The sequence below is a fragment of the Micromonospora sp. NPDC049662 genome, assembly GCF_040675055.1.
Classification (GTDB): Bacteria; Actinomycetota; Actinomycetes; order Mycobacteriales; family Micromonosporaceae; genus Micromonospora.
Window position 1 is genome coordinate 57,672 of record NZ_JBFAOC010000006.1, and the last position, 57,671, is coordinate 115,342.

40 protein-coding genes (2 of these 40 cut by a window edge) are annotated in these 57,671 nt (G+C 67.7%); 24 read left to right on the forward strand and 16 right to left on the reverse strand.

Annotation, left to right across the window (positions count from 1 at the left end):
• A protein-coding gene (locus tag AB0J36_RS06765; RefSeq protein ID WP_363660195.1) for a 2OG-Fe(II) oxygenase family protein crosses the window boundary here: on the forward strand, positions 1 to 111 show its 3' end. 819 nt of this gene lie to the left of the window's left edge; only the last 111 of its 930 coding nucleotides appear in the window; the start codon falls outside the window, past its left edge; the stop codon is at positions 109 to 111.
• A gap of 100 nt (positions 112 to 211) precedes the next feature.
• On the opposite strand, the gene AB0J36_RS06770 is transcribed toward AB0J36_RS06765, so the two are convergent.
• The 8 genes from AB0J36_RS06770 to AB0J36_RS06805 all read right to left on the reverse strand — a co-directional run bounded on the left by AB0J36_RS06770 (position 212) and on the right by AB0J36_RS06805 (position 11,552).
• A complete protein-coding gene (locus AB0J36_RS06770) occupies positions 212 to 1,870 on the reverse strand; it encodes a condensation domain-containing protein (RefSeq protein WP_363660196.1) in 1,659 nt (552 codons plus the stop codon).
• Positions 1,871 to 1,914: 44 nt separating this feature from the next.
• Positions 1,915 to 2,178, reverse strand: coding sequence for an acyl carrier protein (locus tag AB0J36_RS06775; RefSeq protein WP_363660197.1), 264 nt, complete (start codon positions 2,176 to 2,178; stop codon positions 1,915 to 1,917).
• Positions 2,162 to 3,874: an amino acid adenylation domain-containing protein gene (locus AB0J36_RS06780; protein WP_363660198.1), complete on the reverse strand. Its 1,713-nt coding sequence runs from the start codon at positions 3,872 to 3,874 to the stop codon at positions 2,162 to 2,164. The genes AB0J36_RS06775 and AB0J36_RS06780 overlap by 17 nt, the downstream gene beginning before the upstream one ends.
• A gap of 66 nt (positions 3,875 to 3,940) precedes the next feature.
• Positions 3,941 to 5,794 carry an ABC transporter ATP-binding protein gene (locus AB0J36_RS06785; RefSeq protein ID WP_363660199.1) on the reverse strand — a complete coding sequence of 618 codons (1,854 nt, stop codon included), beginning with the start codon at positions 5,792 to 5,794 and terminating at the stop codon, positions 3,941 to 3,943.
• On the reverse strand, positions 5,791 to 7,689 hold the full coding sequence (locus AB0J36_RS06790; protein WP_363660200.1) for an ABC transporter ATP-binding protein: 1,899 nt from the start codon (positions 7,687 to 7,689) through the stop codon (positions 5,791 to 5,793). Before AB0J36_RS06790 ends, AB0J36_RS06785 begins: the two co-directional genes overlap by 4 nt.
• Positions 7,686 to 8,684 carry an NAD-dependent epimerase/dehydratase family protein gene (locus tag AB0J36_RS06795; protein WP_363660201.1) on the reverse strand — a complete coding sequence of 333 codons (999 nt, stop codon included), beginning with the start codon at positions 8,682 to 8,684 and terminating at the stop codon, positions 7,686 to 7,688. The genes AB0J36_RS06790 and AB0J36_RS06795 overlap by 4 nt, the downstream gene beginning before the upstream one ends.
• Entirely contained in the window at positions 8,677 to 10,050 is a 1,374-nt protein-coding gene (locus tag AB0J36_RS06800; protein WP_363660202.1) for a nucleotide sugar dehydrogenase, read from the reverse strand. The genes AB0J36_RS06795 and AB0J36_RS06800 overlap by 8 nt, the downstream gene beginning before the upstream one ends.
• A gap of 95 nt (positions 10,051 to 10,145) precedes the next feature.
• Complete coding sequence (locus AB0J36_RS06805; protein WP_363660203.1) at positions 10,146 to 11,552, reverse strand: condensation domain-containing protein; 1,407 nt, start codon at positions 11,550 to 11,552, stop codon at positions 10,146 to 10,148.
• A gap of 174 nt (positions 11,553 to 11,726) precedes the next feature.
• On the opposite strand from AB0J36_RS06805, the gene AB0J36_RS06810 reads away from it, so the two are divergent.
• The 10 genes from AB0J36_RS06810 to AB0J36_RS06855 all read left to right on the forward strand — a co-directional run bounded on the left by AB0J36_RS06810 (position 11,727) and on the right by AB0J36_RS06855 (position 27,811).
• Entirely contained in the window at positions 11,727 to 12,089 is a 363-nt protein-coding gene (locus tag AB0J36_RS06810) for a PEP-utilizing enzyme (protein ID WP_363660204.1), read from the forward strand.
• Between the two features lie 95 nt (positions 12,090 to 12,184).
• Complete coding sequence (locus tag AB0J36_RS06815) at positions 12,185 to 13,603, forward strand: amidase family protein (protein WP_363660205.1); 1,419 nt, start codon at positions 12,185 to 12,187, stop codon at positions 13,601 to 13,603.
• 2 nt (positions 13,604 to 13,605) lie between these two features.
• Entirely contained in the window at positions 13,606 to 14,436 is an 831-nt protein-coding gene (locus tag AB0J36_RS06820) for an HAD family hydrolase (RefSeq protein WP_363660206.1), read from the forward strand.
• A 96-nt stretch (positions 14,437 to 14,532) separates the two neighbouring features.
• On the forward strand, positions 14,533 to 14,793 hold the full coding sequence (locus AB0J36_RS06825) for a hypothetical protein (protein ID WP_363660207.1): 261 nt from the start codon (positions 14,533 to 14,535) through the stop codon (positions 14,791 to 14,793).
• Between the two features lie 7 nt (positions 14,794 to 14,800).
• A complete protein-coding gene (locus tag AB0J36_RS06830) occupies positions 14,801 to 16,042 on the forward strand; it encodes a cytochrome P450 (protein WP_363660208.1) in 1,242 nt (413 codons plus the stop codon).
• 122 nt (positions 16,043 to 16,164) lie between these two features.
• On the forward strand, positions 16,165 to 17,256 hold the full coding sequence (locus AB0J36_RS06835) for a hypothetical protein (RefSeq protein ID WP_363660209.1): 1,092 nt from the start codon (positions 16,165 to 16,167) through the stop codon (positions 17,254 to 17,256).
• Positions 17,253 to 18,803 (forward strand): carboxylesterase family protein, encoded by a 1,551-nt coding sequence (locus AB0J36_RS06840; protein WP_363660210.1) that lies wholly within the window; start codon positions 17,253 to 17,255, stop codon positions 18,801 to 18,803. The genes AB0J36_RS06835 and AB0J36_RS06840 overlap by 4 nt, the downstream gene beginning before the upstream one ends.
• Before the next feature lie 18 nt (positions 18,804 to 18,821).
• Positions 18,822 to 22,229: a condensation domain-containing protein gene (locus AB0J36_RS06845; protein WP_363660211.1), complete on the forward strand. Its 3,408-nt coding sequence runs from the start codon at positions 18,822 to 18,824 to the stop codon at positions 22,227 to 22,229.
• Positions 22,226 to 26,563, forward strand: a complete 4,338-nt coding sequence (locus tag AB0J36_RS06850; RefSeq protein WP_363660212.1) for an AMP-binding protein — start codon at positions 22,226 to 22,228, stop codon at positions 26,561 to 26,563. Before AB0J36_RS06845 ends, AB0J36_RS06850 begins: the two co-directional genes overlap by 4 nt.
• A gap of 33 nt (positions 26,564 to 26,596) precedes the next feature.
• Positions 26,597 to 27,811 (forward strand): hypothetical protein, encoded by a 1,215-nt coding sequence (locus AB0J36_RS06855; protein WP_363660213.1) that lies wholly within the window; start codon positions 26,597 to 26,599, stop codon positions 27,809 to 27,811.
• Here AB0J36_RS06855 and AB0J36_RS06860 read toward each other — a convergent pair.
• The 4 genes from AB0J36_RS06860 to AB0J36_RS06875 form a co-directional block, all read right to left on the reverse strand.
• A complete protein-coding gene (locus tag AB0J36_RS06860; protein WP_363660214.1) occupies positions 27,804 to 29,675 on the reverse strand; it encodes a cellulase family glycosylhydrolase in 1,872 nt (623 codons plus the stop codon). The two genes, AB0J36_RS06855 and AB0J36_RS06860, sit on opposite strands and share 8 nt — an antisense overlap.
• Positions 29,672 to 30,868: a DegT/DnrJ/EryC1/StrS family aminotransferase gene (locus AB0J36_RS06865; protein ID WP_363660215.1), complete on the reverse strand. Its 1,197-nt coding sequence runs from the start codon at positions 30,866 to 30,868 to the stop codon at positions 29,672 to 29,674. Before AB0J36_RS06865 ends, AB0J36_RS06860 begins: the two co-directional genes overlap by 4 nt.
• The gene (locus AB0J36_RS06870; RefSeq protein ID WP_363660216.1) at positions 30,865 to 31,854 is read right to left on the reverse strand and encodes a glycosyltransferase family 4 protein; all 990 of its coding nucleotides are present in this window, start codon (positions 31,852 to 31,854) and stop codon (positions 30,865 to 30,867) included. Before AB0J36_RS06870 ends, AB0J36_RS06865 begins: the two co-directional genes overlap by 4 nt.
• A 98-nt stretch (positions 31,855 to 31,952) precedes the next feature.
• Positions 31,953 to 33,410, reverse strand: a complete 1,458-nt coding sequence (locus AB0J36_RS06875; protein ID WP_363660217.1) for a class I adenylate-forming enzyme family protein — start codon at positions 33,408 to 33,410, stop codon at positions 31,953 to 31,955.
• Positions 33,411 to 33,594: 184 nt separating this feature from the next.
• On the opposite strand from AB0J36_RS06875, the gene AB0J36_RS06880 reads away from it, so the two are divergent.
• The 4 genes from AB0J36_RS06880 to AB0J36_RS06895 are packed head-to-tail and all read left to right on the forward strand — an operon-like array spanning position 33,595 to position 37,509.
• Positions 33,595 to 34,812 (forward strand): argininosuccinate synthase-related protein, encoded by a 1,218-nt coding sequence (locus AB0J36_RS06880; RefSeq protein ID WP_363660218.1) that lies wholly within the window; start codon positions 33,595 to 33,597, stop codon positions 34,810 to 34,812.
• Complete coding sequence (locus tag AB0J36_RS06885) at positions 34,809 to 35,612, forward strand: PEP/pyruvate-binding domain-containing protein (protein WP_363660219.1); 804 nt, start codon at positions 34,809 to 34,811, stop codon at positions 35,610 to 35,612. The genes AB0J36_RS06880 and AB0J36_RS06885 overlap by 4 nt, the downstream gene beginning before the upstream one ends.
• Positions 35,612 to 36,670 (forward strand): hypothetical protein, encoded by a 1,059-nt coding sequence (locus AB0J36_RS06890; protein WP_363660220.1) that lies wholly within the window; start codon positions 35,612 to 35,614, stop codon positions 36,668 to 36,670. Before AB0J36_RS06885 ends, AB0J36_RS06890 begins: the two co-directional genes overlap by 1 nt.
• A gap of 14 nt (positions 36,671 to 36,684) precedes the next feature.
• Positions 36,685 to 37,509, forward strand: a complete 825-nt coding sequence (locus AB0J36_RS06895) for a phytanoyl-CoA dioxygenase family protein (RefSeq protein WP_363660221.1) — start codon at positions 36,685 to 36,687, stop codon at positions 37,507 to 37,509.
• Between the two features lie 9 nt (positions 37,510 to 37,518).
• Here AB0J36_RS06895 and AB0J36_RS06900 read toward each other — a convergent pair whose 3' ends face one another.
• Entirely contained in the window at positions 37,519 to 38,928 is a 1,410-nt protein-coding gene (locus AB0J36_RS06900) for an aldehyde dehydrogenase family protein (protein WP_363660222.1), read from the reverse strand.
• A 292-nt stretch (positions 38,929 to 39,220) separates the two neighbouring features.
• On the opposite strand from AB0J36_RS06900, the gene AB0J36_RS06905 reads away from it, so the two are divergent.
• Genes AB0J36_RS06905 through AB0J36_RS06940 form a run of 8 tightly spaced genes read left to right on the forward strand, consistent with a single transcriptional unit; the run spans position 39,221 to position 52,619 of the window.
• Entirely contained in the window at positions 39,221 to 40,480 is a 1,260-nt protein-coding gene (locus tag AB0J36_RS06905; RefSeq protein WP_363660223.1) for an LLM class flavin-dependent oxidoreductase, read from the forward strand.
• Between the two features lie 23 nt (positions 40,481 to 40,503).
• The gene (locus tag AB0J36_RS06910) at positions 40,504 to 42,219 is read left to right on the forward strand and encodes a fatty acyl-AMP ligase (protein ID WP_363660224.1); all 1,716 of its coding nucleotides are present in this window, start codon (positions 40,504 to 40,506) and stop codon (positions 42,217 to 42,219) included.
• Positions 42,220 to 42,228: 9 nt separating this feature from the next.
• Complete coding sequence (locus tag AB0J36_RS06915; RefSeq protein WP_363660225.1) at positions 42,229 to 47,853, forward strand: SDR family NAD(P)-dependent oxidoreductase; 5,625 nt, start codon at positions 42,229 to 42,231, stop codon at positions 47,851 to 47,853.
• 3 nt (positions 47,854 to 47,856) lie between these two features.
• Entirely contained in the window at positions 47,857 to 48,906 is a 1,050-nt protein-coding gene (locus AB0J36_RS06920) for an alcohol dehydrogenase catalytic domain-containing protein (protein ID WP_363660226.1), read from the forward strand.
• Between the two features lie 60 nt (positions 48,907 to 48,966).
• The gene (locus AB0J36_RS06925) at positions 48,967 to 49,815 is read left to right on the forward strand and encodes a sugar phosphate nucleotidyltransferase (RefSeq protein WP_363660276.1); all 849 of its coding nucleotides are present in this window, start codon (positions 48,967 to 48,969) and stop codon (positions 49,813 to 49,815) included.
• 10 nt (positions 49,816 to 49,825) lie between these two features.
• Positions 49,826 to 51,169 (forward strand): cytochrome P450, encoded by a 1,344-nt coding sequence (locus AB0J36_RS06930; RefSeq protein ID WP_363660227.1) that lies wholly within the window; start codon positions 49,826 to 49,828, stop codon positions 51,167 to 51,169.
• A gap of 6 nt (positions 51,170 to 51,175) precedes the next feature.
• Positions 51,176 to 51,646 carry an aspartate 1-decarboxylase gene (gene panD, locus AB0J36_RS06935; RefSeq protein ID WP_363660228.1) on the forward strand — a complete coding sequence of 157 codons (471 nt, stop codon included), beginning with the start codon at positions 51,176 to 51,178 and terminating at the stop codon, positions 51,644 to 51,646.
• 4 nt (positions 51,647 to 51,650) lie between these two features.
• Complete coding sequence (locus tag AB0J36_RS06940; protein ID WP_363660229.1) at positions 51,651 to 52,619, forward strand: transglutaminase domain-containing protein; 969 nt, start codon at positions 51,651 to 51,653, stop codon at positions 52,617 to 52,619.
• Positions 52,620 to 53,116: 497 nt separating this feature from the next.
• Here AB0J36_RS06940 and AB0J36_RS06945 read toward each other — a convergent pair whose 3' ends face one another.
• Positions 53,117 to 54,544 (reverse strand): amidase family protein, encoded by a 1,428-nt coding sequence (locus AB0J36_RS06945; protein ID WP_363660230.1) that lies wholly within the window; start codon positions 54,542 to 54,544, stop codon positions 53,117 to 53,119.
• Positions 54,545 to 54,585: 41 nt separating this feature from the next.
• Here AB0J36_RS06945 and AB0J36_RS06950 point away from each other — a divergent pair, with 41 nt between their 5' ends.
• Positions 54,586 to 55,800 carry an acyl-CoA dehydrogenase family protein gene (locus AB0J36_RS06950; RefSeq protein ID WP_363660231.1) on the forward strand — a complete coding sequence of 405 codons (1,215 nt, stop codon included), beginning with the start codon at positions 54,586 to 54,588 and terminating at the stop codon, positions 55,798 to 55,800.
• A 5-nt stretch (positions 55,801 to 55,805) separates the two neighbouring features.
• On the opposite strand, the gene AB0J36_RS06955 is transcribed toward AB0J36_RS06950, so the two are convergent.
• Together AB0J36_RS06955 and AB0J36_RS06960 are read right to left on the reverse strand one after the other, a co-directional pair.
• A complete protein-coding gene (locus AB0J36_RS06955) occupies positions 55,806 to 56,702 on the reverse strand; it encodes a transglutaminase-like domain-containing protein (RefSeq protein WP_363660232.1) in 897 nt (298 codons plus the stop codon).
• A protein-coding gene (locus AB0J36_RS06960; protein ID WP_363660233.1) for a hypothetical protein crosses the window boundary here: on the reverse strand, positions 56,699 to 57,671 show its 3' portion. 386 nt of this gene lie beyond the right edge of the window; 973 of the gene's 1,359 nt are visible here — the last part of the coding sequence; its start codon lies off the right edge, out of view — the gene reads right to left on this strand; its stop codon occupies positions 56,699 to 56,701. The genes AB0J36_RS06955 and AB0J36_RS06960 overlap by 4 nt, the downstream gene beginning before the upstream one ends.

The window sequence follows — 57,671 nt, forward strand, 5'->3', positions numbered from 1 at the left end:
GACGTCCTCATCGAGCCGGCCCTGCCACCGTCAGACCCCGATGGCGAAATGTACGAGCCAATCATCACGGGCGCGTTCCTCTGGGAACGCTTTACGGAGGCAGGTGTCTGATCGTCGGTACGCCGGATGGCCCGTAGGTAACGTGCCACCGGTGCTCCCGAGGCCGGTGGGCGGGTGCACGCCGACGCGGCGCGTCCGAGATCGCGTCAGCTCACCCGCCCGCCGCTTGGTCGGCTGCTTGTTCACCATCAGTGAGGATCTGCAGTTCCTGTGGCGGCAGGACGAGCTGCTGCGTCGCAGCGACTGCGGTGAGATGGGCTTGCAGCTCTGAAGCAGAGGTCGGAGCATTGACCGTGACCGTCGCGAAGAGGCCGACCTCGCCAGCGGGCCCCCCGAGTTTCACGACCGCCGACGTGACGTGGGGGTGTTCACCGAGTGCCGCCACTGTCGCCTCGGGATCGGCCCACATGAGGGCATCGCCGCCCCGTCCCACGATGGGAAGCAGGCGACTGGGCCGTACTGGAGGTGGGATCGAGGAGGCGAGCCCAGGCTTCGAGTCTGATTCGGTTGCCGCGCCGAGCGACTCGAAACGCCGCTTCACCCGGTCGCTGAACTCCTGCGCCGCGTCCACAGGGAAGATTCGAGGATCGAACGCCGTGGTGATGACCAGGTGCTTTTCATTGAGCGCCAGCATCAACTCAACGCCGTCGATAAGATAGTGCAGGTTCGGCTGCACCACGTTGAAGCGCATGATTAGATCGCCCGTGTCGTTGTTGCGATCCGCGATGGCGGCGCCCACGTCAGCGAGCACCTGTTCCGACATGACGACAGTGCTGCGTCTCGGGGTTTGCCACGTCTCGGACAGTTCGGCGTACGCGCCGGTGACGACGTCGCCCGGCACATGGCGATGGTAAACCGTCTTCAGGATGGCCCGCTGCACGTCCTCGAGGGAACAGGCACCGCGGTCCACCACGGCGGGCAGGGCGGCAGTGAAGGATCCGACGACCCCTTGGTCGGATCGGTCTCGGGTGTCCACGGGGAACGGAACAGCGATTCGGTCCTGCGGGGTCACCTCGAACAGGGTCGTCACGAACGACCACATGACGGCCTGGAAGGCGGATGCCCGGCGACTACTGACGGCGGTGCGGATCGTGTCCGACGGCGTCCACGAAAACTCGTTCTGGATCACAGTACTCACGGTGGCGGTCGTCGCCGCTTCGTGCGCCGATTCAACAACAAACTGTGTCCATGGTGGCAGGGTGCTGATTCGGTCGCGCCAGTACGCGGTGTTCCTCGAGTGGGACTGCCGATAGTAGCGTTGCCGCTGTCGTCGCGCTACCTCAAAGAAGGAGGCGGGCGCGGGCGCGGGTGCGACACCCTTCACTTGTTCGTCATAGGCGGCCTTGAGCCGTTCGGTCAGCAGCCACAGCGAATGTGCGTCAAGGAACACGTGCGAGAAGGTTCCAAGAAAAATGTGGCAAGAGGGAGAGTAGCGCAGAAGCTTGAAGTAGAACGGATAGTCCGTCGCTGGATCGTACGGATGCTGCATGAGTTCATCGAAGCAGTTAGCCGCGTACTTCTTGAAGTCGTCTTCGGAGTTCGCTAGTACTTGCTGCAACTTGACCAGGTCTTGGTCGGCGGGGGGCTGAAGGATGAGCTGACGGGGGCCGTTCTCGGTGTCGTGGAGGGTCGCGCGGAGAGCGTCGTGGCGCTCGACGACCGCTCGGAGAGCCGCGACGAAGGCGGCGACGTCAAGGTCGCCGAACAGGCCGAGCGAAATGAACAGTGGCCGGTCCCAGCCAGTGGCGCGGCCTTTGGTCGCGTTGAAGAACAGGTCCTGCCCGAAGGCGAGCGGCGCATCCTGCGTCATGGCTTCCGTCCCTTGGATTCCTATACCCGGCGCGACAAGTCTGGTCATGTTGGACCGAGCTCGGACCCGGCTCGGACAACGCTGAGCGCAGCCCAGAGGGAGCTCGGCGTGGCCAGCACCTCCGGGTTCAAGTAGTCAAGAGGGAACTCGATCTCGTACGCGTCTTCCAAAAGAATGATCAATTGCATGCTGCCCATGGAATCGAGCCCGATACTGAGGAGCTCGGTGGTCGGGCTGATGCTCGAATGATGCTCCGGCGGGATGACCTCGTGCAGAGCGGCCTCGAAATCGTCATCCCACGGATCCATCTTCCCTCCCTTCCGACAGCGCCGGGTAGTCAATCTTGCCGTGGGGTGTGAGAGGCAGGGCCGTCAGGGGCACCCACCGTCGGGGCACCATCGCGGCAGGCAGGTGCTCTCGGAGGTGGCCTTCGAGGTCACGGGCCTGCACCTCGCCAGCGGGTACAAAGTAGACGAATAGCTCACGGGCAATGCCGGTCGACCTACTCACGTCGCTCCGTTCCTCGGCGGTGACGACACAGGAGGCCACACCCGGGTGATTGTGCAGCAGAGTCTCGATCTCGCCGAGCTCGATCCGTACTCCGGAGACCTTGACTTGGCGGTCAACCCGCTGCAGAAACTCGATCGATCCGTCGGCTGCGAGAAAGACTTCGTCCCGTGTCCGAAAGAGTCTCCCAGTGGGTGAGTCGGGATCGAACACGTCGGCAAAGAACGACTCTCGAACCAATCCCTCCTGGTGTAGATAGCCGCCGCCGACGCCTGCACCGCCGATGAAGAGCTCCCCCCTCTGGCCCGGGTCTGCCGCGTGCCAAGCACCGTTCGACTGGCGTAGGACGTACAACGTGCAGTTGCCCAACGGCCGACCGATGGGCAAATTGGCCCGGCGCAAATCGTCGCTCGTCACCCAATGGTGCGAGACGCCGTCGGAGCACTCGGTCGGCCCGTAGGAGTTGATCACACGGACGCCCGGTAGCAACTCGAGCAGCTCCTCCGCAAGCCGCATCTGGAGTTTCTCGCCGATGGAGAGGAGCCGGCTGAGCCGAAGCTTTCGTGCGATCGCCGGTCTGCGCCGGACCTCTTCGGCGATCCACGACAGGTTGCTGGGAACGAACTGAGCGACGGTGACGCCACCCGCCGCCAGCGCCGCCAGCAGTCGGCGGGCGAAGGTGGAGTCGTTCTCGTCCACGATGACCACACGCCCGCCCACCACGAGCGCGGTGAGCATCTGCCAGACCGAGATATCGAAGGTGAGAGGTGCCGTGAGGGCGACGCTGTCAGCCTCGCATATCCCCAAGTCCTCGATCTTGCCCCACAGGTGGTTCATCAGGCCGAGGTGGTGGACGATGACGCCCTTCGGAGCGCCGGTTGACCCCGACGTGTATATCAGATACCGCCGGTCGGAGGGCTGAGCTGACCTCGCCTGCCGCACGACAGCCCCCACGTCCGGCTGGCGAACTGGTACGACTTGAGGCCCATCGGCTGGCAGCTTCCCGCCGAGCCCGTTGTCGGCCTCCCCGCTGTCCTGCGCGCGAGGATCGACAAGCGCGCTGGCGCCGCTGTCCTGCAATACTCTTTCGACTCGGCGAGGCGGCCAGTCGGGACCGATGGGCAGGTAGACCGCGTTAAGCGACTCGATGGCCAGGAACACGCTCACCGTTTCCAGCCGCCGCACGCCGAGCACCGCGACGACCGACCCCTGGCCCACCCCGAGTTGTGTCAGGTCGCGCGCCAGCTCACTCGCTGCAGCGGCGAGTGCGGCGTAGCTCAGGTGTCGCCCAGCTTCGCTGACCGCGACGCGCTCCGGGCCGGTCCTCGCCCATTCGACGACGTGCGCGTAGACGCCGCGGTCGACGGCGAACGGTCGGCGATTGGTGCGTGCGGAACCGCGGACGCGGCGGATCTCGTCGGGTCCGGCCCCTAGGTCTCCAACCTGATGATCGGAACGAGGTGCCTGCGGTCCGGGTCGAGCAGGCGAGTTGTACACGAGGTCCCACTCCCGTAAGGATGGTGCGAATCGGTTAAAACGTGACGTTGGGTATGCCGGGACGGACTACTGATAGGCGCTTGCCTGGAGCCGATAGAGGTCCGCATACAGTCCTCCGATCGCCATCAGCTCTGAGTGCGAGCCACACTGGATCACGCGCCCGCCCTGCAGGACGACGATGAAGTCGGCCATCCGCACCGTCGAGAAGCGGTGTGAGACGAACAGGGTGATTCCGAGCCGCGCCCGCGTCTCCCGTGCCGTTGCGGCGAACCGCTCGAACAACGCGTGTTCACTGGCCGCATCCAGTGCCGCAGCCGGCTCGTCGAGCACCGTGAGTTCGGCTTCCGGGCGCATCAGGGTGCGGGCAAGTGCCACCTTCTGCCACTGCCCGCCGGATAGCTCGTGCCCGGGCTCGTAGCGCTGACCGAGGATCGTGTCCACTCCGTCGGGTAGACGGTCGACCAGTTCGGTTACGCCCGCGCTGGACAGCGCTGTCTCGACGGCGGCTCGGCTGCGCCGCTCGATGCTGCCCACCCCCACCGAGTCGAGCACGCTCAACTGGATCCGCGCGAAATCCTGGAACATGCAGGCGACCCGATCACGGGTGGCACCGGTGCCCGTCGTCTGGTCGACGACGCGCTGGTCCGGGTAGACGATACGACCGCTCGTCGGCGTGTAAACCCCGCAGAGCAGCTTCACGAGCGTGGTCTTCCCGGCACCGTTCTCACCCACCAGGGCGACGACCGACCCGGCCGGGATCTCGAGCGTCACCTCCTCAAGCGCGGGCCGGTCGCGGCCCGCGTACCGAAACCCGACCTGCTCTAGCCGGATCCCTGGCCGCGCCGCGGGGTCCGGGTCGGCGGCACCCATGTCCGGCTCTTGCGCGATTACCGCCGGTCCGGCGCGGGGACCGTCCGGTGTGCCGCTGTCGGACGCCGCGACCGCGCCGGCCTGTGGCTTGCTGGGACGGCTCAGCCACTGCATGTGGTCGATCGTGACACCGAAGCGTTGCAATGAGCCGAAGAGTGCGGCGAAGGCGGTCACCTGCACGCTGAGCTGGAGCGCAAGGGTCAACACGAGGATGAGGCCGCCCACGGAGGCGCGCCCACCGGCCACGTCCCGAACGATCAGGAACAGAGCTCCGGCGTAACCGCTGACGAATACCAGTTGACCGGCCGACTGGACCAGAGCGGAGTAGATGCGACCTCGCCCGGTGATTGCCGTGGCCCGCTCCCACGCCTGGCGCTTGCGCCCGACGACCGCCTCCTCCAACCCGAGCATCTGCAGTTCCATCAGCGTGGTGGAGGAGAACGTCGCCAGCTCCACGAGATGGTTGTATTGCCGCGCGTGCTGGGCGGCGCGTTCCTGTGCCTGCTTCTCGATCCGGTGCGCGAGATGCCCCGCGCCGATCAGAGACAGCGTCAGAGCCGGTAGCAGAATCAGCAGTGGTTGTTGCGCCGCCAGCAGCCATGTGGTGATGGCGAGCTGGATGGTCAGGCCGCAGAACTGCAGCACGGAGTGCAGTGCGTTGATCGTCTGCTCGAGGCCCTCGCGGGCGAGCTGCAACCTGTCGGCGTAGTCGGGCTGTTCGCGTCGCTCCGCAGGGGTGTCCTCGTTCGCGGCCTGGAACAGCCGAGCGTTCAAGGTGGCCTGCGTCAACTCGCCGAGCTCGAAGTAGTACAGGTGCGCGAAGCGCTCGAAGGTCAAGTCGATGATGATGAACGCGGCCAGCAGCGCGCCGGTCACCGCTGCCCGGCCGACGTTCTCGGCCAGTGTCGCGTCGACGAAAGTCGCCAGACCGACCGCGATGAGGGGAGCGGCCAGGTACCGCGCCAGCAACAGCAGCGCGGCCTTGATGAACCGGGTGCGGTCGAGCTGCGCGGTGAGGACGAGCAGGGTTCGTACGCTAGTGAACGTCATGGCTGACCCGCCCGCTCATCACCCAGGCTGGCCCCGGCCTGTACCTCGTCGACGAATCGGTCGGCCTGCAGGCGGAACATCTTCGCATAGGTGCCGTTCCTTTCCATGAGCTCGTCGTGCCGCCCGTACTCGGCGACCCCGCCGTCAGCCAGCACCGCGATGGCGTCGGCACGCCGGACCGTGGAGAATCGGTGCGAGATCACCACCGTGGTGAGACCGCTGGTCAGTTCCATGAAACGGTCGAAGAAGGCCGCCTCCGAGCGGACATCGAGCTGGGCGGTCGGCTCGTCGAGGACCAGCAGTCGGGCACCCAGGTTCACCGCGTACAAGGCGCGGGCCAGAGCCACCCGCTGCCACTGGCCGCCGGACAGCCCGACCCCTCCGTCGTAGGAGGGCGACAGGATGGTCGACAGCCCGTTTGGTAGCAGCTCGAGCACGTCGTCGGCTCCGGCGCGGTGGATCGCATCCATGAGAGCGTCCTCGTCTACCGGCTGGCTCGGTGCGCCGAGCACCACGTTGTCTCGCAAGGTGCTCTCGTACTGGACGTAGTCCTGGAGGATCACGGCCACGTGCCGGCGCCAGCTATTGGGATCGAGGTCGTGGAGGTCCTGATTTTCCACGAGGATCTGGCCCTTGGTCGGGTTGTACAGCGCACCGAGCAGTTTCACCAGGGTGGTCTTTCCGGCACCGTTTATCCCGACGATCGCGGTGGACCGGCCAGCCGGCAGCGTCAGGTCGAGCCCGCGCAGGACCGGCTCCTGCCCGCCCGGATACTCGAATGTCACGTCGGCGAACCGCACGGTCGGCGGGCCGGCGATCGGTGCGAGTGTGCGGCGAGACGAGGCAGCCCTGACGTCGGCCAGACTCCGTTCGATGTCTTGGAGCTCACGCTGTGCATGCAGGGCGTACTGCGTCGCAGTATCGACTTCCGGGAATCCACTTCCGAACCGGAGCGGCACCAGTACCGCCTGGATGGCGACCGCCAGCCCGAGGACCCGTGTCTGACCTTGAGTCTGGGTCGCGATTGCGATGAAGGCCAAAGCTGCGACCAGGTATCCCAGCAGGGAGAAGCGGATGAAGGTGGGCAGGTACATGGACCGTCTGCCGGACCACAGCGGCTTCATATGCGCCTCGGAGTCCTGCCAGTGACGCTCGGTCAACCAGGGGGCGAGGCGCAGAGCGCGCATCTCGTTGGCGTACGGCGTGTCGGTGCCGATGGTCTGCAGGTAGAAGATGCGCTGCCGTTGGTCGCTGAGGCTGTTCCACAGGCGCGAGAAGCGGTCCAGCGTGCCGCGTCGCCCGTATCGGATGGCCAGCGCGGTGATGCCCAGCAGGACCGCGACCGGCCAGGAGATCAGGACGCCGATGGCCGTCAGCGCGGCAGCGAGTTCCAAGTAGCGTGAGAACAGGGGCAGCATCGCGGCGGCACCAGGCCCCGGCGTCAGGCCGATGTAGAGGAAGTTGACGGTAGCGTTGGTGAGGGCGCTGATCGACTCCTGTTGCTCCACCCGCTCGAATGGTGCCCGGATGGCCCGACTCATCAGGTCCCTGATCAGGCTGCCATCGACCCGTCGGGCGATGAGGTGGTCGGTCGCCGCCTGGAAGGGCGAGAGGATCTGCTGCAGGGCGAACGCAGCGAACGCCAGCACCAGTACCGCGCCGGCGTCTCGAATGGCCGCGGCAGCTTCTCCGGAGCCGGACGGGCCAGTGATTGTCTGGATCGCCTCACCCATCGCGAGGATAGAGACGATTGGCAGCAGGCCACGAGCAACGGCGATCGCGATGCCAGGGATGAGGACGGGCCAACCCGAGCGGGGGAGCAACCCGGCGAGCTGACGCCAGACGCGGTAGCGTTCGGCTACGCGACCCGCCAATCTCCGCACGCCACTACTCATCTTCTCTCCTCGGAAACTGTGGTTCGAGCCGTAGACGGCTCGCGGTGCCGTTCGGCATACCATCGGAAGGTGGTGGCGAGCCCTTCGGACAGGCTCACCTCAGGTTGGTAACCAGTGAGCATCTGGAGATTGGATAGGTCGGGGACACGCCGCTGCGGGGAGCCGGCTGGCGCCCGCCGTACGTCGAGTCCCGGTGACACCCCAGCGACCTCGAAGAGCTTCTCGGCGAGCGACGTCATGGCCAGCTCGGCGGTGTCATCCCCGATGTTGGCGATGATTGGCTGCTCCTGTGGCAGGCGGACCAGCCGCATGGTGGCCTCCAGCGCGTCGGCGACGTAACAGAAGGATCGCGTGTTGGCGCCGCCGTAGACCGGGAACGGATCGACTCCGTCGAGCACCCGGGCGATGAATTGCGGGATGACATGGTTGTAGCCCATGCGGGGCCCGTAGACGTTGTAGTAGCGGCCGATCCGCACGCGCCGCCCGCCGTGGTGCAGCAGTAGCGCTTCGGCGACCAGCTTGCTCAGTGCGTAGCTGGCTCGCGCAGCGTGCGGCGCCCGTACGGCGAACGGTGCGGTCTCAGGCGTGGGCAGACCAGCCAGACCAAGCTCGGTCGCGCCGTCACCGAGCTCGCTGGTGGAGCTGAGGAAAACGGTCTCCACGGTGTGGTCGGTGCACCAGTCGAGCACCGCACCCGTGCTGGCAATGTTGTCCCGTAGCACTCGGTAGGGCGCCGCAGTGACACGATCTACACCTACCCAGGCCGCGAGGTGGAAGACCACCGAACACCGCCCGGGCACCGACGCCGGCATCCCCCGGCTCAGGTCGTGATCGACGAGCTGGACGTGCGGCAACAGCTCGTCCAATTCGCGATCGCGGCCGTGCCGGGAAAGGTTGTCGACGACCACCACGTCGAAGCCTTCGGCGAGTAGCCGGCGACAGAGATGCAGACCGACGAAGCCGGCCCCGCCAGTGACCAGCGCCCGCTCAGCCACGACCCCACCGCAGATAACGTAGTTGGCTCATGTTGTCGAACGCCGGGCTCAACACCCCCCACATGTCGAAAACGATCGCCGGGGACCGCATCGCCGCCGCGACGGTGTCCGGTTCGAGGGTCGCGTAGTCCGGATGGTCGACGAGGAACAGCACTGCCGTCGCGTCGCGCAGCCCTTCGAGCAACGATGTCGGCTGGTAACCGAGCGCCGCGATGCGGTCGTCGCTGACCAGGAAGTCCTGCCCAAGCACCGACCCCACTCTGTCGGCCAGGAGCCCGACCATCGCGGACGCCGCCGAGCCACGTACGTCGTCTGTCACCGGGCGCCCTTTGTAAGCGATGCCGCAGACCAGGACCTTGGCGGTCGACGGGGTGTGCCCGGCCGACTTGATCTCGGTCAGCACGCGGTCGACCACCTGTGCCGGCACGGACTCGTTGACCGCCCGCGCGCTGGCGACGAGAGCGGGTCGCAGCCCGGTGGGGGCGACCGAATGAAGGAGCAGGTAGGGATCCTTCGTGAGGCAACTACCGCCGACGAACCCCGGCCGCGAGATGTCGGGCCGCGGGTAGTCGAGGTTGGCAGCGTGGATCACCTCCTCGGCGTCCAGCCGCAACACCTCGGCGATCTGGGCTACCTCGTTGCCGAAGCCGTAGATGATGTCGGTGTGCGCGTTGTTGACGAGCTTCACCAACTCCGCGGCAGCCGGTGAGGAGACGGTGATCAGGCGGTCGACCAAGTGGCCGAACAGCCGCTCGGCGGCCTCGGCGGACGCGGCATTCAGTGCTCCAATGACCTGGGGGAGTTGGCGTAGCTCGTTCAGCGCCTGACCCTGGATGATCCGTTCGGGGCAGAACGCCAGCAGCGGTGTGGCAACCCGCGCGGCCAACTGGGGTAGTACCCGCTGCTGCGTGGTCCCTACCGGAACAGTGCTGCGCACCACCACCAGCGTCTCCGCCGACACTCGCTCGGCGACGGCTACAACCACCTGGTCGAAGGCGGTCAGGTCGGGTTCGTGATTCCACGAGTCCACCGGGGTGCCCACGCAGATCACTACGGCCGGCGGTAGGCGGTCGGGCATCGAGGTGTCCAGGCGGATCCGCCCCGGTGGCAGGGAGGCGAGTGTCTCAACCAGCCCGACCTCGTAGAACGGCGACCCTCCGGCCCGTATCGCCGCAGCGGCGACGGGATCGTGCTCTACCCCGAGCACCGTCAGGCCGGTGCTCGCCAGGGCTGCCGCGAGCGTGAGTCCGACGTAGCCAAGCCCGATGATGGCAACATCCGGCTCGGCATCGACGGGATCGGATGAACTGCTGGACGAGTCTACTGTTGACATACTAAAGCCCACCCCCGTTTTGCCGGCAGTCACTGGGCGGCAGCGCCGCCGTGCGAACTGCTCGCTACTATCTACACAGATGGCTATGGATGACAGCCATCACCACAAACCTGCGGGCTGCACGTCAGCTAGACCGCGTCCACCCGGGTGTCCGGATCGTCCGTGACCCGTTCGAGAATGGTGAGGTAGCGGGCGACTATGGCGCCAATCGTGGACTCGAGAAAGGCGCTCCTGGCATAGCAGACGGTGCCGTGAATTCGCGGCTCGGAGTTCCACAGGTGAATGGCGAAACTGCTGAGCATCTCCGCACGGTCCAGGGTGACCGACTCGAGATGGGTGCCGGCCAGTTTGAACGGCTGCATCGGCGGCTGTAGGACGAAGTTGGCCGTGTACATCGGACTGCTCACGAAGTCGCGGTCGGGCTCCACCAGGTTGAGATACATCGGCAGCGCGAAGTCCTGATGTGCCTGCGCCTCGTTGGCAACCGTCCGCACCCGGGACAGCACCGTACGGAAAGTCTCGTCACCGTTGATGGTGGTGCACAGCGGAACGACGCTGGCAAAAAAGCCGATCATCGGGTGGGTCAGCGGGTCCGGCCGGCTCGCCATCGGCGCTGCGACGCTGACCAGCGGGTCACCCGTACGCTCGCGCAAGAGCATCATGAACGCCGTCAGTAGCACCGTGAACAGGGAGGCCTGCTCCGCTTGCGCGAGGCGTCGCGCGGCGGCGGAGAGCTCGCTGGTCAGCTCGATCCGCACAGTGCCGGCGCGCAGGTCAGGTGCGTCGCCTCGTGGCCGGTCCACGGGCAGCCGGGTGGCCGAGATCGGGCGGAGCCGCTTCTCCCAGTACCGGGCGTGCTCCCGGGCGGCAGGGCTGTCCATCCAACGCCACTGCCAGGCGGCATAGTCGCGGTACTGAGCCGGCAGCGGGGGCAGGTCCGGAGTGGCGCCCTCGATCAGGCTGTCGTAGAGCCGCGTCGTCTCCTGCATCGCGATAGCGAGTGACCAACCGTCGGCGACCACGTGGCTGGCCACCACGGCCAGCAGGGACTGGCCCGGTCCCAGTCGATAGAGCACCGCTCGGGCCAGGGGCGGCGTGGTGATGTCGAACGGCTGCGCGGCGAGCTCGTTGGCTAGCTCGATCGCCCTGGCCTGCGCCGCATCCGGCGGCACGTCAGTCAGATCGATCGTCTCCAGGCGGAGCAGCGGCTCATCGTGGATATCCTGCCAGACGACCCGGTCGACGGAGAGCGTGGTGCGCAACGTCTCGTGCCGACGAGCGAGCAGGTCGACCGCCCCCGCAAGCGCTCCGGCGTCGACCTCGGCATCGATCAGCGCGGCGAACGAGATGTTCGAGCTGCTGGTGTCGGTGTTGCGCCGATGGAGGTCCCACAGCTCCTTCTGCTGCATCGACGCCCGGGCACGGCTCGCGGGCGGGCCGGCGGTGATGCCGGTCGGTGTCGTCGGCACCCTGCCCTCGCGCCACTGGGCCAGAAGTGCCCGCTTCGCCGCCGACATTCCGCTGCTGTCAGTCATCGCACCTCGCGTAATTATCGCCCGACCCAGCAGGCGTTTCGGTTGACGTGGCTCGCGGCTGCCGATGTCGACCCCTTCGTGGTCATCGGGGCATCCAGGCGAGCTGATGCTGCCAGTGTCGTCGGGGCAGCGGCAAGACCCAAATACCCGCTACCCTTCGTCAGCCAAAGAGTCATGGAGGGGCAGCGCATGGGATCGAGACCCTCGTCGTCCGCGAGCATTACCGGCACGCCGGCGAGCCCCGGCGTCGCAACTGGTCGTGCCCGGGTGATGGCTTCATCTCGGCAGGGCTCCGCGCTGGACCCCGGGGACATCCTCGTCGCCGTTATCACCGATCCGCTCTCGTTCGCCGATCTCATCGAACACGCGGCGGCGCTGGTGACCGACCTCGGCGGGCTGGCCTCACATCCCGCGATTCTCGCCCGCGAGCTGGGGATCCCCTGCGTTGTGGGAACCCGGATCGGCACTCAGGCCATCCCGGACGGTGCCACCGTCGTCGTCGACGGCACGGCCGGGACCGTCGATGTCGTCGGCTGATCGGTAGCGGCCGTCGATCATGGTGGGACATCGCCGTCCGTTCGGTCGCTTCGGGCATCACCGTGTCGGTTGACCCGTTCGCGTCCGCCACGAACATGGCCGACGCGCTCCGCCGCGGCACCGTTTCCGCACGTGAACTGGTTGAGATGCATATCGCGCGAGTGCGGCGATACGACGAGGCGATCAACGCCGTTGTCGTCCGGGACTTCGCGCGTGCCACCCGACACGCGGCCGACGCCGACGCCGCACGCGCGCGGGGAGACCAACGCCCATTCCTCGGCGTACCCGTAACGATCAAGGACTGCATGCACGTCGCAGGCCTGCCAACCACCTCCGGGCTGCCGAAGCGAGCGACGGCGATCGCCGCCACGGACTCCCCGGTGGTGGCCAGCCTGAAGGCGGCCGGCATGGTGGTGTTGGGCAAGACGAACACGGCACCGTACGCAGGGGACACTCAGTCATGGAATGCGTTGTTCGGCCGCACCAACAACCCATGGAGCCTCGACCGCACGCCGGGTGGATCGAGCGGCGGCTCCGCGGCCGCGGTGGCCGCCGGCATGACTCCGCTCGACATCGGCAGCGACCTCGCCGGATCGATCCGTCAGCCGGCCGCGTTCTGTGGCGTCTACGGCCACAAACCGAGCGAGACAGCGGTGCCGCGCGCCGGACACGTGCCGGGCTCCCTGCTGCCCAACACGGCTACCTGCATGGACGTCCAAGGCCCGATCGCGCGCTCGGCCACCGACCTGCGCCGGGTAGTTGACATACTGGCCGGCCCGGAGATCGGGGAGGATGTGGCATGGCGAATCGCCCTGCCGTCGCCACGTCACGATGAGTTGCGCGCGTTCCGAGTGGCAATTCTGCCCACGCCAGGCTGGTTGGAGGTCGACCACGATATCCAGGCCGCGATCGAGAACCTGGCGAGGACGCTGTCCCGGTTGGGTGCGGTGGTCGCGATGGCACAGCCCGAGGGTGTCGGAGATCTCCGTGAGCACCACCTGACGTTCCTCAAGATCCTTTATGCCATCACCGCCCACGGCAGCACGGAGGAGCGGGTCGAGGCCGCAGCCCGGCTCCGCGACCGGGGCACGGACGAAGCCGCCGCCCAGGCCGAAGCGCTTCTGGCGCCGGCCTCGGTGTACATCAAGTGGTGCGACGACCGGGAGACGATTCGGCAGTCCTTCCGGCACTTCTTCCGACACTGGGACGTACTCCTGACACCCGCGCACTGCGTCAACGCCTTTCCGCACGACGAGCGCCCGGTCGGGGAGCGTGATCTCACGGTCAACGGCCGGACGGTCGACGCCGCGGTGGAGACGGTCTTTCCGGCCTTGGCCAGCCTTGGCGGTCAACCGGCGACCGTGTTCACGGCGGCGATCAGCCGTGCGGGCTTGCCGATCGGCCTGCAGGCGATCGGGCCGTACCTCGAAGACCACACCCCACTGCGAATGGTCGAGATGCTCGCCGACGAGCTGGGCAGTTTTCAGCCGCCGCCGGGATACTCTGGGATCTGAGTATGCGGCTCCGATACGCGGTGTTCGACCTCGACGGGACCCTGCTCGATGGGCGCGGACGCCCGCACGAGGGTACCCTCGCCGCCCTCGCGGGTGTCCGCCAGCGGGGCCTGTTACCGGTCCTGGTGACCGGACGGTCCGTGCCCGGGCTGCGAGCGTTGGCCACTATCGACGAGCTGCTGTCGCTCTTCGACGACCAGATGCTGCTGCACAACGGGGACGTACTGCTCCATCGCTCGACCGGGCTGGTGCAGTACCGGCGGAGCGTCCCCGCTGATGCAGTGCACCGGTTGCGAACCGCTGGCCTTGAAGACCTGGTGGTCGAGCGCGAGGGCAGATACCTCGCGTACAGCCGGCGGGCAGCGCTAGCCTTCGCGGTCGCGTACGAGTTGCCTCGACAAACCATACGGGTGCTCTCTCGAGAGGCGCCCGCGCTAGACGCCACGCGCATCTTCCTGCTTGGTGGGTGGCCACAAACCACTGACGGGACGGTCGAGGACACGCTTGCAGGACTGCACTGTGCAGCCCACTCGGTCGAGGCGTTCCGGGCCGTGGTCATACATCCAGATGACACCTGCAAGGCGCAGGCTCTCACGGCCCACCTCCAAGCCCGCTTCGGGGAACGGGGCCTGGACCGAGCAATCGCATTTGGCGACGGCGACAACGACACCGAGATGCTCCGCCGGTCTCGGGTGGGAGTGGCGGTCATCGGCAGCTCTCCGGCCGCTTACGCCGCTGCTTCGGTTCGATTGGACCGGGCGTTGGCCGAGTTCTTGGCCGAGTTCGACCCGGCGGGGATCCTACATGCTGCCAATGTTTCGAGTCCTGACTGATCGCTCAGCATGCGGGAGTGGAACGGGCTACCGACCAGTCGATGTTGACGGTAGTGTCTGGCAGAGGGAGTTGCCTGCATCGATAACGGGGGAACGGTGGACAAGGCTGCCTTTTATCGAAACACGTCTGAGTTCGTCCTGGCTAACCGGCCAGACAGCGGTGAGCCGGCACCGATGGCTGAAGTTCCGGCCAACGAGAACCTCTTCGATCTCGGGCTTGTTACCTCCTACTCCATGCTCGAGCTTGTGAACTTCGTGGAGCAGCTGTCGGGTCGGGAGATCGACATCTTGAATTCCGACATCACGCGGCTGTTCACGCTCGAGGGAATCTACGATGTCGCCTTCGGCGCCAAGTAGGACCGACATGCCCGAGGGACTGTCGCTTGAGGACGCCAAGGCGTCATTCGGGCCCCGGCATTCAGACCTGCGTATCCGACCGTGGCAGGCGTATCACCGATTCCGGGTTGAGCAACCGGTCGCCTGGATACCACACCTTAACTCTTACCTGGCGTTCTCACACGCAGCGGTCCGGTCCGTATTGAGCTCTCGGGCGTTCACGGCGGCTCACCACTTCCGCGCGACCCGGCGCTCTGTCGGTCCCACGATCCTGGACCTGGAGGATCCCGAGCATCGGCGGTTGCGGCATCTCATGCAACCCGCGATGGGCATGAGCAGCGTCCGAGCGAACCGGCCGCGTCTGCGAACCATCGTCGAACGCCTCCTCGACGGGCTGCCCACGGACCAGCCGGTCGACCTGGTGTCCCAGGTGACCGAGGTTCTGCCGATGCTCGTGCTGTGTGAGCTGCTCGGACTGCCGTCGTCGCATGCCGCGTGGTTGGCGGCCACGAGCCGTCCCATCGCGGCCTACCTCGACGAAGACGGTGCCTCACTGGGTAACGCGCTGGTGCAGCGGGAACGGCTCGCGGCCTTCATCGACGACCAATTCCTCGCGGCGGCCGACAACAACGCACCGCTCGGTGGCGCGCTGCTGTCGGCTTATCGGCAGGGCGAGCTGTCCCGGCGCGAGGCCCAGAACAACGTCGTGATGCTGTTCGTCGTGGGCACGGTGACCACGATCTGTGGCGCCGGAGCGGTTCTGAGCTGCCTACTCAACCAGCCGGACCGCTATGCGCAGGTGGCGGCCGGAGCACTTGCGACGGAGGCTGTGGTGGCGGAGTCGCTGCGCTACCAACCGCCGGTGCACTTCCTCCCCCGGTTCGTTCGCGAGGAGACGGAACTTGCCGGCGTACCGCTCGCCCCGGGAACCGCGGTCCAGGTCTGCCTGGCCAGCGCCAACCGCGACGACTCCGTGTTCGCCGACCCAGACAGCTGGTTGCCTGGTAGGGCAGGGATGCATCGCGCGCTCAGTTTCGGTTACGGACGGCACGGCTGCGTGGGTGGCCTCGTCGGTGAGGCTGAGATCGTCGAGCTGGTCAAGGCACTGACGGAACGGTTCCCAAGCGCTCGGGCGGTGTCGCCCGTGCCGGAACCAGCGGGATGGGTGCTTCGACGTCCCGCGCATCTGCGGGTGCGGCTGAAGCCGGCAGCCGGGCATGGCCCGCCGGCTGAGGTCAACGCGAACCGCCCCGAGGAGGAGAAGTGTTGATCAAGCCATCGACTGTGGCCACCATGCACTGGTCAGGGACGGCGGCCCTGGGCGCATCGGCACGGCGGCGATTCGAAGACGCATTGCCGTACTGCGTGGGCCCACGGGCGGTATTTCGGTGCGTGTTCCATGACGGCGTACCGACGGTCACCATCGAGCAGCCGGACAGTAGTCAGGAATGGGCCGTCGTGACGGCGCGTCTCGACCGCGTCCACGATCAGGCCCGCCGCATACCCGACCGGCATTCCGCGGACCTGTACCGTGGCGGGGCCCCGACCGGCGTGGTGACCAACCCCGAGGCGGCCTTCCGCGAGGTGGGTCCGGGGCTGGTGGTCGGCTCACCGGCCGCCGCCGCAGCAATGATCGCGGTCGACAACTGGACCACCAGCCGTCCGTGGTGGGCCGGACAAGCGTTGTCGGTACCCGGAATGATCGCACTGGAGACGCTGGAGCGCGCCGGCTACCTGCGCTCATTCCCGCACCATCTCACCGCCTGCTCACTGGTGACGCCGCAGCTGGAGGCGTTGGAAGAGTTCAACGCGGTCGGCATAGCCGCTGCCGCCGACGAGACACGTTTCGCGTCCTGCCCGGTCGCCGTGACCTCGGCGGCCTGCCACAACGTGTACGCCTATCTGGCCGGCACCCGCCAGAGCGAGGCTGTGCGGTACACGGTCAAGACCACCTGCGCCCGAAATGAGCCGTCCGGCTTCATGGTGGGGCGACGGATGTGGTCGTTCACCATGCGTGAGTTCGTCTTCGTCGGCCCAGGGGACATGGCGAAGGCGTTCGCCGATGAGGCGGTGGACCACCTCATCGAAACGGTACGGCTCAGCGGGCTGCCGGCGGCGGTTGTCCGGGCCAACGACCCGTTCTTCATCGCGCAGGGCGCGGGACCCACGATCTTCCAGATCGCGGGGGACACCAAGTTCGAGGTGGTCGGTCTGCTGCCGGACGGCAGCGAACTCGCCATCGCCTCCGTCAACCTGCATCGGAGGCACTTCAGCGAGGCCTTCGACATTCAGGCGGCCGACGGCTCGCCGGCACACACCGCCTGCGTCGCCTTCGGCTTGGAGCGTTGGGCGTACTGGCTGTTGAGCTATCTCGATGATGCCAGCCTCGCTCCGCTCGCCGAGCGACTGGACACCGGAACGCCCCTACACGGCAACGGCCGGGGACAGGCGTGGCGTGCCACGACGACTGGAGGATGCGAATGACCACGGTTGCGACGGCGAACGGCCAAGTGCGCGGCACCTTCGACGGTGACGTGCACGCCTTCAAGGGCGTACCTTTCGGCGGCCCGACCGGAGGTCGGGCGCGGTTCCAACCGCCGTCTCCCGCACCCACCTGGACCGGCGTACGCGACTGTCAGGAGTACGGCCCGGCTTGCCCGCAGGCGCCCACAGCCCTGCGACCAGACGACGCACCTGTGCTGGTAGCGCTCTTCGACGCACCGATCCACCACCCGCAGAGCGAGGACTGCCTGACCCTTAACGTCTGGACCCCGGGCGTGGTCGGGCCCGCCAATCGCCCCGTCATCGTGCATGTGCACGCCGGCGCCTTCCAATTCGGCTGGACCGCCTGGAACATGTATGACGGGAGCGCTCTGGCCCGCGCCGGCGATGCCGTAGTGGTCTCTCTCACCTACCGGCTGGGCGTCCTCGGTTTCCTGCACCTCGCAGAACTGGGCGGTGACGAGTTCGCGCACTCTGGCAACGTTGGCGTGCTCGATATCATCGCCGCGCTTCGGTGGATCCGGGAGAACATCGCCGCCTTCGGTGGCGATCCGGACAACGTGACCCTGCTCGGCGAGTCCGCTGGCGGCGGGGCGGTCATCACGCTGATGGCGATGCCTGAGGCGACCGGGCTCTTCCACCGGGCTGTGTCGGTGAGCGCCGGTGGGGCGCAAGGCGTACCCGCCGGGCAGGCGACTGAGACCGCCCAGGCAGTGCTCAAGGAACTCGGGGTCGAGCCGGACAACCTCTCCGCGCTCTACCAGATGAGCCCGGGTCGGCTTATCCGGGCTCACCTCATGGCAGGCGCGTCCCGGGGTCCCTTCACCATGGGCGGCACCTTCCGCTTCGGCCCGGTGATCGACGGATGCCACCTGCTAGAGAGCCCGATTGAAGCTGCCGCGCACGGAGCCGCAGCCGACGTCCCGCTGCTGATCGGAAGTGCCAAGGATGAGATGACGCTGCTCGCCGCCGATCTCGCCCACCAGCTCAACGAAGTCGGAGTGCGCGAGATCCTCGGCGCGATGCTCGGCGACCATGCCGAGCCGGTGTTCGAGACATTCTCGCGCGGACGGCCGCTGGCGACGCCCGGCGAGCTGCTCCTGGCCATCTGGTCGGACTGCACGCGTATTCCGTCCCTGCGACTGGCCGAGAGCCATCTCGCTACCGGTACCGCACCGGTCTACTGCTATCTGTTCACCTGGGAGAGCCCTATCGAGGGCGGCAAGTACGGGTCCACGCACATCCTCGACGCCCCGTTCTGGTTCCGCACCGTCGACGCCGCCCCCATCACAGGAAACGCGCCGGAACGCTACCAGCTCGCGGACAGGATGAGTGGAGCGCTGCTGGCGTTCGCGCGAAGTGGCGATCCCAACCACCCGGGTCTTCCGCACTGGCCGGCGTACCAGGTGGGGGACCGGCCGACGATGGTCTGGAACACCGTGTGTGAGGTGAGCACCGACCCGTTCGGCCAGGAGCGCGCGGTGCTCGAACCGGTGCCGCTGCGACGGTTGAGCGCACGTGGGCTGTGAGGACGGGTGCGCGAAGAGATGAGCGACGTGACTGAGAAGCTGGTCGTCGAGGCCTTCACTGAAGTTCTCGGTCACCAGGACGTCAGTTCGCACACCAGCTTCCGGGCGTTGGGCGGTGACTCCCTGCGGGCAGTCCGAGTGGCGGCATGTCTGGCTGCTCGATTCGACGCTCCGGCAGGTACGGAGGAGGCGATCCTGGAGGCACTGCTGGATGGTGCCTGCGCCAGTACCATCGCCGACCTGTTGGCGGACGTGACGCCGGTCGACGACCGGCAACCCGGCGACGCGTCCACCGCCACCGACGGATCGACGAGCAAGTTGTCCTTCGGAGAGGAGAGGCTCTGGCTCAACGCCCAGTACCATCCGGACAGTGCGGCCTACCACATCGTGAACGCGGTTCGGGTGACTGGGCTGCTCGACCTGGCCGCGCTGGACAGGGCGGCCACAGAGGTGCTTGCCATCCACCCGGCACTGCGCACCAGGTACGACGAGGACGCGCCCGTCGCCTACGTGAACCCGACCTCGACTGTCACCCCGGACATCTCCCACCAGGCCGTGTCCGACTGGCCCGAGGCGATGGCCAGGGCCCAGGCCAGCGCGAACGTACCGTTCGACCTGTCTCGTGGCAACCTGTTGCGACTGCGCACCTACCGGTGCGGGGAACAGCAGTGGCTGGTCCTGCTCGTCGTGCACCACGTCGCGGCCGACGGTTGGTCGATGGGGCTGATCTTCCGCACCCTGGCGGCAGCCTATTCCGGGGCTCTGGACTCCGAAAGCACTGACGGCCGAAGACGCGGTTATCGGGAGTTCGCGCAGTGGCAGCGGCAGGCAGTCGGCTCCGACGCGGAGGAGTGGGCCGGGCGACTGCTGCCACTGCCTCCACGCGTCGAGCTGGAACCGGGCCGCCGTCGGCCACCGGTCCGGTCGCAGGCCGGTGCCACCCTGGACACCTCCCTGCCCGCCCCGATGGTGCATCGGCTCAGCGAGTTGGCCAGCGAGACGGGTACGTCGCTGTTCACCGTCCTGCTGACCCTGCTGCACCTGTGCCTGGCCCGCAGAACCGGGCAGTGGGAAGCCTTGATCGGCACCGTGGTCTCGGCCCGTACCAGGGCCGTTGACCACGACACCGTCGGGTTCTTCGCTAATACCGTGCCGATCCGCCTCTCCGCCAGTCGGCAAGATGCGGTGTCCACGCTTGTCGCCAGTATTGGCGAGCAGTGGCGGTACGTGCTGGCACACCAGCATGTTCCGCTCGAGGAGCTGACCTGGCAGGTGCGGGCGACGCCGGATCCGGCCCGCACACCGCTCGTCGATATCGTGTTCATCCTGCAGGACGGTGATGTGGGTGCGATGACCCTGCCGGGCTGCGCGACCGAACCGGTGCTCGTACCCACCGGCACCGCGCGGTTCGACCTGATGCTGGAGGCGATCCCGAGCGGTGCCGGTGGCTTGCAGCTCCGCTGGGAATACGCAACTGAGGTGATCGACGGGGAAACTGTCCGACGTGTCTCGGAGTCCCTGGCGCACCTGGTCGCCGTCGTGGCCGCCGATCCGTACCAGCCGGTCCGGCAGGCGGTGCAGCTCAGCCCTGCCGAGGTCGACCAACTTGCGGTGATGGCCCCGAGGTCCACCGACGACGTACCAGTTACCGACGACCTGACGCGTTGGTTTGACCGGACCGCCGCACGGGCCCCGGACGCCACAGCGGTAATCGACGGCCCGCTGATCATGAGTTTCGATGGGCTGCGTGATCTGCGGGACCGGATGGCGTGGGGGCTGCGCACTGCCGGCGTGCGTCCAGGTGACCCGGTGGCCGTGCGGATGCCGCGGTCCGCCGAATCGGTCGCGGCGATGCTGGCGACCTGGGCGGTAGGTGGTGTACTGCTGATGATCGATACCACTTACCCACCCGACCATCAGGAACGCCTCCTGCGAGTGTGCGACCCAGCGGCGATCCTCACGGACGAGCCCAGCTCGTGGACGGAGTGCCCGACCGTCCGATCGGACGCCCCCAGCCCGATGTCGTCCTACGTCGAGGCGTACCAGCCGTCGCCGGACGACCCTGCCTGGTTAGTCGCTACTTCCGGCAGCACAGGCATTCCGAAGGTGACCGCCGGGACGTATGGCGGGCTGTACAACAGGTGCGCCTGGGGTAGTACCGCCTGGCCGTACGTGGCGGGTGAACGCGCTGCTCTCCGCACACCCTTGGGTTTCGTCGACACGCTATCCGAGACGTTGGTGCCGTTGCTCGCCGGGATGCCGGTGGTGGTGGTCCCGGAGTCCGCGAGTTGGGACATCCCTGCGCTGGTCGAGATTCTCGCCCGACACCGGGTTACCCGGCTGCTGGTCACACCGTCGCTGATGCGCACCATTCTGGACGTGGTCGACGACGCTGCGGTGCTGTCCGACCTGCGGGTCTGCACGTTCAGCGGTGAGGCGCTCGACGCCGACCTACTCGCCCGGGTCCAGCGGGCACTGCCCGGCTGCCGTCTGGTGAATCTCTATGGCAGTGCGGAGGTGGCCGGTGACGCCACGTTCGCCGATATCACCGGTTTCGATGGTCCCGACGTGCCGCTCGGACGGCCGATCGCCGGCACGTCGGTGCTCATCGTCGACCAGGACGGCGAGTCGGTGCCGCCCGGTGGCATCGGCGAGGTGGTCGTGCGTGGCGCACCGGTCGGGCTGGGTTATCTGTCCCCGAATCGGCCGGGCAGGGGCACCCGGCTGATGGAGCGGCTCGAGCAGGTCGGCGGCTACCAGGTGCCCGACTCCGTAGGAACGGGCTACCGCACGGGTGACCTGGGTTGGCTCGCGCCGGACGGTCAGCTGCGGTTCGCCGGCCGCCGGGACCGCCAGGTCAAGATCCGCGGTTGTCGGGTCGAACTGGGGCATGTAGAGGCGGCACTGCGCACTGTCGGCGGGGTCAGCGACGCTGTCGCCTGGGCAGAACCGCGGGTCGGCGGCGCGCGTCTCCTCGCGGCTGTCGCCGGGCCCGGCGACACGGCGCAGGGCAACGCCGTCCGGGACAGTCTGCGTGGCGTGCTGCCGGCGTACATGGTGCCGTCCCAGGTGGCGGTCGTTGATGCGCTGGCGGTCAACCCCAACGGCAAGCTGGACCGAGCGGCCGTGATCGCCGCCGTCCAGCACCGGCAGCCGCCGACCGCCCCAGCTGCCGGTACTGCCCTCGAGCGGAGGATCCAACGCATCTGGGCGGACTTCCTCGACGGTGAGGTGGTGGGCCCGGAGCAGAGCTTCTTCGCCTGTGGTGGCGACTCGCTGGCAGCGAACCGGATGTTGGCCGCGGTCATGTCGGAGACCGGCGCCCTGGTGGAGCTGCGCCGTTTCCTCGACGTTCCCACCATCCGCGGCCTCGCCGCGCAGGTCGACGCCGAGGCCGGTGCGGTATCGGCCGGGGAGCGCCGATGACCAGTGCGGTCGAGGAAATGGCCGTCAGCGTCGGCTCGGACACCTCGTACGACATTGCCCGTCGGCGCCGGCTCTCAGCGGCACAGGAGGAGCTTTGGCTGATCGAGCAGGAGAACCCGGCCGATCCCTCCTACCACGTGCCCTTCGCCGTCTGGGTCGACGGTCCGGTCGATCCAGCTCGCCTGCAGTACGCACTGGACCGACTGATGGACCGGCACGAGGCACTTCGTACGACCATCTCCGCACCCGCCGGGCAACCGGTGGCGGCCGTACTGGACGGCGTCACCGTTGTCTGCCCCGTCGTGCCGATGGCGTCGCGGGGTGCTGCGATGGCCGCCGCGGGACGACTTGTCGCTCGCCCGTTCGACGACGGTCACCCCCGGGTGCGGGCATGCCTCTACCGGCTCCCCGCCGACGTCCACCTACTGGTGCTGGTGCTGCACCATGCCATCTGCGACGGTGCCTCCCTCTGGATCCTCTTCGAGGAGCTGACGGAGTACTACGATCTCGGGCCGGACAGTGCTGTGGTGCCTGGCCCGGAGCCGCCGGATCTGGGGGCCATCCTCGAGGCTGAGTGGGCCGCTGCGGAGTCTGGCGAGACCGATCGTCTAGCGCGCCGGATAGCTGACCGGATCGGCGATGCCCCGGACGTGGCTGACCTGCCTTACGACCTGGGGCTGCCTCGGCCTGGTCTGACGGCGGGTCGAGTCCTCCAACTGCCGGTGGACGGCGAGCTCAGCACCGCTGTAGACGCTGTTGTGCACCAGGCTGGCGTGACCTCGAACGCCATCTTCCTGGCTGCCTGGGCGGTCGTCCTGGAGATTCTCACCGGCGCAGAGGACATTCTGGTCAGCGTGCCAGTGTCCCGTCGTCGCACACCCGCCGAGCATCGGGCGGTCGGATATTTGGTGCATAGCGTGCCGATCCGGCTGCGACCCGGCTCGTGCGCTACCACCGCGGAATTGGTGCGGCATTGCGCCGATGAGCTGCGGCTGGCGTGGACCAACGCCGACGCCTCGTTCGGGCGGGTGGTACGGGCGGTTCAACCCCAGCGGGTACCCGGACTCAATCCGCTTTGTCAGTGCGAGTTCTCCGCACCGAGCCTGCCGGCCCAACCGCCCCGGTTGGGTGGCCAACCCACCCGCTACCAGTATTTGCACAATGGGGGCTTCAAGGTCAGCCTGAGCCTTGAGGTGGTCAGCCACAGCGGCGGCCGCACCGTCGCCCTCGAGTATCCCGCCGATCTCTTCCTGCCCACGACCGTGAACCGGATCGGCCGACTGTACCTGCGGTTGCTGCGACAGATCGCTGCGTCGCCGCCGAGTGCGCACCTGGGGGCGGTCTGCCTGGTGGCGTCGAGCGAGGCGGACTGGCTAGCCTCGCGTTCCGGCACGGTAGGTAGCGCGAGACCCGCTACGCTCGCGGCCCGCATCGAGCGCAACATCGCCCACCATCCGACGACACCAGCGCTCGTCGACGCTGACGGGATGGTGTCGTACGAGCGGCTCGGTCGTCGGTCGGACGAGGTGATGGAAGCACTGCGGGCAGCTGGTGTACGGCCGGGCGACCGGGTGGCGTTGCACGGCGATCGCACCGCTGCGTTCATCGTTGCGGTGGTGGGGGTTATCCGCCTCGGCGCTAGCTTCGTCGCCATCGCCGATGACCTGCCAGCGGGGCGGGTGGCCCGGATCCTGGAGCTCACCGGTGCGTCCGCGGTTCTGACCACCGCATCGTCGCTGCTGTCGCTGCTGCCCGAGGACCTGCGCCATCGCATGGCGCCGTGCCCGACCGGTTGGCTGGCCGTCGCATCCCCCGGCCTGGTAGCGCCCCGACACGTGGGCGAGGCCTATACCGTATTCACCTCCGGGTCCACCGGCACCCCGCGCGGCGTCTCCGTCCCGGTCACCGCACTGGCCACGGTGACCGAGGCGTGGGGTGAGGTGTTCGGGCTGGCCGAGCACCCCGGACGACACCTTCAGCTTGCGCCGTTCTCGTTCGACGTGTTCGTCGGCGACGTGGCCCGGTCACTGGGGTTCGGCGGCACGCTCGTCATCGCGGAGCGGGACCGCATCCTCGATCCGCCCCGGTTACTCGAGCTGATTCGGCGGTGGCGGGTCGACACCGGCGAGTTCGTCCCTTCTGTCGTCAGGCTACTCGTCGAGTACCTGGAACACAGCAGTGGCCCGCCGCCCGCCCTCCGTCGGGTCATGGTGGGTTCCGACACCTGGTCGGTCGACGAGGCGCGCCGCCTGCGCCGGCAATTGCCCGACGACTGCGAGCTCTATTGCACGTACGGAACCAGCGAGACGACGATCGACTCGACGTATTACCGCGTCGACGAGGCGATTCTCCCCACCCGAGGTGGCGTGCCGATCGGGGTACCGCTGCCCGGCGTGCTGGTGTCCGTACGGGATCGGCGTGGCCGGGAGCTGCCGCCAGGTCTGCCAGGTGAACTGTGGATTGGCGGGCCCACGGTGTCCGCGGGCTACCTCGCCGCAGCGGAGCTGGCGACGGACCGTTTCGTTGCGGAGGTTCCGCCCATCGCATCGCGGCCGCAGATGCTGCCGGCCGCGTCGCCCGATTCGGCGCCAACCCGGTGGTACCGCACGGGCGACCGGGTCGTCTGGGGGCGCACAGGCCACTTGTCGCTGCTAGGTCGGTTCGACGACCAGACCAAGGTGAGCGGGGTGCGGGTCGAGCCGGTGGAGATCGAAGCGATTTTGGCAGACCACCCGCGAGTGCGGGAGGTGGCCGTCGTGCCGGCGGGGGGCGACGGCGGCCGGCAGCTGGTTGCTGTCCTGGTCGGTCCCGACGGTGCCGATCTTGACGACATTCGACGGCATGCCGGCGAACATCTGAACACGTCGGTCGTGCCGACCCGCTGGCGGATCGTGGACCGGTTGCCGCTGACCCGCCACGGCAAGGTCGACCGTAGGGCAGTCGCGGACTGGGCCGCGGTCGGTGACCCAGACGCCCACGGGGTTGACAGCCCGAACACCGCCCCGGGCAGCGACCTGGAGGCGGTGGTGCTGGGGATCTGGCGGGAAGTCCTGAGCCAGCCCGAGATGAGCCCGCTCGACGACTTCTTCGACCGGGGTGGCTCCTCGGTGCAGACCGCGCGGGTTGCCTGGCGAGTCCGCGTGGCCACCGGCCTGCCCATCACGGTCGGTGATGTGTTGCGGCACACCACGGTCCGCGCCCTCTGCGGGGCTCTCACCGAGGGTCCGGCGGGTACGGATGACGCGGCTGCCCGAGGTGGTGCAGCTTCCCCGGGGTTCCCCGCAGCGGACCTCGTGCCGTCGGCAGGCACGCCGAGGCGACTGGTGCTGGCCGGCGCTACCGGTACCATCGGGACGGGCGTACTGCGTGAACTGCTGGCCGGACCGGTGGAGGAAGTGCTCTGCCTGGTTCGGGCGGCGGAACCCCAGGGCGCTCGCGCCCGGCTGCGAGCGGCACTTCTGCGCTACGGAGCCGACCCGACGTTAGCCGATGATGACCGCGTGGTGCCGGTTCCGGCCGACCTGACCCTGCCCGACGTCGGGCTGACAGACCGTGACCTGGACCGTGCGCTCACGATGGACGCGCTGGTCAACGCGTCCGCGTGGGTGAACTTCATCTATCCGTACGAGAGGTTGGCGCCGATCAACGTGGGCGGGGTGGCCGCCCTCGGATGGCTGGCGGCCCGGGTCCGTGGCAAGGCGCTGCATCACGTTTCCACTCAGTCGGCCGTGGCGGCGCCCGGTACTCCGCTTCGTGGTGGCTACAACCAGTCGAAGGCGGCGGCCGAGGAGGTCGTCCGACACCTGGCGGCGGCGGGTTACCGGACCAGCGTGTACCGCCCGGGGTTCGTGCTCGGTCGGCTGGTGGGCAGGCGGGACCGGCCAGGCATGCTCGAGTGCTTCCTGCGCGAGTGTGTACGTCTCGGCATCGCCCCGGAACTCACCGGCGCTCTGGACGTCGTATCCGCTGACCACGTCGCACGCGTGGTGGCCACCAACGTTCTCACGGATCGGCCTGCTGAGGACCTTGATCTGGTCAACCCAGTGCGGTTGCCTTGGCCGGCGGCGTGGGAACTGCTCGTTGCCCACGGCATACCGATCGAGCGGGTGCCCGCCGAAGAGTGGCTGCGTCGTGTGTCGGCGGACCGGTCGGGCGATTCCTGGTTCGAGCCGTTCCTACCGCTCTGTGAGGAGGTGCCGCTGTCCGACCTCTTGTCCGACGCCGTGACAGAGCCCTTTGATCCCGCCCCGCCCGGCGGGGTTGCGGCTGAACCCGTGAGCGAGGTCTGGCGGGCGGCCTGCGAACAACTCATGGCCGAGCGCCACGGGCTTTGATCCGGAGCAAATCCACTCCCGTAGGAGGTCCACATGTTGCAGACCAACATGCTGCTTCGTCGAGCTAACACACTGATCCGTGCCCGTCGGCCCCCGGAACAGGAGTCGTGGCGGTACACCGTACGTCGCCAGCGGGTGGTGATGGATCCACGTCCGGCGCAGGAAAGGCTATTGACGTACGTGTTCTTCCGCTCCTTCGGGTGCCGGTATGACCGTGCCGGCGAGTGCACCATGTGCAACTACGCGGCGGCGGAGCGGGTTGATCTGGACCGTATGGTGGAGAGCGTCCGGGAGGCGCTGGGGCAGCACGACGACTACGACGCCCTCGGCATATCGCCCCTGGGTAACATGTTCGACCCGGCGGAGGTGCCGGTGGTCGCCCGGGAGGCCATCTTCGGGATGGCCGCTCAGACCTCCGCCAGCATCTTCTCTTGCGAGTCTCGCCCGGAGATGCTGACCGAACAGAGCATAGCCGTCACCGTCGAACGCCTCGCCGGTAAGCGATTCTTCATCAACCTTGGCTTGGAGTCGGCGGACCCGTGGATCCAGCGGCACTGCGTCGGCAAGTCGCTCAGCGTCGACGCCTATCGGGCGGCCACTGCGCTGTTGCGCCGCTACGATGCCTTCCCCGTCAGCAATGTTCTCCTGGGTGCGCCGTTCCTGACCGAGGAGGAGGCAATCGAGTCGGCGGTCGGCAGCGTTAACTGGGCGCTCGAGAACGGCAGTCACATCTGCGTGCTCTTTCCGTCCAACGTCAAGGGATGGACCCTGCAGGAGTGGCTGTGGGAACGTGGGCTGTTCCAGACCCCGTCGCTGTGGGCGCTGGTCGAGGCGTTGCGCAGAATGGGGCCGGAGGTGTCGAGGTCGGTGGTGTTGTCTTGGTACTCGACCACGCCCACCGATCCGCGCCGCCGCGAACAGGTCTCCGACCCCTTGCGGGAAGCGCCGGTTACCTGTCCAGACTGCCAGGCTGACGTGGTGCGCGCGCTCGACCAGTTCAACGCAGGTGGCGACTACAGCGTGATCTTGGAACTGAGCCGGCACAGCTGCGCGTGCCGTTCCCAGTGGCTGGACCGACTGGGGCGAGAGCGACGCGGACATAGCCCGCTGGTAGAACGCACCGTTGCGGCCTACGACCGGATCGGCGCCGAGTTGGTGGGTGCCGACTGGTGGCGTGAGCGGCGTTCAACGGTCATCGCCGACCTGGCTCGAGACTACGACAGCTCGGGAGTGCTGGCGGTCAGTTGATTCCTGTGTCGGGGGCGGGGCAGCGCCGGGCGAGCCGGCCGTTCTCGACTAGCGCCCAGCTCTTCGGCGGCAGCGTCTCCCGCGTCGGGTAGCCCAGCGGCGGCAGTGGTACCGGCATCGACCCGCTGCTGTGGTTGATCAGTACAGTGAGCCGGTCGTCACCGTGCCAGCCGGATACGATCTCCAGGTCAGGTGCCAGCCCGGCAGCCCCGACGGGCTGGACACCGGCCGCCGCCGCAATTCGTCGGTAGAAGGTGTGCCATGGCACCTCGTCGAGCCGTCCCGGCTGGTTGAGCATGAGTTCGATAGGTGCGCCAGACACGATGACCCGGCCGGCTCCGGCCTGGTTCACCGTCGCGGCCGGTGTGCCGTCGGTGTAACGCGCGACCACCCGAGCGGTGGTGGGGCGCATGTCGACCCGGCGTAGTCCCGGCAGGTCCCAGTGGAGCTGCCAGCGGTCGTCGTCCCAGCTGAGGTTTCGCGCGCCGGCGGTGATCAGGGAGAAGTCGAGTGGCCCCACGCCTGAGAGGTCTTCGTCGGGCCAGCCATGTACGTGGTCGGCGACGGACACGTACAGAGTGCCGCCATCGGTGACGTACCGGCGCAGCAGGTCCCGGTCGGCTAGGGTCAATCGGGCCGTGGACGCGACTATCATCAGGCGGTAGCGGCTCAGGTCGGCGTCCGTACCAGCCACCACTGCGTAGGGCAAGTGCGCGCGGGCAAGCAGCAGATGGGCGTAGAAGGCCGCGATTGTCCCGACGGGGGCGTCGAGGTAGGAGGTGGCCGTCGCGCGTATCCGCTGCGGCAGGTAGAGCCCTACCTCGGGTGGGTCGGGCCGGAAGCCGACCAGGGCCGTAGCCAGCTCGGCGTTGCCCCGCCAGGCCGCCAAGGCGGGCTTCGGCGTACCGTCCAGGCGCATCAGGCCGGCATGCCGCTCACCGGGGCGCTCCTGGTAGGGCTCCGTCCGCGCCGCGATGTCCTGCCAGCACCAGGCGATGGCGCCGACTGCCCCAGCGGCCAGCGCGGAAGCGCCAGCAGTGCGTAGATAACCTGCGAGGATCTCATCGGCGGTCCCGTAGCCGCCGATCTCGTCAAGTAGCACCGGGCCGTGCGCACGGGCGTAGCGGACCAGGAAGCTGGAGAGTTGGCTTGCCTTGACGGAGCTTGTTGACTCGATGGCGCCGGGGGACCACATCGGCCACCCGTGGACGGCGATCAGGTCGAGTCCCACGCTGTTGTCCGGGCCGAACGCGGCATTGCCCAGGACTCCGGAGACGTCGTTGGCCTGTGTGACGGGTACGCCCGGAAGTTCCGCCTGTGCCGCGGCCGCCATCCGGCTCTGCCAGGCCACTACGTCGGCTTGAGAGAGTTGATCGGCCTCGGTGGGATCGACGTTGCGGATCTCGTCGCCAAGATCCAGCGCGAGCACGTTGTGCTGCCCGACGAGAGCGCGCGCCAACTCCCGGATGCAACGTTCAGCCTGGTCCAGCAGATCCGTATCCCGCCACAGGCTGCGGCCGTGCCGCCACGGAAGGTCAAGCCGCTGACCGTTCATCCAGATGGTGAAGACGGACAGGATACAAGCAAGATCGTGGGTCGCGGCCAGATGCACGAACGTCCGCACCCGATCGAGGACTCGACTGTCGATGATGTCCGGCAGGGGCTGCAGGTCGCGCCAGAACACGAACACACGGACGGTGTTCAGTCCACTCGCCGCGATCTGCCGCAGGTCATCGTCGATGAGGTCAGGCTGCCAGTCCACCCAGATCCGGGCACCTACGAGGCGGGGGTGGTATGTGACGCCGACAGCCACGAAGGGTTGGCCGTCGCGACGCAACGTACCCGACTCGATGTGGAACGTCACGATGTACCGGACCCTCTCAGCGTCTCGACGACGGCACGTGCCACGTAGGTGGCATCGCCGGCGGACATGCGCGCGTGCAGTGGTAGGGACACGATCCGATCCGCGGTCGCGTCGGTCACCGGCAGGGTGACGTCGGCCGCCCACCTCTGCTGGTAGTACGAGAGTTGGTGAGTCGGCGGATAGTGGACAGAAGTCTGCACACCGACGTCGCGCAGCGCCGCTCTGAACCAGGCTCGGTCGACGCCCGGCGGCAGCATGATCACAAACAGGTGGTGCGCGGTGTCCAGGTCATCACGACCGGTGAATGGCAGCACCAGATCCGGCATCGAACCAAGGTGGGTGCGGTATTCGGCGACCAACCTGGCGCGGGTGGCCCGGTCAGCCGCCAGCCGGCGCAGTTGCACCCTGCCGATCGCGGAAGCGATCTCCGATGGCCGGTAGTTGAAGCCCACTCCGGTCACGTCGTAACCGGTCGCTAGCCCTCGGTCCCGATCCCAGGTCGGCGCTGTCATGCAGTGCGAACGCAGGTCGCGACACTCGGCGAGCAGTTGCTGGTCGCGGGCGACCACCATTCCGCCTTCGCCGGTGGTGAGGTTCTTAGCAGGATGGAAGCTGAAGCAACCAACATCGCCGAACGTGCCGAGTGCTCCCGTGCCCACCTGGTCACTGCGATACCGTACGGCTGGCGCGTGCGCGGCGTCCTCGATCAGGGCGACGCCGTGCTTCGCTGCGAGCGCGACGAGCCGATCCACGTCGGCCGGATACCCTCCGTAGTGCATGGCGACCACTGCTCGGGTTCGCCCGGTGATCCGCCTCGCCACGTCCGCGGGATCGATGGTCAGATCGTGGGCCGAACGGACGTCGGCGAATACCGGCGTGGCACCGACGGCGACGGTCATGGCGGCCGACGCCACGAAGGTGAGCGCTGGCATGATTACCTCGTCACCGGGGCCGACGCCAAGCGTAATCAGGGCCAGATGAAGCGCAGCGGTGCCACTGTTGACGGCCACCGCGTCAACGACGCCGAGCGTGTCGGCGAATTCCCGTTCGAACGCCCGGGTCACCGGCCCGGTGGAGAGCCACCGGCCTGTCAGCACATCCGTGACCGCTGCGATCTCCTCGGCACCGACGGTAGTGTCGGCCAGCACCACCCTCCAGTTCGGTGGGGCAGGAAGTGCGTCGTCGCTGCTCATCGTGCACCTCGCGGTAGCTGGATCGCTTCTCGATAGCCCGCCGCAACGGCCTCGGCCACCGCTTCCCAGGTCAGACAGCGAGCGGCCCGTTCGTACCCTGCTGCCGCCAGTCGGCTACGAAGGGCGTGGTCGGTCAATAGCCTGATCAGGCTCTCGGCAACCCCTTCGGGACTCACTGCGGTGACCAGCGCGTCCACCTCGTGGCGCACCACGCCCGCCACACCGGGGAAGTCACCGGTCACCACTGCCCGGCCCAGTGTCCACGCCTCGACGAACACCAGCGGAAAGGCATCGGCTCGGCTGGGCAGGCAAAGTACGTCGCAGGCGTCGAGCACGTCGAGCTTGGTCTGCTCGTCGACCATGCCGAGGTCGACCAGCCGAGGGTCCGCGAACCGGGGGTCGGGCGGATGGCTCTCGCGAGGTGGTCCCCCGATATCGTCGTCCCAGGCTGGCCCGGCGACGACGAAGGTTGTCGACGGTACGGTACGCCAAACCAGCGGAGCCGCGTCGAGCAGCTCTGGATAGCCCTTGAGGCGGCCGCGACGCCCTAGGAACAACACTACGGGACCGCGTTCCCGCAGGGCGCGCACCGACGCCGGGTTCGGCACCCCTGAGAGGCTCGGTGCCTGCGGCACGATGTGGATCCGGTTGCGCCGACCGGTGGGCACTGGGAACGTCTCGGCCTCCTGCTGTGTCAGGGCGAAGAGGACGTCGGCTGCGGCACAGGCGGCCTCGGCGAACTCCTGGTCGGGCCAGAGTGACCGGACCGTCGCTGGAGTGAGCGCTAACGGTACCTGCCAGTGTCGCGCCAGCGCCATGGCGTACCGGACCATCGCCGGTCGGGCCAGGTCGAACGCGTGCACCAGTTCGGGCTGCCACGGCAATGACGGCTCGGGAGGCGGATCATCCCCCGTAGCAGCCGGTGCGCCCAGCACCGGCACCGTGCCCTGATAGCCGGGCGCCACGTCGTCGACAAGCAGCTGCACTGTCAGTCCTGACCTGTGTAGCCCGTCCGCCGTGTGCCACGCCATCCTTTCGGCGCCGGCGGTGGCGGGGGAGTAGCCGCCACATACGAGGAGAACGTTCACGACCGTCCGCCGCTGGGGGAGAGGGTGGTCGGCCGGCCAGGCAGTCTGTTGCGGTCGATCTTGCCCATGCCGGTGAGGGGTAGGGCCGCCACAACGTGAACGGTGTGCGGCACCTCGTAGTCGGCGAGTCGGGCACGGCAGTGCGCGAGGAGCGTACTGAGCTGCCCGCCGTTCACCAGGACGACCGCCGCGTGGACCTCCTCACCACCCGGTGCCTCGGCGCCGTATACCGCTGAGTCCACCACGTCGGGATGCTCCTGGATCAAACGCTGCAACCGGACCGGGTTCACCTTGCGACCGCCGACATTGATGAAGGACTCCTTGCGCCGCAGCAGCCGCAGGTTGCCGGCCTCGTCCAGCGTCGCGACGTCATTCGTGGCGTAGTAGCCGTGCTGGTCCACGCGGTCCGGTCGGCCGTCGAGATAGCCCCGGAACATCGTCATCGTGCGGACGGCGAGCTCGACTCCGGCGTCCGGCGCATTTCCGGCTGCGGGTGGTGCCACCCGTAGGTCCACGCCGGGGGCCACGGTGCCGACGCAGCCCGGTGGCCACGGTCCGGTGCCGGGTCGCTGGCTCGCGATCAGACCGGTCTCGGTGCTGCCGTAGACCTGGAGCACCGGAGCGCCCAGTTCGGTGCCGGCCAGCAGGGCGACACTGTCGTCCAACGGACCTCCGGAGGACAGGGCCACCCTCAGGGTCGAGCGCGCGGGCCGGACCGTGCGCCCGACCAGCTCGTACAGCAACGGTGTGCCGAGTAGTACGGTGGCGCCATCCTCGATCGCCGTCCGCGTGCCGCGAGGGGTGAAGCGCGTCATCGTCTGCAGGCGGGCACCGGTGACGGTCGAGGCGAACAGCCCTGCCACCATCCCGAACGAGTGCGCCATGGGAACCGGGGCGAGGATGGTGTCCGCAGTGCTCAAGTGGTAGATGTCCCGGTAGAGTGCGCCTCCGCGGATCAGGTTGACCAGTGGCTGCCGGGCGAGGCGCGGTTCACCGGTGGAGCCCGAGGTGGCTTGGAGGACGGTGACGTCGTCGCCGGTAGGCACGTCGAGTCCCTGCGTCGCCGGCGGACCGCCGGTGATCTCTTCGATGGCTAGTGAGCGATAGCCCTCCGCGCCGTCGGGACGGTCACCACCAGGCACCAGCAGGCTCTGTGCCCCGGTGGTGTGGAAGACCGAGCTGGGGTCGCTTAGGGGAGCGCTGCTCGCCTCGAAGACGGCGACATCGACACCGGCGGCGACGATGCCGAGCAACGCAGTCAAAGAAGACGCGGTGTTGTCTATCGCCAGCAGTACGCGAGGTTCGTGAGAAAACAACGACGCGGCACGTCCCGCCGTGCCCTCCACATTGGAAGCAAACTCCGCCCAGGTAAGGCTCTGGGGTCCTGCGGCGGTGACCTCGGTGACGGCAAACCGGTCAGGGTGCGTGCGGGCCTGATATCGCAACAGGTCCATCAGCTGACGGCGTGACATTGGAACCCCCGTGGGACCTGCGTGTGCACAAGGCGCGCAACCAGCCGAGCGCGCACGCCGAGACTTGGATCATGGAGCTTACATCGAGGGCCTACTTTCGGCACCCGCCCACCGGCGGCAGATCTTAGTCTTTGCGCTGCTTCTGAAAACATGGAATATTCCCCCTGTGTGGAGTGATACGGGGGAAGGCTTATCTCCACCACTGGTTCGGTGTGTCGACGACATAGCCCGCGTCCTCGACCCATCCCGTCCCGTGGTGACGTTGTTCAGCGGTGGACTGGACAGTTCCTACCTGCTCAAGCTGCTATTCGACGCGCGCATCCACGAGGTCGTAGCGCTGGTCGTGAACGTTGGCGACGAGGGTGATCTCGAGGAGTTGGGCAAGCGTGCCGATCGCCTCGGCGCGCGGCTCGAAGTCGTCGATGTCCAACAGGAGTTCGCCAGCGACTTCGTCCTGCCCGCGCTTCAAGCCCAAGCCCGATACCTCGGCGCCTATCCGATCAGTTCGTCACTGAGCCGCCCATTGATGGCCAAGGTGGCCATCGACATCGCCAACAGGCACAAGGCGCAGGCGATCCTGCACTCGGCGCATCCCTCGCAGAACACCCTGCGGCGACTCAACGGCTCACTGGCGCTGCTCGGCTTCGATGGTGTCTACGGCACTCCGTACGAGTGGACGCCGGTGCCCAGGCCGCAGGAGGCAGCCGAACTAGCCGACCACGGGATCACGGAACTCGCCGATCGGTCGGTCAGCGTGGATACCAACCTGTGGTGCCGAGAGTTTGAGGCGGGGGTGATCGACGACCCGGAGCGGTTCCGCGTGCCCGAGGAGCTCTATGTGTGGACCCGGGCCGACGTCGGAGCCCCCCGGCGTGCGGTGACCATCACGTTCGAGCACGGGCTGCCCACCCACCTCGACGGCGTACCACTCGACCTCGTCAGCCTCGTCGACAAGCTCAACTGGCTTGCCGGCGCCTACCAGGTCGGCCGCTACTGGGGTCTGGAACATCTCAGCGGCGGCGAGAAGGTGCTGGAGGCACGTGAAATGCCCGCCGCGCACGTGTTGCTCACGTGCCACGCGCACCTGCTAAACGCGACGGTCGACGCGGAAACCATCCGGGAGAAGGCGCACCTCGACCAGCTCTGGGTGCGTGAGGCAGTGGAGGGTCGCTGGTTCGGGCGGCTACGCCTCGCCGCACAACAGTTCATTGAGAGCATCGGCCGTGCCATCTCGGGCGCCGTGACGGTGGAGTTCAGCCATGGCAGCACGATGACCCCGCTTTCGATCCGTGCGGAGGCCCCGCTGTATGTCCGCGACCGTGAGGTCTGGGAGTACAATTCGGTGCAGGCCAATCGCCGTTACTCCGCCCCCGTCCGTCGGTGACGCCTCACCTCTGGGTGGACCTGTCGCGGGCGCTCGATCCGGCGGTGGTCGGAGGCAAGGGCGCCCAGCTCGGCCGGATGATACGCCTCGGTGTAGCGGTACCGGGAGGCGGTGTCGTCACCGCGGCGGCTCACCGGTCGCTGCGCGACGGCAGATTGCAGCAGTCGGCGTTCGACAACTGGCTTATCGATCATCTGCAGGCGGCCGGTCACGACGCGACCACACGTTTCGCGGTCCGTAGCTCGGCCGCGGTGGAGGACTCCCGGCGGGCGAGCTTCGCCGGACAATTCCTGTCGGTGCTCGACGTTGAGCGCGATGATGTGCCTGCTGCGGTCGCCCACGTTCAAGCCTCGGTCGACAACCCCTCGGCCCACGCGTACGGCCGTCGCGTAGGGGCTCCGGTGCCGAGCGAGCTCGCCGTCGTGGTTCAGGAACAACTACGGCCCCGGCTCGCTGGCGTCTGCTTCTCCGCCGACCCGGTCACCGGCGCGGCGGAAGCTGTACTCGAGTACGCCGAGGGCCTCGCCGACGCGCTGCTGAGTGGCCGGGTGCTGCCTGCCGCCACGCTCCGGATCCAGTACGACGGAAAGCGTCCTCGCCGAACCGAACCGGCCGTTCCTCACCACCATCTCCTCATGGACGTCGTACGGCTCGCGCTCCGGCTGGCGGAGCGCCTCGGCGATCCTCAGGACGTCGAGTGGGCTGTCGACGAACGCGGGCTGTGGGCCCTGCAGACTCGCCCGATCACCACGCTCGCCGGTCCACTCGCGAGCGGCGACCAACTAGGAGGTACGAGCTGATGGCGGAAATCGACGCCTTCCTCGACGCCGTCGGGGTCGCCTTCGCGCACGCCGGGGAGATCGTGCCCTGGCCCATGCACGTGGCACAGGTCGGCCCGTTCTACGAGGACCTGGAGGCCAGCGACCTGGTCCGTCTGTACACCGACCTCCGGTCCGCCGGTGTCACCGACGCCGACCTGGCGGGCCTGTACCCCAGCGCAAGTTCGGCCAAGTCACTCATGCTCGACTTGGTGCCAGGAATGAAGGCGGCCAAGGTTTCCCGCGATGTCCGTGTCGAGGTTGCCACCAGCCTCCTGCGCGGCCTGGCCGAGCGGGAGACCGGAGACGTCTTCTGTCGCGACGGAGGACACCGGCTGCTGACCCCTGACGCGGCGCAGGCGCTTGCCGAGGGCGACGGCTGGACGCCGGTGAACGGCTCAGTCGAGTCGGCGCAGGCCGCCTTCCGGCTTTCCGGGGCCGCGCAGGCGCTGGTCTGGTCGATGCACTTCTACGGCTGGACGGACATCGCGTTCGTGATCCACGGCCCCTACCCGGTCACAGGTCCGGACGGTACGCCGCAGGTCCTGGTGGTGCGGGACTTCTTCGACATCTCACCGGGGGAACTCTGGCCGGAACTGCCGGAACCACCGTGTCGGACGATCAGGTGCCTTTCCGCGCACGATGCGAGCGACACCTTCCGGATCGACATCTTCAATCACCTGCTACACGACCGTCCACTGCTCGAGTCCACGCGGGCGGTCCGGGTGATGATCGACGATGCCGACGTCGCCGGCTCTGGGTCGGTCAGCGCCCTACGCACCGACCTGGTACGCCTGGTGCGGAGGCAGAAAGCCGTCATCGATGGGATGACCGAGCAGGAGGTGATGGCCAAGTTCATCGAGAGCAGATATTACGCATTTCGGCACTGGCGTGTCCGCGCGGGCGACTCATGGCGCCCACCAGCCGAGGTGTACACACGGATCGCCGAGCGTCCTCTGCCCCCCGCGCCCCCCGCTGGAGAGGCAGCATGGGGCCTTCTGCGCGACATCTTCGACCCGCGCTGCGAGCTACCTGACTAGTGAAGGAGTCCACTATGGTCACCCCAACTGCTGCCAGCGGGCCTGAAACCGAGGTTGTCAACGCGTATCAGCGCGACGGGTTCTACCTGGCACACGGTCTCCTGCCGGAGAGCGTGCTGCAAGAGCTGACCGAGGCCGTGCCGCGGTTGCTGGCCCAGGAGGGTCCGCGCCGGATCCTCGAGCGCGACGGAGTCACGGTGCGTTCGGTGTATGGCCCGCACCAGACCAACGAGACGATCGCCCGGTTCTGTCACCGATCGGAACTAGTCGAACGTGCTGCGGCGCTGGTCGGTGAGCGCGTCTACATCCATCAGTCAAAGGTTAACGTCAAGGCAGCCTTCGTCGGCGACCAGTGGCAGTGGCACCAGGACTACATCTACTGGCTGCAGGACGACGGCATCCGCCGGCCCGACCTGGTCAATGTGGCGGTGTTCCTCGACGAGGTCACCGAATTCAACGGGCCGCTGACCTTCGTACCAGGCTCACATCGAGCGGGAGTGCTCGCGGCGACGCCTACCGCGGGCATGCCCATCGGGTATGAGGACGCGCCGAATTGGGTCTCTACGCTGACCGCCGAGGAAAAGTATCAGATCGAGCCCAGTCTCATCGCGGATCTCGTGCAAAGTAACGGTCTGGTGAGCCCGAAGGGTCCGGCAGGTTCCGTTCTCTTCTTCCACCCCAACATCCTGCACTCGTCGGCGCAGAACATCTCGCCATTCGGACGTAGCACCCTCATCGTCGTCTACAACGCGACGAGCAACCCGGCCACCAACACCACCAACCCACGCCCGGAATTTCTCGCGGCCCGCGACGCGAACCCGGTCCCCATCGGCGGGTGAGCGCGGGCGTCATCCGGGGATCGATGTCGCGTTGACCACCTTCACCCGGGTGTACTCGAGCAGACCCAGGTAGCCGTACTCGACGCCGCGCCCGGAGGACCGGGCGCCACCGAACGGCACGTCGTGCCGGAGGTCGCCGTGGGTGTTCAGCCAGACGGTGCCGGCGTCGATACCGCTGGACAGCGACCTGGCCGCGTCGGGATCGCCCCATACGGACGCACCGAGGCCGTATTCCGTCGCGTTGGCGGCGGCGACGGCCTGGGCCGGGTCGTCGTAACCCAGAACCGGAATGACGGGCCCGAACTGTTCCGTGCTCTCGAGCTGAGTGCCGGTGGGCAGGTCGGTGACAACGGTGGCGGGGTAGAAGTGGCCCGGGCCGGCGAGCTTGCGGCCGCCCGCCGCCCGCCCGCCGGCCGCGACCGCTGCCTCGACCAGCCCGGTCAGGCGGTCCAGTTGTGACCGCGTAGTCAGCGGGCCGAGAGTGGTGCGCGGATCGAACCCGCTGCCCAGCCGTGCGTCGCCCGCCAGGCTGGCGAGTGCGTCGAAGAGTTCGGCCTGCTGGGCGCGGTGTACGTAGACGCGCTTGATCGCTGCGCAAAACTGCCCACTGTTGAGTGTCGCCAGCGTGAAGAGGGACGAAGCCAGAGCGCCGACGTCGGCGTTGGGGAGCACGATCGCCGGGTCATTGCCGCCGAGTTCGAGGACGACGTGGCGCAGACCCACAGCCGAGGCGATGGCCCGACCGGTAGCTACCGAGCCGGTGAACGAAACGAGCGCAACGTCCGGGTGCGTGACCAGAGAGCGACCGAGGTCTCCGCCGCCGGAGACTACGTTGAGCACCCCGGGTGGCAGTACATCGCGCAGCAGCTCACCAATCAGCAGGCTGGAGAGCGGGGTGACCGGAGACGGCTTCCACAACACGGTGTTGCCGGCGAGCAGCGCCGGAGCGAGCTTGCAGATACCGAGGATGATGGGATAGTTGAAGGGCGTGATCGCCGCGACCACTCCGTGGGGGACACGCTCCAGTTCGATGTGGGCGGACTGGTCGTCGACCAACACCTCGGCGCCCAGCGGCAGCACGGCGGTGTGCCCGAACCACCCGGCGGAGAGATCAACCTCGGCGCGGGCTTGGGACAGCGGCTTACCCTGTTCGCGGGTGAGTAGCTCGGCGATCTCGTCGCGGCGAGCCGCCAGCACGTCGCCACAGGCGCGAAGGTATTCCCGCCGGGTGTCGATCGGTGTCGTTGACCATGATCTGAAGGCGGTGCGACAGGATCCCACGGCCTCGGCGAGCTGGGCCTGGGTGCAGTGCGGGGCTGCGGTGAAGATCTCCTCCGTCGCCGGGTCCTCGACGTCGATCGTCTGGTCACCGCCCTGCGACCGCCCGTCAATCGTCATCGCGATCATCGCCGCAGACATTCGCCGTCCCTCCGTCCGTCGGCCACCATTTCACCGCATCGCCGCCTTGGCGCGACCATCCTGTTCACACTGCTCCATGATGGACGGTCATCCTGAACGCACGTTCGGAGCGGGATGCTGCGATGATTGCACACCAAGATTATCTATGCTATCCATGTCCCGGAACGTTCGCGCGGCCAGGTCACGCGGACGAATGACACGGGGGAAATATAGATCGCCGACGCCTGCCAGGTGTTCGGCCTTCCGACATTGCGCTCCGTGTCCGATGGACGGAGGAGTGATGGATTTCGGAATGTTCTTCGAGCTTCAGCTTCCCCGCCCCTGGGCGGACGGTGACGAAGCGACCCTCTTCCAAAACGCGCTGGAATGGGCCGAGCTCGGCGAGCAGGCCGGCATAGGGTACGCCTGGGCACAGGAGCACCACTTCCTCGAGGAGTATTCGCACTCGAGTGCCCCCGAGGTGTTTCTCGCTGCGGTCAGCCAGCGAACCCACAAGATGCGCCTCGGGCACGGCATCAACCTGATGCCGCCGGCCTACAACCACCCCGCCCGCGTCGCCGAGCGGATCGCGACACTCGACCTCGTCAGCGGTGGGCGTGTCGAGTGGGGCACGGGTGAGTCGAGTTCGCGGCTGGAGCTCGAGGGCTTCAATGTCAACTATGTGGAGAAGCGGTCGATGTGGGCCGAGGCGGTACGCGAGTGCGCGAAGATGCTCTCCGCCGAGCCGTACCCGGGCTACGACGGCGAGTTCTTCTCAATGCCGGCGCGCAACATTGTGCCGAAGCCCATCCAGCGACCCCACCCACCTCTCTGGGTGGCGTGCACGAACCGGGAAACGGTCAAGCTCGCGGCTCGACTCGGACTTGGCGCGCTGACCTTTGCCTTCATGGACGGTGCCGAGGCCAAATTCTGGGTGGAGGAGTACTACGACACGTTTCGCGCAGAGTGTCGGCCACTCGGCCAGACGGTGAACCCGAACATCGCGATGCTCGCCGGAGTGATGGTCAACGAGGACGACGACGAGGCCCGCCGGCGTGGCCTGCTGGGGCAGCAGTTCTTCAAGTGGGCACTGGCGTACTACTTCCGGTTCGGCACCCACACGCCTGGTCACGGCGAGCTCTGGCAGCAGTTCCTCCGATCGGAGGTGGATCCGATGGCCGGGGTCTCCGCGATCGGGTCTGTCGAGCGTGTGAGGGCGCACTTCGCGGAGCTTGAGGAGGCCGGCGTCGACCAGGTCATCCTGTTGCAGCAGGCGGGCAACTACGAGCACGAGCACGTGTGTGAGTCGCTGTCCATGCTCGGCGAGCAGGTACTTCCCCAGTTCCTCGAGCGCAACGAGGAGCGCCGTAGGCGCAAGCAGGAGGAACTCGCCCCGTACATTGAGAACGCCCTGGCGAACGTGGAACCGATGCCGACTGTGACACCCGAACCGGTTGAGGCATACCAGGTGCTGTGGCAGCGGCAGGCGGCAGGCAACGAGCAGTGGGGCGCGAAACGCTCACAGGACGCGGCGAACATGTGGCGACTCAACGTGGGTGGGGCGGGCCAGTGAGGATGTCGGACCAGCCGGCGACAGTGGTCGACGCGCTTCTTCAGCGGGTGGAAGACGGTGGCTCTGGTGGCTACGGGTTCGTCACCGACGGTGCTCCCGTAGCCACGACGCTCACCTTCTCCGAGCTCTACGAGCGCGCCCGAATCGTTGCCGCCGAGATCGCCGACCACACGCCGTCGGGTTCTCGCGTTGTGCTCATGTACCCGCCGGGGCCCGACTTCGTCGTCGCCCTCTACGGCGCGCTACTGGCCGGCGTCGTGGCGGTGCCGGTCTATCCGCCGTCCAGCACGGCTGCGTTGCCGGCGGCCTTCGACCGCCTGGGCCTAGTCGTGGCAGACTGTAGCGCCGAACTCGTCCTCTCCACCGCCTCCCTCGTGGCCATCCGGGATGCAGCCGGCGTTATGGTCGGAGAGGTACGGTGGCTGGCCACCGACGCGATCTCCGGCGATGGCGTAGATGACTGGCGACCCCCCAGAATCCTGGGCGACGACCTCGCCGTCATTCAGTACACCTCCGGATCGACCGGCGCGCCGCGAGGAGTGGTACTGCGTCATCGACACATCCTGGCCAATCTGGCGGCTATCCAGAATGCCATGGGCTTGACCAGCGACAGCGTAGTGGTCGGATGGGTGCCGTCCTACCATGACATGGGGCTGATCGGGTACGTCCTCTCCGCCGTGCATACCGGTGCATGGTCATACCTCATCGCTCCGCAGGACTTCCTCCGTCGACCAGCAATATGGTTGGAGACGATCAGCCGGTACCGCGGCACATGCGCCGGTGGGCCGAACTTCGGCTACGAGCTCTGCACCCGTCGGATCAGTCCGGCCGAGCGGGAAGACCTGGATCTGTCCTCCTGGTCGGTCGCGTTCACCGGTGCCGAGAAGGTCAGAGCAGACGTCCTGCGTCGATTCGCTACGACCTTTGCCGACCAGGGCCTGGCTCCGTCGTCGCTCTATGCCTGCTACGGCCTAGCCGAGGCGACGCTGCTGGTCACCGGTGCCCGTCCCGGTGACGGGGCGCGAAGCGTGCGAATCGATCGTCGGGCGCTGGACGCGAGCAAGGTGGCCCTGCTGACCGAGTCCTCCGCGGACGGGGTCGAGGTAGCCAGCTGCGGCCGGCCCGCCAGCCAGCACGAGGTGCTCATTGTCGATCCGGCGGCGGACACACCGCTGGGCCCAGGCCAGATTGGTGAGGTCTGGGTGCGAGGCCCCAGCATCGCCGCCGGCTACTGGGGGCGTGCCGAGGAGACCGACAGGGTGTTCGGGGCGCGTCTGCCCGACAGCAGCGGCCCGTTCCTGCGTACCGGTGACTTGGGATTCCTCCACGACGGTGAGCTCTACCTCACGGGCAGGGCCAAGGACCTGCTCATCATCAGTGGGCGCAACATCTACCCCACGGACGTGGAGGAAGCCGTACAGGGGGCCGACCACCGGATGCGGGCGGGGTGCGGAGCCGCGTTCGACGTGTCCGACGACAGCGGAGACAGGGTGGTCATCGTCCAGGAGACGGCCGAGGAGGATGAGGCTGCACTCCGCGAACTGGCCCTGTCTGCCCGCACCTCGGTGGCGCGTTGCCTCGACATCGTGCCCGACAACGTCGTCTTCATCGCACCGCAGAGTATCCCCAAGACGTCGAGCGGCAAGCTCCGCCGCGCGGCCTGCCGAGACGACTACCTGGCCGGACGGCTGCCCGTGCGATATGAGTGGCGGCCGTCGACGACCGCAGGACGAGAGTAGGTCCGCCTGATGCGCCCCGCAGAACTGCACACGTGGCTGGTCGAGCGGGTGGCGGCCCACACCGGTCTTCCACCGACGGACGTTGATCCCACCGTACCCCTGGCTGAGCTGGGCGTTGGTTCTCAGGCAGTCGCGGAGCTGGCCGCAGACCTGAGCGCGCGAATGGGTACCGAGGTCCATCCGGCGCTGCTCTTCGAACACCCAACTGTCACCCAGCTGGTCGCGCAGCTCACCGCCGGCGCCGCAGGCGGGCGACCGACCGTAGATCGGCAGCCTGATCGGACACCCACCGACGGCCGGATCGCCATCGTGGGGATCTCCGTGCGGACGCCGGGAGCCGCGAGCCCCGACGAACTGTGGAGACTGCTGGTCGAGGGAGCCGATCCTATCGGCGAGGTCGACCGGGAGGGTTGGCAGTCCGACGGCACACCTGGTTCGGACTACGCGGGTCTACTGTCCGACATTGCCTGTTTCGACGCTGCGTTCTTCCAGATTCCGCACGAGGAGGCGCGGCGGATGGATCCGCAGCAGCGGCTGCTGCTGCAGGGCGCGTGGGAGGCGATCGAGGACGCCGGTCTGCTGCCCGAACGACTGCGCGGGTCGCGTACAGGGGTCTACCTGGGTATCTCCAACAACGAGTACGTTCGCCGTCAGGTTGGCGAGGTCCCGCGGGCGCACGCGCTGACGCCCACGGCCAACGCGCTGTCGACAGCGGCGAACCGCATCTCGTACCTGTTCGACCTCCGCGGTCCCAGCCTCGCCGTTGACACGGCGTGCTCATCCTCCCTGGTCGCTGTGCACCTCGCTGTGCGGGCGTTGCGGAACGGAGAGTGCGACACCGCCGTCGTCGGCGGCGTCAACCTGCTGCTGGAGGCTGAGACCTCGGTTGCGCTGGCCCGGGGCGGCATGCTGTCCCCGGACGGCCGGTGCCACTCCTTCGACGCCTCTGCCAACGGTTACGTCCGCTCCGAAGGATGCCTGGTCGTGGTGCTCAAGCCGTTGGCCCAAGCGCTGGCGGACGGCGACCGGGTCTACGGCGTGATCCTGGGTACCGCGGTCAACCAGGACGGGCGGTCCAACGGATTCACCGCGCCCAACCCGGCAGCTCAGGAGTCCGTCCTGGCTGCGGCGTACCAGGACGCGGGCGTGGCCCCGGCGGATGTGCGCTACGTCGAGTGTCACGGCACGGGCACGCTGCTCGGTGACCCGATCGAGGCGCGGGCGCTGGGTACCGTCCTGGGGGCGGGACGCGACAGCGAACCGTGCCTGATCGGTTCGGTGAAGTCGAACCTGGGACATCTGGAAGCGGCGGCCGGAATAGCCGGTTTGGTCAAGGTGGCACTGGCGCTGCACAAGGGCTACCTGCCCGCGAATTTGCACTACCGTACCGCCAATCCGCACATCGACTTCGATCGCCTCAGACTGCGCGTCATCGACACCGGCATTGATTGGCCCGGGGCCGACCGCGCCGTAGCAGGCGTCAGCAGCTTCGGGTTCGGCGGCACGAACGCGCACGTGGTCGTCGCTCCTGCCCCATTGAGCGCGGCGCCGGCGGCGGCTAAAGAGCAGGTCCCGGTAGCCGCGCCCCTGGTGCTGCCGGTGTCAGCCCGCCACCCCGCCGCGCTCGCGGACGCGGCGACCGCACTGGCGGACCGGATCGCCAGACTTGCCGCGACCGACCTGCCGGCGGTCGTGACGACGGCGACCCGGCACCGGACGCATCATCCACTGCGGTTCGCGGCCGTCGGTTCGTCCCCGGACGAACTCGCCGCGCAACTTCGTGCTGCGGGTGTCGCCGTGCGTCCAGGCGCCGATCCAGCCGCGTCGCCCCTGTTCCTCTTTCCCGGTCAGTCCAATCAGCGGCCCGCCGCGCTGCTGGCGCTGGCCGCGCAGGACGAGCGGATAGCGGCCACGCTGCGTCGGTGCGACGAAGTCCTCGCCGAGTTGGCCGGCTGGAGTCTGCTAAAGGTCCTGCGGCGAACAGACGCCGAGGTGGCCCTACAAGCTCCCGACGTCGCCCAACCGGTCGCCGTTGCCACCCAGCTCGCCCTCGCCGCGATGTGGCAGGGTTTCGGCATCCGGCCACAGGCCGTGCTCGGCCACAGTCTCGGTGAGGTCTCTGCGGCCGCCGTGGCAGGGTCGCTTACCCTGGCGCAAGCGATGCAGGTCGCCCTCGCCCGTGGCCAGGCCATCGCGCCCACCCTCGGTACCGGGCGGATGCTGGCCCTGAGCATCGGCGAGACCGACGCCGGAACGCTGGTCCGCCACGCCGATGGCCGGATCGAACTGGCTACGGTCAACGGGCCGGAATCGGTGGTGCTGTCCGGTGACGCCACTGTCCTGGAACGGCTTCGCGCGCAACATGAGGTGGCGGGGGTCGTTGCCAGGTGGATACCGGTCGAATACCCCTCACACAGCACCTGGATGTCGGATGCCGCCACCGACCTCGGCCGACGGCTGTCCGACCTTCGGGCCGCGCCGCCGCAGATACTATTCTGGTCTACCGTCGTCGGTGGCCCGCTCGCCGAGGCACCAGCCGCCGAGTACTGGGCGAGTAACCTACGCAGCCCGGTGCGCTTCGAGGCGGCACTCGGCGGGGCTCTCGACGCGGGTGTGCTTTCGGTCGTTGAACTCGGTGCTCAGCCGGTGCTGCGTACGCCGGTGCGGCAGGTTGCCGCGGCCCGAGGCGTTGAGTCGGTGTTCGTCTCGTCGATGGAACCCGAAACGGATCCGGTGCGGCACGTTCGGGAGGGGCTGGCCCGACTGTACGAGGCGGGCGCGACGCCACGCTGGGAGCGGTTCACACCCCACGGACCTCGCGCCGCCCTGCCTACCTATCCATGGCGGCGGGACCGGCACTGGCTACCCAGGCACCCAGCCGGCCAGGGGCCGTCGGACGGCGGGCATCCCCTCCTGGGCAGGCGCCTCGACTTGGCAGACGCGGGCGACCGAGATCGGTGGGAGCTGGTCCTTGGTGGTGAGCCGCCGGCCGTGACGGCCGGCCACGTGGTGGACGGGCAGGTGGTCATGCCGGCCTCGGGCTACGTGGAGCTTGCCGTGGCGGCCGGGCGGCAGCTTGGCATCACGGGCCCGATCGAGGTACGAGACCTGAGGTTCCACGCGCTGCTGCAGCTCGACGACGGCCCACGATGGATCCAGGTCGTCGCAGTGCCCGCGGTGGGTGCGCTGGACCGGCCTGACCCTCGGCCCGGGTTCGCGGTGCGCGTGCTCGCCAAGGCCGGCGCCGCCGGCACCTGGCGGCTGTTCGCGACCGGCACCGTGGCCGCCGCCGACGAGCTGGAGACCACCGACGACCTACGTCAAGTGGCGGCGGCCTGCGATCAGCACGTGTCGGTGGACGCGATGTACTCGGCCCTGCATGCGAACGGGCTGGAGTATGGTCCGGACTATCGGCTGCTGAGCGACGTCTCGCGGGGCACCCGCGCTGCTGTCGCCACGCTTGCACCAGGTGCCGGGCCGCCCAACGGCCTCACGGTGGACCCCCGCCCCCTCGACGCGGCTTTCCAGCTCATCTGGCCGGCCGCAGTACTGGCTGGCGGCATCCATCCGCTGCCGGTAAGCATCGACCGGGTGCGCGTCCACGACGGCGGGTCGAGCGGCACCGGCGTGCGGGTACAGCGGGCCGTGGCCGAGGTGGACCACACGGACGCGACCGAGGCAGTCGCCAATGTCGTGCTGCTCGATGCCCATGGTGAGGTGTCCGTCTCGGTACGCGGACTGCGGCTCAGCGCCCTCACCGGGCCTGCAGTCGGGCGACCGGGCGTCAGCAGCCCTCTCTGGCGGTACGAGTCTGTGTGGCAGCACCAGGAGTGGTCTGCCGAGGCCGCCCCGGACTTCGGCGCCGCGTGGCTGGTGGTCGCGGCCGACCCTGAGTTGGCGGCGGCGCTCGCGCCGATGCTACGGGCAAACGGCGGCACCGTGCACATGGTGCGCTCCGGTGACCGCTACACCTACTCCGAGGACGTCGCCACGATTCGGCCGGACCGACCGGGCGACTGGGTACGACTGTTGAGCGACTCCCGGCTGGCAGGGCCGGGCGGTCTGAATGTGGTGCACCTCGGGCCGGCGGACGAATTCACCCCGGCAGGTGCCACCGCAGCCGTCATGTCGCTGACCAACCTGGTACAGGCACTGGCGACCGTCGGTGTGGCCGACCGCCAGCTGTGGGTGGTGACCCGCGGCGCGTGCCAGGTGGAGCCCGACGACCGGGTGGTGCGTCCCGCGGGGGCGGGCCTGTGGGGCCTGGCGCGGGTGCTTCCGTTTGAGCTCCCATTGCTACCCACCCGCTGTGTCGACCTCCCGGCCAACGGCGAGGTGGTTGATATCGCGGGCGAACTGGCTGCCGAACTGCGGGCCCCAAGTCTGGAGTCGGAGGTGGCGCTGCGCGGCGCCCGCCGGTACGTCGCCCGCATCGCGCCCCTCACAGGGGTGCGGACGCCCGCAGCCGGATCGCAGGTGGTCCGACCGTCGGCCGCATACCTGGTCGTTGGGGGCCTCGGTGCGCTAGGCCTCCGGGTGGCACAGTGGCTGGCTGCTCGGGGCGCCGGTCACATCGGGCTGCTGGGTCGTCGTCCGCCGACACCCGCGGCCGCAGCCGTGATCGAGGAGCTGACCACGTCCGGGGTGCGCGTGCACCTGATCGCCGCCGATGTGGGCGATCCCGTCGCTGTCGCCGAGTCGGTGGTGAAGCTCCGCTCGGCCGCGCCGCTGGCCGGCGTGGTGGTGGCCGCCGGCGTAATCGACGACGCCTCGCTCTTCCGGATGACCGGGGAGATGATCGAGAGGGTCATGCGGCCCAAGGTCGCGGGGGCGGTGAGCGTCGCGGCGGCGATCGAGGCCGACCCGCCCGACTGGGTGGTGTACTTCTCCAGCGCGGCGTCCGTGCTGGGCTCGCCCGGCCAGGCGAACTACTGCGCAGCCAATGCCGTACTCGACGCGATCGCCGTGAACCAACGGTCGGCCGGCCTGAATGCCCTGACCGTCAACTGGGGGCCGTGGGCGCAGGCCGGGCTGGCTGTCGGTGCGGCACGTGGCACCGGCCGGATGGCGGCGGCCTACACCGGCCTGGCCCCCGAGCATGGGATCCAGGCTCTGGAGGAGATCCTGCACGATCGGCGCCGGCAGACGCTGGTAATGCCCACCAACCTGAACAACCTGGTGCAGTTCTTCCCCAGTGAGCTCGGGGTGGCGCGGTTCAGCGAGGTGACCACCGGCAACCAGGCGCTGCTACGTGGTATCGGTCTTGGCTCCCGGTCGTCCCGTCCGCCGATGAAGCACTCGTACGTGGCACCGCGCAACGACGTGGAACGGCGGATCGCCCGGATCTGGCAGGAATCGCTGGGCTTCACCGAGATCGGCGTTCACGACAGCTTCTTCGAGCTGGGCGGCGACTCGGTTTTCGCCAACCAGCTGGTGTTGGAGGTGGGCCGTACCTTCAACGTGCCGATCCCCTCTGCCGAAGCCTTCGAACACCTCACGATCGCCCGACTGGCCGATCTCACCGAGCGGGAGATCCACCGGGCGTTGGCGAATCTGACCGAGGGGGAGGCCGAGGCGTTGTTGCGACGAGCTGGGGGTTCCGACGGATCGAGTGCCGAGGGCGAGGAGGGCTGAGCTGTGCGAGGTGCGGCTTTTCAGGGCGCGTTCGACGTCCGGCTGCGTACGGACCTGCCTGAGCCCGAGATCACCGGCCCACGGGACGCAGTGGTGCGCGTGACCCGTACGGCGATCTGTGGCACTGACCTGCACGCGTACCGTGGTGAGTTGCCCGGGTTCGGTGCCGGTACGGTGCTGGGACACGAGTTCGTGGGCACCGTCGTCGCGGCTGGTGCCGAGGTGCCCTACCAGCTGGGCCAACGGGTGGTCGCCTCGGACGTAGTGGCGTGCGGTCGCTGTCCAGCCTGTGCGCGGGGCTGGCACTATCAGTGCCCAGAGGTCACCCTCTTTGGCTACTCCACGGTCGTCGGGAAGTCTCTCGACGGTGGACAGGCCGAGTACGTCCGCGTTCCATACGCCGACGTCGTGCTATGGGCCTGCCCGGACGGAGTTACCGATGAGCAGGCTCTGTTCAGCAGCGACGTGCTTTCCACTGGTTACGCTGCGGCGTGTCATGCCAACATCACGGCCGGTGAAACGGTTGCGGTGGTGGGCGGCGGCACGGTGGGGCTCCTAGCCGGGATGTGCGCGCGGCTCGTCGGTGCCGCTGCGGTGGTCGTCGCAGATCCGGTGCCGGCGCGGCGTGCGGCGGCGGCCGCGTGCGGGCTGGTGCCAGCGTCTCCGCACGAACTCGCCGAGATCGTGACGGACGTGTCGGCCGGCAGGGGAGCTGGGTCGGTGATCGAGGCGGTGGGCAGCGATGCCACCCTGCGTCTGGCGATGGCGACGGCTGCGGCGCGCGGCACGGTGGTCGCGGTCGGCGCGCACCACTCGAACGCCGCTCCGCTTGACGCCGCCGCCGCGTTCGCGCGCGAGCTAACGCTCCGGTTCGTCGTCGGGGACCCGATCGTGGTACGCGACGACGTGCTGGCCCTGATCCGAGCCGGCCGGATTGATCCGACGGTGGTGATCTCACATCGCCTGCCGCTGACGGAGGTGGCGCGCGCCTATGAGCTGTTCGAGCGACGGGAGGCGACCAAGGTTGTGCTCATACCTGATGACGTCGATTGAGTCGCGTAGTAGCGGGACTTTCCCGGCCAGGTCGGAAGGAGGGCTGGGCCGGTGCGGGACATGATGGACGAAAGTCCGACACCATCAGAGCAGCACGGCCGCGGTGCCCGGCTGAAGCTGCAAAAAGCCTCGGCGGACGGCGGCCCGGAGCTATCACCGGCCAGGCCCCCACAGGTGAGGCCGTCGCACGCGGTGATCCTCGCCGGTGGGCTCGGCACGCGGCTGCGGCCCTACACTCTGGACAGCCCGAAGCCGCTCGTCGCGCTGGACGAGTACACCATCCTGGAGGTGATTCTCCGGCAGCTGCGGGCCAGCGGGGTGTCCCGGGTGAGCTTGTCCGTCGCGTACCTCAGCAGGATGATCGAGGAGGTGGTGGGGGACGGTAGGCGGTTCGGCCTGGCCCTCGACTACTACGTCGACCCGTACCCACTGGGTACCGCCGGCCCGTTGAGCATGGTGCGGGACTGGTCGGAGCCTGCGCTGGTGATGAACGCCGATGTCCTCACCCTGCTGAACTTCGATGAGCTGTACGAGGCCCATCTGTCGAGTGGCGCGGAGATGACCGTGGCGGTGCACGTCACCGAGAGTTCAATCAGTCACGGCATTGTCGACATCGCTGGTGGCGCTGTCGTGGATCTGTGGGAAAAGCCGCGCGTGGAACTTGATGTGTGCGCGGGCATCTACGTCATCTCGCCCAGCGCTCAAGCGGCAGTCCCACCCGGCGTCCGGTTCGACATGACAGAGCTGGTGCGCATGTTGATCGCCGACGGGCGGTCAGTCGGTGCGCACCGCTTCCGGGACGATTGGTACGACATCGGCACGCACACGGGACTGGTGCGAGCCCGACAGTCGTTCGTCGAAAAACGGTCGGCCTATCTGCGGGACGCAGCTTCGCCGGCCTCGGTATAGGGGGTGCGCCGTGAGTGAGCAATATTCGGACTTCGATGCGATCCCGGGCCCGCGAGGTCCGTTGATGTGGCCCGTACTCTGGCGTCTACGTCGCGACCCGGTCGGCGTGTACCGCCGTAGCCGGCAGCGGTACGGGGACGTCGTGCGCTTCCGCGAGCCGAGCGGCGCGTCGTGGGTGTTCGTGGCCCACCCGGATGCGGTAGCCACCGTTCATCAGCGTAACCACCGCAACTACAGCCGCGGCAAGCTCAACGGGCCGTTCGCCATGCTGCTCGGGGAGGGACTGCTCACCAGCGAGCGGGAGGCGTGGTCGGTTCACCGCCGGGTGCTCGCCCCACCTTTCCGGCGTGACCGGCAACACGACGTTGTCGACGTGGTGCAGCAGCGCACCGGGGAGATGCTCGACGAATGGGCAACCGGGGGAGTGGGACGGCGCTTCGACGTCTGCCCGGACGTGGAGCGGTTGACCTTTCGCGTGGTCCTTCAGGCGATGTTCGACATCGATCTCGGCGACCGGGAGGAGTCGGTCCTGCGGCACCTGACCGAGGCGTTGAGCTACGTCAGCAGCGAGAGCTTTCGCATGTATCCCCTGCCGGAGTGGGCCGTCGCCAGGTCGCGCAATCGGTTCGAGGCGAGTGTGGCGGCCTTGGATCGCGAGGTCGGCGTAGTGCTCGCGACGCCCCGGGCGAACATCGGAGGGTCGGACCGAGGTGCCGTGTTCAATGCGCTGGCACAGTCGGATCTACCAGCCCGAGCGGTGCGCGACGAGCTGCTCACCATGCTTCACGCCGGCCAGCACACGGTGGCCACTTCGATCTCGTTCGCCCTCTATCTCCTCGCCGTGCATCCCTGGGCGGCCGAGCGCGTCCGCGAGGAGTTGGTGCCGCTGTGCGGGCGGCCACCAAAGCAAGACGACTTCGACTCCCTGCCCTACCTGCGGCGCGTTCTGCTCGAGACGATGCGGCTCTACCCGCCGGCGTGGGGCGGAGTACGAGAGACTGTTGACGAGGACCATCTGTCCGGGTATCGAGTTCCAGGCGGCACGCCGGTCGTGTTCTCCCAGTACGTGACCCACCGACACCCGGAGATCTGGTCCGACCCGGACCGGTTCGACCCGGACCGCTTCACCAGTGAACGAATGCGCGACCTTCCCCGGTACGCGTACTTCCCGTTCGGCGGCGGGCCGCACCTTTGTATCGGTGAGGAAGCGGCCATGGTGGAGCTGACCATCGTGGTGGCAATGGTGGTGCAGCGGTACCAGTTGCGGTTGGCCCCTGGGGCCAAGGTGACACCGCTCGCCCTGCTCGACCTTGTGCCCGCCAACGGCGTACCCCTCATCCTCGAGAAGGCTTAGGCCACGATGATCCTGTCGAGACTGACGGCACAGGTCCAGCGGGCGACGGTGACCGAGGCCAACCTGCACTACGTGGGCTCTCTCACCCTCGACGAGGACCTGATGAGAGCTGGAGGCTTGCTGCCTGGCGAGCAAGTGGCAGTTATCGACGTCACCAATGGAGCACGGTTGGAGACCTACCTCATTTCCGGCGTGGGCGGCAGCGGCGTGGTTGGCATCAATGGCGCTGCCGCACACTTCGTGCACCCCGGTGACCTGGTGACCATCATCGGCTACTCACTGATGGACATGGATGCCGCGCGGTCGTTCCAACCTCGCGTGGTGCACGTGGATCACCGCAACCGCGTCGTGGAGTTGAGTGGCGACCCCGCGGGTGTGGCGACCGGTATGGCCGGCGAGCTGCACGGGCAGGATCTGGCCGTCGCTGGCCGGGCCAAGCGAAGGTCCATGACTCCCTCCCCTGTGGCGGAAGGTTGACGACGTGACCGAGGTGGTTGCTGGCAAACGATGGGCCACCGACCGGCTGGGCGACCTGGTCGGTCGAATTCGACGGGTGCCGGACACGCACCGGCAGTTCGGTGATGATCTTGCGATCGCTACCCGTCTGCACCGCATCGATCCGCCCCTGCTCGAACGGCTACTGGATGTCGGGCTGCCCCACCGCGGTACGGGACCCGACCGCCTATTCGACTCGTTGGATCTGGAAAACGTCGCTCTGGATCTCGGGCTACCCAGTCCCAGAGGGCGGGCAATCCGGTGGTGGTCGCGGGCGTTGGTGCACGACAAAGGCGACCTTTCCCGACTGCGCAGCGTGACGGTTTCGTCGCGCTGTCCGGATGTGGGACACCGCGGCGTTTGCGACTTCGCGCTCCGGCAGGATCTCGCCCGCACGGCGGTATCCGGCAGAGTGCGCGCCAGCGGGGGGAGTTTCCAATTCGACGTGCGGATGACGCATCGGGAAGTGAGACTGGGCCGCCGCTTTACGCCGCTGGTCGAGCAGGTCACGCCGCTGCAATTTCACATCCTTCCGCGCACCCTGCATGACGACCTCGGGTTCGCCCGGGCAACCCAGCTGGCGAGTTGCGGGCTGGCCACCCGGCTCACCGTGCACCTCGCTCGTGATCTGAGCCTTCCGGTGCGATCCGCGTACGGGTACTTCATGACCGAGCCCTACCTGACCTGGCATACCTGGCCGGAGTTCAACATTGACGGTGAGTGGATGGCCGCCGATCCCTTCATGCTCAACGCCTGCTACCGCTGGGGCCTGGCCGGCAGTGATCGCTGGGCGGTGACCGACACGGTCAGCGGACTGATGTGGACGGTAGGCCGCAGCGATCCGGACGCCCCCTCCGCGCCCTACCGCCCGGTGACACATTGCGGCACTCCGGTGCCGGCCACGCTGATGGCTAAGGTCGCCAGTGCCGAGCTTGACCGCGCGAGACCGAATTGAGCGCAGACGGAAAGCGGCGGAGAGACTTGTCCACAACGCGCAATCACTTCGTATTCCGAAGCCGCTGTAGATCAGGTAGGGTAAGTGGGCGGGGGTGCCTCATGTGATTCCTATCGGGTTGCGACTGCGTGAAAATCCGCCCTGGCAGTTGCCGTCGGTTGAATTCGGCAGCCCACGCAGATCGCCCCTGCTTGCCTTTGTCTTTCAGAGGTCCGTCCCTCCGTTTTCGGTAAACCCCCTCAATATGTAATCGTCTAACTCGCTACACCACATAAAGCTCCCTCGCCATCCGGGCGAGCTGGCAGAAGGAAGGGAGGATCGCATGAGGTTCGAGATCGTGGATGTCCGTGACACCTGGCAAACGGACAAAATCATCATCAGGTCGGGTCTGAGCTCGTCCCCGCCGCACTAAGGTGACACGCACCCGTGGGGTACGGGAGACGCCTGCGTCTTCCGTACCCCACGGCTGTTGTCGAGCTTGAACGCCGGAGGGGACGTCAGCCAACGGGCGGATGGGCGGCCACCGGCAGCAACTCGGCGATCCGTCGGGCCAGCTCCAAGCTCGTACGGTCCTCAAGGTACGGACCGGCCACTGCGATGCCCACGGGCAGCCCGCGAGAGTCAAACCCAACCGGAACGACGGTGGTCGGCAGATAACTGACCCCGGTCAGGCCAGCCCACACGATTTGATCCCAGTAAGACCGGACCGCACCGTTGACCGTGATGCGCCGGGCCGAGAACGGCCGGTCATCGTGAGACGGCACCACGTTCGGCGTCACCGGAAGCAGCAACGCATCGTACTGGTCAAAGAACTCCCGCCATCGGCGACGCATCTGAGTCCGCCTCTCGCTGGCAATCATCCACTCACGATGGCGCTGTGGGTAGAACTCCGCGCCCAGATCGGCCCGCGGCGACAGCCGTCCGGCCGCGATGCCGTCGAGTTCGGCCGGCGTGTAGTCGCCCGAAGCCACACATACCAGCAGCCGCCGGAAAACCTCATCGCTCTCGGCGAGGTTGAACCCGGTGGGAGCGGCCGTTTCCACCCTGATCCCCGAGGTGGTCAGCAGATCCGCCGTCAGCGTCACTGCGGCGCGTACCTCGTCGTCGACCGGGCAGTAGGGATCATCGGCCCAGACAGCAACCCGTCGCACAGTGCGGGCTGGTGGCAGATCCAGTCGCCAGGCGCTCCGCTCGTCGGGTCCGGGCCCAGCCACGACGTCGAGGGCGAGCGCCAGGTCGTCGACGGTCCGGGCCAGCGGACCAATCACGGCCATGTCCGGCGGAGTGTACTTGCGCGGATAGGGCGGAGCATGGCCGTCGAGGGACACGACTCCGAAGGATGGCTTGTGCCCCGCCACGCCGCAGTACGCGGCGGGGATACGGATCGAACCAGCCACATCCGAGCCCATCTCGAGCGGTGACAGTCCGGCGGCGACCGCCCCGGCTGCCCCGCCCGAGGATCCACCAGTGGTGTGGTCAGGCCTCCAGGGGTTGCGCGCCGTGCCGTGTAGTGGACTGTCGGTCTGTACGTCTGCCGCGTATGCCGGCATGTTCGTCTTGCCGATGATGATCGCCCCCGCAGCGCGAAGCATGGCGACTGTCTGCGCATCCCGGTCCGGGACGTAGCAGGCGAGGTCTTCGGTGCCGGCCGTCGTGCGCACGCCGGCGGTTGCCAGGCTGTCCTTTACCGTCATCGCCACTCCGTGCAGCCGACCGGAGGCCTCGCCTCGCATTGTGGCCTGGTCGGCGGCCGCGGCGTACTGGTGAGCGCGGTCGTCGAGGGTGACGACGAGACCAAGCCCAGGGTTCAGCCGCTCAATGCGGCGCAGCAGGACGTCCAGGTACTCGCGGGCCGAGATGCGACGCTGCCGAATGGCGTCGGCAACCGCGTGCGCCGACCACCAGTGGATCTCGTCGTCCGCCATGATTCCCCGTTCACGAGCAATGCGCTAAAGTCGATCTCATTATGGGCCAGGAACTACACGATCCGGCCGGCCCCGGCCTCGGCAACCTCAATGGACATGCCGACCCAGCGGCGCATAGCCCTCGTGCCTATCTCAGGACGGCGAAAGCCATCGCTGACGACGTCGCTGCGAAGCACGCGACCGACGTTGACCGCCGAGCGGTGTTTCCCACGCAGACGGTCAGTGCGCTCGCCGAGGCGGGACTACTCTCGGCGGTGGTCCCACGGCCGGCCGGCGGCTTGGGCCTCGACCTGTCCCTCATCGTGCGCGTCGCGAGCATCCTGGGCCGCGGCTGCGGCTCAAGCGCGATGATCTGGGCCATGCACCAGATGCAGCTCGCCTGCCTGGTGCGTCACGGTGCGCTGACCACGCCAACCTTGGCGGGTCTCCTCGACGCGATTGTCGCCGAAAACCTGCTGCTGGCCTCCGTCACGAGTGAGAAGGGCAGCGGCAGCAGCATCCATCGCAGCCACGCGGCTGTGGAGCCGGATGATGTGGGCCTTCGGCTGCACAAGGAGGCGCCGACGGTGTCCTACGGGGCTCAGGCGGGTTTCTTCCTCATCCCGGCTCGTCGCGATCCGCAGGCGGAGCCTGAGGATCAGGTTGCAGTGATCGTGCGACGCGACCAGGTGTCGTTGCAGCAGGTGGGTGGTTGGAACCCGATGGGCATGCGCGGTACGTGCAGCCCGCCGCTGCGCATCGAAGCGCACTTCGACAGGGCGCAGATCCTGCCGGATCCGTTCGGTGTGGTCGCCGCGCACACCCTGGTGCCGCTGTCGCAGATCCTCTGGTCGGCCGTCTGGATCGGCATGGCAACCGAGGCGCTCAGTCGTGCGGCGCGGGCGGTCGAGGCACGCTCCAGTCGATCCGGAACCAACTCGGTCGACCGGCGAATGGCCGAGGCCGACCAGATCCTCACCAGCTTGGAAGCCCAACTGGACGACGCCGTCCGGCTTTACCACGCAGCCGATCGGGGCGCCGTGCCACGCAACGATAGGTTCAAGACCCGGATGAACGCTCTCAAGATCGCTGCATCGACGTCAACGGTCCAGGTGGCGCAGCTCGCCCTGGGCATGTGCGGCATCGCCGGTTACCTTGAGGACGGGCCTTTGTCAGTGGCGAGGATGCTGCGGGACCTCTACTCCGGCCAGGTGATGGTGTCCAACGACTGGCTCATCGACGCCAACGCCGCCGCCGCAGTAAGCCTGCGCCGCTGACCGGGTCACCGGTCAGCGCGTACCAAACTCAGGTCGCCAGGCACGGCCAGCTCGGGGCGCCGATAGACTTCCCGGATCCCGGCCACCTCGCCCCGGCCGACTGCCTCGGCGATCACATCGACGTAGCTTGGGTCGACCGTTAACCGACCCCGATCCCACTCGTCGAGCAGGCCCCAGTAGTCCCACGGCAGCATCTCGTGCTTGTTCAACGCGGCCAGGTCGCGGATGACCGCACCGGCGATCAGCACGGAGCCTCGGTTGTTGCCGAAGCCGAACAGGTCGCCGTCGAGGTCACCGCGCCGATACCGGCGCCAGGCCGTCGCCCCGGGGAGGAAGGCGCCGTCCGGCAGGTCACCGGGATCGAAGGTGATGTCGTACTCGTCAACCTCGACCGGGTCCAGTTCGCCGTCGGCCAGCTGCCACCGCTCGTCTGTAGGGTTCCAGTACTCGACGATCCAGTGGTCCTCCCACAGCCCCGGCTCGAAGTAGCTCGCGAAGCCCGCGCGAACCCGGCTCGGTGTGCCGCGTGCCCGCAGTAGGGCACTAAGCAGGACCGCAAAGTGTCGGCATGAGCCCTGCAGACGACGTTGCGGAGGACGCGTCACAATCATGGGCAAGTCAGCCTTCTCCCGCAGGGCAGTCAGCATCTCCGTCACCGGACGCAGGTGGATCTCGGCCGGCGGGTCGTCCTGGCGAGACATGCCATACAGGTGCAGCATATCCGTGTGGATGACCAACCCGTGCAGCATCTCGCGGAGGCCATCCGCGTCTGTGGGCAGACGCTCGTCGTTGACGAGGCCGACCGGCAACCTGGTCATGTCGCCGGCCTCGGTCCAGAAGCCAAGATGCGCTGGCGCGCTTGCCGAGCGAGTGCTGTTGTCCTCAGATGCCGCGAAGGTCATGACGACACCGGCAGCGCGACGATCCGCGGACCGGCCAGCTCCACCTCGATCGTGCGGCGTACTAGTGTGGCACGTCGTTCCGCCTCGCCACCATCCGCGCCCCCGGTGACGATGCCATAAGAGCGGCGCAGATATCCCAGGCCCCGGACGTTCGTCGGGAAGACCGGAACGCCATCACGCCGGACCTCGTCGATCGCGGACCTGACCTCGGCGTACGACGCGTGCCGGTCCCCGGTCACCGACACCGCGGGTTCCGCCCGCACCACCACCTCGGGCGTAGCTCGCCACCGCGCCAGCAGGTCGACCCACTCGCTGCCGCCGGTCCGTCTGGCGTTGAACTCCGTCACGTAGAGATCGCCGTCCGCACTCATCAGGAAGTCGACGCCGAACCAGCCCCGGAAACCCAGACCGCGGGCGACGCCGGCGATCTGCGTGGACACCGCGTGCATCTCCTCCTCAACGGCCGAGGGAAGTAGGCCGGCTCCGACATTAACGCCGGTGAAACGGTGTTCGTCGACCGTCATGATGCTGCTCAGCAAGCTCGTGACGCCTTCGTCGCCGATGAACAGGTCGACCGCGGGACAACCTACAGCTGGCTGGTGTGTCACGTAACGCTGGACGCTCAGAGGGAAAATGGAAAGTAGTGGGTCGTCGCGGACGGTACGCCAAAAGCGGGAGCGGCTCTCCGCGTTCGCGTGCACGACCGTCGAGCCCTCACCACTGACCCCGTACATGCTCCGGACGATGACGGCCTCGCCCGTGGAGAGCATCGAGTCAATCGCCCCCCGCAGTTCCACCCAGGAGTCGACCGTGATGCCGGGCGCTACGCGGAAGCCGGATAGTTGGCTCGCGAGATCCAGACAACTCATTTTGGAGTCCAGATAGAGGCTCGCCCAGTAGTGTTCCGGTGCGGGGAGGTCGGTCACCACGTCGTGCCCGAGTTGCGTGAGCACACTTTGTAGTGTGTAC

Bases quoted from the DNA above. Each gene is read 5' to 3' on its own strand.
- AB0J36_RS06945 (WP_363660230.1), bottom strand. From the start codon at position 54,544: ATGGCGGACGACGAGATCCACTGGTGGTCGGCGCACGCGGTTGCCGAC.
- AB0J36_RS06805 (WP_363660203.1), bottom strand. From the start codon at position 11,552: ATGACTGACAGCAGCGGAATGTCGGCGGCGAAGCGGGCACTTCTGGCC.
- AB0J36_RS06955 (WP_363660232.1), bottom strand. From the start codon at position 56,702: ATGACCTTCGCGGCATCTGAGGACAACAGCACTCGCTCGGCAAGCGCG.
- AB0J36_RS06875 (WP_363660217.1), bottom strand. From the start codon at position 33,410: ATGGACCTGTTGCGATATCAGGCCCGCACGCACCCTGACCGGTTTGCC.
- AB0J36_RS06905 (WP_363660223.1), top strand. From the start codon at position 39,221: ATGTTCTTCGAGCTTCAGCTTCCCCGCCCCTGGGCGGACGGTGACGAA.
- AB0J36_RS06810 (WP_363660204.1), top strand. From the start codon at position 11,727: ATGGAGGGGCAGCGCATGGGATCGAGACCCTCGTCGTCCGCGAGCATT.
- AB0J36_RS06900 (WP_363660222.1), bottom strand. From the start codon at position 38,928: ATGTCTGCGGCGATGATCGCGATGACGATTGACGGGCGGTCGCAGGGC.
- AB0J36_RS06915 (WP_363660225.1), top strand. From the start codon at position 42,229: ATGCGCCCCGCAGAACTGCACACGTGGCTGGTCGAGCGGGTGGCGGCC.
- AB0J36_RS06950 (WP_363660231.1), top strand. From the start codon at position 54,586: ATGGGCCAGGAACTACACGATCCGGCCGGCCCCGGCCTCGGCAACCTC.
- AB0J36_RS06890 (WP_363660220.1), top strand. From the start codon at position 35,612: ATGGCGGAAATCGACGCCTTCCTCGACGCCGTCGGGGTCGCCTTCGCG.
- AB0J36_RS06790 (WP_363660200.1), bottom strand. From the start codon at position 7,689: ATGAGTAGTGGCGTGCGGAGATTGGCGGGTCGCGTAGCCGAACGCTAC.
- AB0J36_RS06775 (WP_363660197.1), bottom strand. From the start codon at position 2,178: ATGGATCCGTGGGATGACGATTTCGAGGCCGCTCTGCACGAGGTCATC.
- AB0J36_RS06855 (WP_363660213.1), top strand. From the start codon at position 26,597: ATGTTGCAGACCAACATGCTGCTTCGTCGAGCTAACACACTGATCCGT.
- AB0J36_RS06925 (WP_363660276.1), top strand. From the start codon at position 48,967: ATGATGGACGAAAGTCCGACACCATCAGAGCAGCACGGCCGCGGTGCC.
- AB0J36_RS06865 (WP_363660215.1), bottom strand. From the start codon at position 30,868: ATGAGCAGCGACGACGCACTTCCTGCCCCACCGAACTGGAGGGTGGTG.
- AB0J36_RS06840 (WP_363660210.1), top strand. From the start codon at position 17,253: ATGACCACGGTTGCGACGGCGAACGGCCAAGTGCGCGGCACCTTCGAC.
- AB0J36_RS06895 (WP_363660221.1), top strand. From the start codon at position 36,685: ATGGTCACCCCAACTGCTGCCAGCGGGCCTGAAACCGAGGTTGTCAAC.
- AB0J36_RS06830 (WP_363660208.1), top strand. From the start codon at position 14,801: ATGCCCGAGGGACTGTCGCTTGAGGACGCCAAGGCGTCATTCGGGCCC.
- AB0J36_RS06785 (WP_363660199.1), bottom strand. From the start codon at position 5,794: ATGACGTTCACTAGCGTACGAACCCTGCTCGTCCTCACCGCGCAGCTC.
- AB0J36_RS06845 (WP_363660211.1), top strand. From the start codon at position 18,822: ATGAGCGACGTGACTGAGAAGCTGGTCGTCGAGGCCTTCACTGAAGTT.
- panD (WP_363660228.1), top strand. From the start codon at position 51,176: ATGATCCTGTCGAGACTGACGGCACAGGTCCAGCGGGCGACGGTGACC.
- AB0J36_RS06820 (WP_363660206.1), top strand. From the start codon at position 13,606: ATGCGGCTCCGATACGCGGTGTTCGACCTCGACGGGACCCTGCTCGAT.
- AB0J36_RS06815 (WP_363660205.1), top strand. From the start codon at position 12,185: ATGGCCGACGCGCTCCGCCGCGGCACCGTTTCCGCACGTGAACTGGTT.
- AB0J36_RS06850 (WP_363660212.1), top strand. From the start codon at position 22,226: ATGACCAGTGCGGTCGAGGAAATGGCCGTCAGCGTCGGCTCGGACACC.
- AB0J36_RS06770 (WP_363660196.1), bottom strand. From the start codon at position 1,870: ATGACGCAGGATGCGCCGCTCGCCTTCGGGCAGGACCTGTTCTTCAAC.